The 44,764-nt window shown below is 72.6% G+C and carries 45 protein-coding genes and 1 riboswitch; of the genes, 39 read left to right on the forward strand and 6 right to left on the reverse strand.

Annotated features, from left to right (window positions below; translation table 11 throughout):
- The 3 genes from L615_RS07080 to L615_RS07095 all read left to right on the forward strand — a co-directional run.
- On the forward strand, nucleotides 1–1,524 hold a 1,524-nt coding region (locus L615_RS07080), incomplete at its 5' end, for an acyl-CoA dehydrogenase family protein (RefSeq protein ID WP_145724630.1).
- 2,239 nt (nucleotides 1,525–3,763) lie between these two features.
- The gene (locus tag L615_RS07090; protein WP_186449766.1) at nucleotides 3,764–4,834 is read left to right on the forward strand and encodes an HNH endonuclease signature motif containing protein; all 1,071 of its coding nucleotides are present in this window, start codon (nucleotides 3,764–3,766) and stop codon (nucleotides 4,832–4,834) included.
- A gap of 166 nt (nucleotides 4,835–5,000) precedes the next feature.
- Nucleotides 5,001–5,495: a hypothetical protein gene (locus L615_RS07095; RefSeq protein ID WP_145724593.1), complete on the forward strand. Its 495-nt coding sequence runs from the start codon at nucleotides 5,001–5,003 to the stop codon at nucleotides 5,493–5,495.
- Nucleotides 5,496–5,531: 36 nt separating this feature from the next.
- Here L615_RS07095 and L615_RS07100 read toward each other — a convergent pair whose 3' ends face one another.
- Entirely contained in the window at nucleotides 5,532–6,818 is a 1,287-nt protein-coding gene (locus L615_RS07100) for an alpha/beta hydrolase (protein ID WP_145724594.1), read from the reverse strand.
- A gap of 67 nt (nucleotides 6,819–6,885) precedes the next feature.
- Here L615_RS07100 and L615_RS07105 point away from each other — a divergent pair, with 67 nt between their 5' ends.
- The 7 genes from L615_RS07105 (at nucleotide 6,886) to L615_RS07130 (ending at nucleotide 14,264) form a co-directional block, all read left to right on the forward strand.
- The gene (locus L615_RS07105; RefSeq protein WP_145724596.1) at nucleotides 6,886–8,292 is read left to right on the forward strand and encodes a wax ester/triacylglycerol synthase family O-acyltransferase; all 1,407 of its coding nucleotides are present in this window, start codon (nucleotides 6,886–6,888) and stop codon (nucleotides 8,290–8,292) included.
- A gap of 85 nt (nucleotides 8,293–8,377) precedes the next feature.
- Complete coding sequence (locus L615_RS07110) at nucleotides 8,378–9,466, forward strand: DUF475 domain-containing protein (protein ID WP_145724597.1); 1,089 nt, start codon at nucleotides 8,378–8,380, stop codon at nucleotides 9,464–9,466.
- Nucleotides 9,467–9,579: 113 nt separating this feature from the next.
- Nucleotides 9,580–11,739: an acyl-CoA dehydrogenase gene (locus L615_RS07115; protein WP_145724598.1), complete on the forward strand. Its 2,160-nt coding sequence runs from the start codon at nucleotides 9,580–9,582 to the stop codon at nucleotides 11,737–11,739.
- A complete protein-coding gene (locus tag L615_RS23740; RefSeq protein ID WP_222430479.1) occupies nucleotides 11,736–12,296 on the forward strand; it encodes a hypothetical protein in 561 nt (186 codons plus the stop codon). The genes L615_RS07115 and L615_RS23740 overlap by 4 nt, the downstream gene beginning before the upstream one ends.
- On the forward strand, nucleotides 12,293–12,712 hold the full coding sequence (locus L615_RS23745; protein WP_222430480.1) for a Zn-ribbon domain-containing OB-fold protein: 420 nt from the start codon (nucleotides 12,293–12,295) through the stop codon (nucleotides 12,710–12,712). The genes L615_RS23740 and L615_RS23745 overlap by 4 nt, the downstream gene beginning before the upstream one ends.
- Nucleotides 12,709–13,086, forward strand: a complete 378-nt coding sequence (locus L615_RS07125; RefSeq protein WP_028654189.1) for a MaoC family dehydratase — start codon at nucleotides 12,709–12,711, stop codon at nucleotides 13,084–13,086. The genes L615_RS23745 and L615_RS07125 overlap by 4 nt, the downstream gene beginning before the upstream one ends.
- Nucleotides 13,083–14,264, forward strand: coding sequence for a lipid-transfer protein (locus L615_RS07130; RefSeq protein ID WP_145724600.1), 1,182 nt, complete (start codon nucleotides 13,083–13,085; stop codon nucleotides 14,262–14,264). Before L615_RS07125 ends, L615_RS07130 begins: the two co-directional genes overlap by 4 nt.
- A 15-nt stretch (nucleotides 14,265–14,279) precedes the next feature.
- Here L615_RS07130 and L615_RS23170 read toward each other — a convergent pair whose 3' ends face one another.
- Nucleotides 14,280–14,423, reverse strand: a complete 144-nt coding sequence (locus L615_RS23170; RefSeq protein ID WP_186449767.1) for a hypothetical protein — start codon at nucleotides 14,421–14,423, stop codon at nucleotides 14,280–14,282.
- Between the two features lie 83 nt (nucleotides 14,424–14,506).
- Nucleotides 14,507–14,659, forward strand: a riboswitch (FMN riboswitch).
- Between the two features lie 129 nt (nucleotides 14,660–14,788).
- Between L615_RS23170 and ribD the strand changes: the two genes are divergently transcribed.
- The 13 genes from ribD to L615_RS07195 all read left to right on the forward strand — a co-directional run bounded on the left by ribD (nucleotide 14,789) and on the right by L615_RS07195 (nucleotide 25,824).
- Nucleotides 14,789–15,814: a bifunctional diaminohydroxyphosphoribosylaminopyrimidine deaminase/5-amino-6-(5-phosphoribosylamino)uracil reductase RibD gene (gene ribD / locus L615_RS07135; protein WP_145724632.1), complete on the forward strand. Its 1,026-nt coding sequence runs from the start codon at nucleotides 14,789–14,791 to the stop codon at nucleotides 15,812–15,814.
- A 1-nt stretch (nucleotide 15,815) separates the two neighbouring features.
- Nucleotides 15,816–16,436: a riboflavin synthase gene (locus tag L615_RS07140; RefSeq protein ID WP_145724601.1), complete on the forward strand. Its 621-nt coding sequence runs from the start codon at nucleotides 15,816–15,818 to the stop codon at nucleotides 16,434–16,436.
- The gene (locus tag L615_RS07145; RefSeq protein ID WP_145724603.1) at nucleotides 16,433–17,680 is read left to right on the forward strand and encodes a bifunctional 3,4-dihydroxy-2-butanone-4-phosphate synthase/GTP cyclohydrolase II; all 1,248 of its coding nucleotides are present in this window, start codon (nucleotides 16,433–16,435) and stop codon (nucleotides 17,678–17,680) included. The genes L615_RS07140 and L615_RS07145 overlap by 4 nt, the downstream gene beginning before the upstream one ends.
- A 1-nt stretch (nucleotide 17,681) precedes the next feature.
- Nucleotides 17,682–18,170, forward strand: coding sequence for a 6,7-dimethyl-8-ribityllumazine synthase (ribH, locus tag L615_RS07150; protein ID WP_028654193.1), 489 nt, complete (start codon nucleotides 17,682–17,684; stop codon nucleotides 18,168–18,170).
- 72 nt (nucleotides 18,171–18,242) lie between these two features.
- Nucleotides 18,243–18,506, forward strand: coding sequence for a phosphoribosyl-ATP diphosphatase (locus tag L615_RS07155; protein ID WP_028654194.1), 264 nt, complete (start codon nucleotides 18,243–18,245; stop codon nucleotides 18,504–18,506).
- 8 nt (nucleotides 18,507–18,514) lie between these two features.
- Complete coding sequence (hisG, locus tag L615_RS07160) at nucleotides 18,515–19,357, forward strand: ATP phosphoribosyltransferase (protein ID WP_028654195.1); 843 nt, start codon at nucleotides 18,515–18,517, stop codon at nucleotides 19,355–19,357.
- Nucleotides 19,357–19,821 (forward strand): PH domain-containing protein, encoded by a 465-nt coding sequence (locus tag L615_RS07165; RefSeq protein WP_036516531.1) that lies wholly within the window; start codon nucleotides 19,357–19,359, stop codon nucleotides 19,819–19,821. Before hisG ends, L615_RS07165 begins: the two co-directional genes overlap by 1 nt.
- 172 nt (nucleotides 19,822–19,993) lie before the next feature.
- On the forward strand, nucleotides 19,994–20,569 hold the full coding sequence (locus tag L615_RS07170) for a TerD family protein (RefSeq protein ID WP_028654197.1): 576 nt from the start codon (nucleotides 19,994–19,996) through the stop codon (nucleotides 20,567–20,569).
- Between the two features lie 77 nt (nucleotides 20,570–20,646).
- The gene (locus tag L615_RS07175) at nucleotides 20,647–21,399 is read left to right on the forward strand and encodes a Tellurium resistance (protein WP_186449768.1); all 753 of its coding nucleotides are present in this window, start codon (nucleotides 20,647–20,649) and stop codon (nucleotides 21,397–21,399) included.
- Between the two features lie 13 nt (nucleotides 21,400–21,412).
- Nucleotides 21,413–22,591, forward strand: a complete 1,179-nt coding sequence (locus L615_RS07180) for an HpcH/HpaI aldolase/citrate lyase family protein (protein ID WP_145724604.1) — start codon at nucleotides 21,413–21,415, stop codon at nucleotides 22,589–22,591.
- 17 nt (nucleotides 22,592–22,608) lie between these two features.
- Nucleotides 22,609–23,868 carry a phosphoribosyltransferase domain-containing protein gene (locus L615_RS07185; protein ID WP_186449769.1) on the forward strand — a complete coding sequence of 420 codons (1,260 nt, stop codon included), beginning with the start codon at nucleotides 22,609–22,611 and terminating at the stop codon, nucleotides 23,866–23,868.
- Nucleotides 23,865–24,995 carry a cysteine protease StiP family protein gene (locus tag L615_RS07190; RefSeq protein ID WP_145724608.1) on the forward strand — a complete coding sequence of 377 codons (1,131 nt, stop codon included), beginning with the start codon at nucleotides 23,865–23,867 and terminating at the stop codon, nucleotides 24,993–24,995. The genes L615_RS07185 and L615_RS07190 overlap by 4 nt, the downstream gene beginning before the upstream one ends.
- Nucleotide 24,996: 1 nt before the next feature.
- Complete coding sequence (locus L615_RS07195) at nucleotides 24,997–25,824, forward strand: hypothetical protein (protein ID WP_145724610.1); 828 nt, start codon at nucleotides 24,997–24,999, stop codon at nucleotides 25,822–25,824.
- On the opposite strand, the gene L615_RS07200 is transcribed toward L615_RS07195, so the two are convergent.
- The 4 genes from L615_RS07200 to L615_RS07215 are packed head-to-tail and all read right to left on the reverse strand — an operon-like array spanning nucleotide 25,802 to nucleotide 29,813.
- Nucleotides 25,802–27,070, reverse strand: coding sequence for a hypothetical protein (locus L615_RS07200; RefSeq protein WP_036516534.1), 1,269 nt, complete (start codon nucleotides 27,068–27,070; stop codon nucleotides 25,802–25,804). The genes L615_RS07195 and L615_RS07200 overlap by 23 nt on opposite strands.
- A gap of 60 nt (nucleotides 27,071–27,130) precedes the next feature.
- Nucleotides 27,131–28,021, reverse strand: coding sequence for an aldose 1-epimerase family protein (locus L615_RS07205; protein ID WP_028654201.1), 891 nt, complete (start codon nucleotides 28,019–28,021; stop codon nucleotides 27,131–27,133).
- 9 nt (nucleotides 28,022–28,030) lie between these two features.
- Nucleotides 28,031–28,591, reverse strand: a complete 561-nt coding sequence (locus L615_RS07210; RefSeq protein WP_145724612.1) for a uridine kinase — start codon at nucleotides 28,589–28,591, stop codon at nucleotides 28,031–28,033.
- Nucleotides 28,569–29,813, reverse strand: a complete 1,245-nt coding sequence (locus L615_RS07215) for an amino acid deaminase/aldolase (protein ID WP_028654203.1) — start codon at nucleotides 29,811–29,813, stop codon at nucleotides 28,569–28,571. Before L615_RS07215 ends, L615_RS07210 begins: the two co-directional genes overlap by 23 nt.
- A 26-nt stretch (nucleotides 29,814–29,839) precedes the next feature.
- On the opposite strand from L615_RS07215, the gene L615_RS07220 reads away from it, so the two are divergent.
- From L615_RS07220 to argG, 16 genes are all read left to right on the forward strand, one after another.
- Nucleotides 29,840–30,409: an SseB family protein gene (locus tag L615_RS07220; RefSeq protein WP_145724614.1), complete on the forward strand. Its 570-nt coding sequence runs from the start codon at nucleotides 29,840–29,842 to the stop codon at nucleotides 30,407–30,409.
- A gap of 292 nt (nucleotides 30,410–30,701) precedes the next feature.
- Complete coding sequence (gene infC / locus L615_RS07225) at nucleotides 30,702–31,322, forward strand: translation initiation factor IF-3 (protein ID WP_396954727.1); 621 nt, start codon at nucleotides 30,702–30,704, stop codon at nucleotides 31,320–31,322.
- A 32-nt stretch (nucleotides 31,323–31,354) separates the two neighbouring features.
- Nucleotides 31,355–31,549 carry a 50S ribosomal protein L35 gene (rpmI, locus tag L615_RS07230; protein WP_028654205.1) on the forward strand — a complete coding sequence of 65 codons (195 nt, stop codon included), beginning with the start codon at nucleotides 31,355–31,357 and terminating at the stop codon, nucleotides 31,547–31,549.
- Nucleotides 31,550–31,592: 43 nt separating this feature from the next.
- Nucleotides 31,593–31,991, forward strand: a complete 399-nt coding sequence (gene rplT / locus L615_RS07235; RefSeq protein WP_028654206.1) for a 50S ribosomal protein L20 — start codon at nucleotides 31,593–31,595, stop codon at nucleotides 31,989–31,991.
- A 12-nt stretch (nucleotides 31,992–32,003) separates the two neighbouring features.
- Nucleotides 32,004–32,786, forward strand: coding sequence for an RNA methyltransferase (locus tag L615_RS07240; RefSeq protein WP_028654207.1), 783 nt, complete (start codon nucleotides 32,004–32,006; stop codon nucleotides 32,784–32,786).
- On the forward strand, nucleotides 32,783–33,817 hold the full coding sequence (locus L615_RS07245) for an ATP-binding protein (protein WP_261376588.1): 1,035 nt from the start codon (nucleotides 32,783–32,785) through the stop codon (nucleotides 33,815–33,817). Before L615_RS07240 ends, L615_RS07245 begins: the two co-directional genes overlap by 4 nt.
- A 124-nt stretch (nucleotides 33,818–33,941) precedes the next feature.
- Nucleotides 33,942–35,051: a phenylalanine--tRNA ligase subunit alpha gene (pheS, locus tag L615_RS07250; protein ID WP_028654208.1), complete on the forward strand. Its 1,110-nt coding sequence runs from the start codon at nucleotides 33,942–33,944 to the stop codon at nucleotides 35,049–35,051.
- Between the two features lie 3 nt (nucleotides 35,052–35,054).
- Nucleotides 35,055–37,511, forward strand: coding sequence for a phenylalanine--tRNA ligase subunit beta (pheT, locus tag L615_RS07255; protein ID WP_145724616.1), 2,457 nt, complete (start codon nucleotides 35,055–35,057; stop codon nucleotides 37,509–37,511).
- Nucleotides 37,512–37,555: 44 nt separating this feature from the next.
- Complete coding sequence (gene argC, locus L615_RS07260) at nucleotides 37,556–38,611, forward strand: N-acetyl-gamma-glutamyl-phosphate reductase (RefSeq protein ID WP_145724617.1); 1,056 nt, start codon at nucleotides 37,556–37,558, stop codon at nucleotides 38,609–38,611.
- 5 nt (nucleotides 38,612–38,616) lie between these two features.
- Entirely contained in the window at nucleotides 38,617–39,045 is a 429-nt protein-coding gene (locus tag L615_RS07265; protein ID WP_186449770.1) for an ACT domain-containing protein, read from the forward strand.
- Nucleotides 39,046–39,103: 58 nt separating this feature from the next.
- Nucleotides 39,104–40,264 carry a bifunctional glutamate N-acetyltransferase/amino-acid acetyltransferase ArgJ gene (argJ, locus tag L615_RS07270; protein ID WP_145724620.1) on the forward strand — a complete coding sequence of 387 codons (1,161 nt, stop codon included), beginning with the start codon at nucleotides 39,104–39,106 and terminating at the stop codon, nucleotides 40,262–40,264.
- Nucleotides 40,261–41,196 (forward strand): acetylglutamate kinase, encoded by a 936-nt coding sequence (gene argB / locus L615_RS07275; protein ID WP_028654213.1) that lies wholly within the window; start codon nucleotides 40,261–40,263, stop codon nucleotides 41,194–41,196. Before argJ ends, argB begins: the two co-directional genes overlap by 4 nt.
- 41 nt (nucleotides 41,197–41,237) lie before the next feature.
- Entirely contained in the window at nucleotides 41,238–42,401 is a 1,164-nt protein-coding gene (locus L615_RS07280; protein WP_084254877.1) for an acetylornithine transaminase, read from the forward strand.
- A complete protein-coding gene (gene argF, locus L615_RS07285) occupies nucleotides 42,398–43,342 on the forward strand; it encodes an ornithine carbamoyltransferase (RefSeq protein WP_145724622.1) in 945 nt (314 codons plus the stop codon). The genes L615_RS07280 and argF overlap by 4 nt, the downstream gene beginning before the upstream one ends.
- Nucleotide 43,343: 1 nt before the next feature.
- Nucleotides 43,344–43,868: an arginine repressor gene (locus L615_RS07290; RefSeq protein ID WP_145724624.1), complete on the forward strand. Its 525-nt coding sequence runs from the start codon at nucleotides 43,344–43,346 to the stop codon at nucleotides 43,866–43,868.
- Nucleotides 43,865–44,764: argininosuccinate synthase (gene argG / locus L615_RS07295; RefSeq protein WP_145724626.1), on the forward strand; the 900-nt coding region annotated here is incomplete at its 3' end. The genes L615_RS07290 and argG, both read left to right, overlap by 4 nt.

Consider the following 44,764-nt stretch of genomic DNA (forward strand, 5'->3'; position numbering starts at 1 on the left):
TGGTGCCTCGAGACCGCCGTCGACTACGCGAAGGTGCGCGAGCAGTTCGGGCAGAAGATCGGCGCCTTTCAGGCGATCAAGCACCTGTGTGCCGAGATGCTGGAGACCGCCGAGTCCGTCACCGCTGCCGCGTGGGACGCAGCCGCCGCTGCGGTGCCCGTCGACGCCACTGTCGAGGGTTCTGGCTCGCTGGAGCAGTGGGCCTTCGCCGTCGACGTCGCGCAGGCCACCTGCTTCGACGGCGCCGTCGAGGTCGCCAAGGGCTGCATCCAGGTCCTCGGCGGCATCGGCTTCACCTGGGAGCACGACGCGCACCTCTACCTGCGCCGCGCGATCAGCCTCCGCGCGCTCGTCGGGTCCGCCGACGCCGCCGCCGAGCGGCTCACCGCCGCAGCGGTCGCCGGGGTCCGCCGTCGCGTCGCCGTCGACCTCGGGGGCCGCGACGAGGCCGTCCGCCCCGAGGTGCGGGAGACGGTGGAGCGGATCGCTGCGCTCGAGCCCGACGCCCGCCGTGCCGCACTGGTGGACGAGGGCTACCTGACGCCGCACTGGCCCGCGCCCTACGGCCTCGGCGCCGACCCCACCCTGCAGATCGTCATCGACCAGGAGCTCGACCGGGCCGGCGTCGTACGGCCCGACCTGGTGATCGCCGGCTGGGCCGTCCCCACGATCCTGTCCCACGGGACCGACGCCCAGCGCGAGCGCTTCGTGCTGCCGTCGCTGCTCGGCGAGCTCGTGTGGTGCCAGCTGTTCTCCGAGCCGGGCTCCGGCTCCGACCTCGCCTCGCTGCGCACCCGCGCGGTCCGGGTCGACGGCGGGTGGAGGCTGACCGGGCAGAAGGTGTGGACGTCGGTCGCCGAGCGCGCCGACTGGGCGATCTGCCTGGCCCGCACCGACCCCGACGCCCCGCAGCACAAGGGCATCACCTACTTCCTCGTCGACATGCGCTCGCCCGGCATCGAGGTCCGCCCGCTGCGCGAGATCACCGGCGAGGCGCTGTTCAACGAGGTCTTCCTCGACGACGTCTTCGTCCCCGACGACTGCGTTGTCGCCGAGCCCGGCGACGGGTGGCGCCTGGCCCGCACCACGCTCGCCAACGAGCGGGTCGCCATGGCCAGCGCGCGCCTCACCAAGAGCGTCGAGCGGGCCGTCGAGATCGCGGCGACGCGCGACCTCGGTCCGGTCGAGCGGGTCCAGGTCGGCCGCCAGGTCGCCCTGGCCACCGTCTGCGCCCTCCTCGGCGTGCGCACCACGCTGCGCGCCCTCGGCGGCCACGGCCCCGGCGCCGAGTCCAGCGTCGCCAAGCTCCTCGGCGTCCGCAGCCGCCAGGACTCTTCCGAGCTCGTGGTGCGCCTCCAGGGCGACGCCCTCGCCCTGCTCGGCACCATCACCCGCGACGCCGACGACCCCCTCGCCGCCGACCTGTGGGAGCAGCTCAACACCCGCTGCCTCTCCATCGCCGGCGGCACCACGCAGATCCTGCGCAATGTCGCGGGGGAGCGGATCCTGGGCCTGCCGCGCTGAGCAGACCGGGCCGGTCAGGCGGATTGTGACCTGCACAAGTCCGGTGCACCGGTGCCGGGCTCCGCGCGGGCTTCCGTTGCGTAGCCGGCACAGCTCCGAAAGGCAGCGACGAGGATGCTGGGTAGGTGGTCGGGTCCGGCGGTCGGCTTGCGGTTGCGTAGGGAGCGCCGGCCTGCAAGACGGACTGTGACCTGCACAGTCCGGTGCGCCGGTGCCGGAGGTTTCGAGGCTCGGCCGCGGGCGGCCTCGCACCTCAACCACCGGCAGCTGGCACCGGGCGCCGGACTGCCCGCGCGCTTCCGTTGCGTAGCCGGTACAGCTCCGAAAGGCAGCGACGAGGAGGCTGCGCAGGTGGTCGGGTCCGCCGGTCGGGTTGCGGTTGCGTAGGTGCCGGATCTGCGCGGGTTGCGGTTGCGTGACCGGCACAGCTCCGAGAGGCAGCGACGAGGGAGTACCGCGGGTGGCTGGGTTCGACAGTCGGCTTGCGGTCCCGTAGGCGACGCCAGCTCCCGGTGGTTGAGGTGCGACGAGCGCTAGCGAGGAGCCTCGAAACCACCGGGCCTTGAAGCCGGATTGTGGATACAGAATCGGGAGAATCGCCAGTCCGCAGGCGGGTTTCCGGCGAATCAAAGTGTCGGTGGTCTCTGGAAGAATCCAGTCATGGAGCTCGGGAACCACGCATCGATCGGCCAGTACGACGGCCGGTCCGTGCCCGAGCTCCTTGGCGAGATCAAGTCTCGCGTCGACGCCCGCAAGAGCCTCTGGGTCGATGAGTGGATCGCCATCGTCGCGTGGGCCGACCAGAACGTCGTCGAGACCGAGGAAGGCGCGGCGACGTTGCTGGACGGGGTTGTCGACACCGGCGTCCCGATCTCCGGCCCGGGCGCGCCCCTGATTAGTGAGTTCGCGTTGATGGAGCTSATCGCTGTSCTCGGCCGCTCACCSAYYGGTGGACGTGCCTACGTCGGSCAGGTCATCGAGTGCGCCTGGCGCCTCCCCCGCCTCTACCAGGCGGTCGTCGCCGGACGTGTGGACACGTGGAAGGCCCAGCGSATCGCCGACCTCACCCACCCGCTGTGCCCTGAGGCGGYCGAGTTCGTGGACCGSCAGCTCGACGCAGCCGTCGACGAGGTGGGCTGGAARCAGCTCGAGAGGTTGGTGGCCGAGGCTGTCCTGAGGTTCGACCCGGAACAAGCGGAGGCCGAGCGCGAACGGATCAGCGACCACCGGCACTTCGACATCGACGAGCCCAGCGACACCGGCCACGTCATCGTCCACGGCCTCATGGACGCCGCCGACGGCCACGACCTCGACCAAGCCGTCACCCGCCGGGCGATCATGCTCGGCAAGTGCGGCGATGATTCATCGATGGACGTCCGCCGCTCCAAGGCTGCGGCCGAGCTCGCCCGGCAGGACCTCTCGCTCGACCTGCTGTTCGCCGACCCCGACACCGGCGAGGTCATCGCCACTGCACCCGGCCGACGGGTGACGCTCAACATCCACGTCACCGACACCACCCTCACCGGCGACAACCCCGTCACCCGCTGCGACGAGCTGGGCACCCCGGTCTCCTCAGCGCAGGTGAAGGAGTGGCTCCAGGCACCGCGCACCACCGTCGTCGTCCGCCCGGTCATCGACCTGGCCGACTGCATCCCCGTGGACTCNGGCGCGGCGACGTTGCTGGACGGTGTTGTCGACACCGGCGTCCCGATCGCTGGTCCGGGCGCGCCCCTGATTAGTGAGTTCGCGTTGATGGAGCTCATCGCTGTGCTCGGCCGCTCACCCACTGGTGGACGTGCCTACGTCGGCCAGGTCATCGAGTGCGCCTGGCGCCTCCCCCGCCTCTACCAGGCGGTCGTCGCCGGACGTGTGGACACGTGGAAGGCCCAGCGCATCGCCGACCTCACCCACCCGCTGTGCCCTGAGGCGGCCGAGTTCGTGGACCGCCAGCTCGACGCAGCCGTCGACGAGGTGGGCTGGAAACAGCTCGAGAGGTTGGTGGCCGAGGCTGTCCTGAGGTTCGACCCGGAACAAGCGGAGGCCGAGCGCGAACGGATCAGCGACCACCGGCACTTCGACATCGACGAGCCCAGCGACACCGGCCACGTCATCGTCCACGGCCTCATGGACGCCGCCGACGGCCACGACCTCGACCAAGCCGTCACCCGCCGGGCGATCATGCTCGGCAAGTGCGGCGATGATTCANCCGGGCGCGCCCCTGATTAGTGAGTTCGCGTTGATGGAGCTCATCGCTGTGCTCGGCCGCTCACCCACTGGTGGACGTGCCTACGTCGGCCAGGTCATCGAGTGCGCCTGGCGCCTCCCCCGCCTCTACCAGGCGGTCGTCGCCGGACGTGTGGACACGTGGAAGGCCCAGCGCATCGCCGACCTCACCCACCCGCTGTGCCCTGAGGCGGCCGAGTTCGTGGACCGCCAGCTCGACGCAGCCGTCGACGAGGTGGGCTGGAAACAGCTCGAGAGGTTGGTGGCCGAGGCTGTCCTGAGGTTCGACCCGGAACAAGCGGAGGCCGAGCGCGAACGGATCAGCGACCACCGGCACTTCGACATCGACGAGCCCAGCGACACCGGCCATGTCGTGATCCACGGCCTGATGGACGCCGCCGACGGCCACGACCTCGACCAGGCGATCACCCGGCGGGCGATCATGCTCGGCAAGTGCGGCGATGATTCATCGATGGACGTGCGCCGCTCCAAGGCTGCGGCTGAGCTCGCCCGGCAGGACCTGTCCCTCGACCTGCTGTTCGCCGACCCCGACACCGGCGAGGTCATCGCCACTGCACCCGGCCGACGGGTCACGCTCAACGTCCACGTCACCGACACCACGCTGACCGGCGACAACCCGGTCGCCCGCTGCGAGGAGACCGGCCCGGTCCTGGCAAGCCAGGTGAAGGAGTGGCTGCAGGCGCCCAGGACGACTGTGGTCGTGCGCCCGGTCGTCGACCTGGCCGACTGCATCCCCGTGGACTCGTACGAGATCCCCGACCGACACCGGCAGCGGGTCCAGCTGCGCGACCACACCTGCAGGTTCCCCGGCTGCACCACTAAGGCGACCCGCTGCGACCTCGACCACACCATCGAGCACAACAAGGGCGGACCCACCTGCCCCTGCAACCTCGTCCCGCTCTGTCGACGCCACCACCGCGCCAAGACCTTCAGCCTCTGGCGCTACGTGACCGTCGAGCCGGGTCTCTACCTGTGGCTGTCGCCGACCGGCCGTCACTTCCTGGTGGGACCGAAGGGGACGCGGGTCCTCGACGCCCCGCGCCGCCTCGACCCCGACGACTACTAGCTCCCACGCTTCGCGCCCCGCCCACGAGCACCACCGGGCGGGGGGGGCATGCCCGGGTGGTGACGGCGCCGAGCGAGGCCTACCCAATCCTGGGTACGTCTGCCGGCGATGCTCTCCTCGCCAGGCGTCGGACGGTGGAGTGGTACCTGACCGGACGGAGAGTCGCATGCGTGCAACGCGTTGGGTGGTGGGCCTGCTCGCGATCGCGGGCGTCGTCGCCCAGCTCTGGGTCCAGGTCGACTGGATCGGCGGACTCAGCGAGCACTGCGACTACCCCGAGGACTGCGAGACGCGCTGGTTGCCGGACGCCTTCGCGGCCGCGCAGCTCGTCTGGCTGGCGACCGCCGCTTGCGGCATCGCGACCCTGCTCCTCGCGCTCCGCCTCGGCGAGGTCCGAGCGTCGCTGGGGGCTGGAGCGGCCGCGACCTTCCTCGCGCTGGTCGCCTACTTCTTCACGGATGCATGGCAGTGGCGGGGTGATGTGGACAGCCTCGTCCCTGTGCACGGCCCTCGCTGGGACAACGGCTACCGGCTCGCGCTGCTGCTGTGGACGCTGAGCCTGGCGCTGCACGCCTTCGCCCTCGGGCAGGCAGCAGGCCGGGACCACCGTGCCGGTCGCCGTGAGGCCCCAGCGGCGGTCGGTTCGCATCGCGCCCGCTGACGCACCCGCCGCGCGCCGCCGTCAGCGCCGAGCCCCTCAGGCCGTCTCCGGGGACCCCGCGTCCTCGACCGCCACCGCCGGCTCTGGCCGGTGCTCCTTGCGCCACTGGTTCCAGTGCCAGGACAGGAAGCGGTCGGTGGCGCGGACCAGGTGCTGGGAGCGGATGGACGGGAAGATGTCGAAGGCGTGCTGGGCGCCGGGGAGCTCGGCGTACACGACGGTCCGCTTCGAGGTGGCACGCAGCGCGGCGACGAAGGAGCGGGCCTGGCCGGGGTCGACGAGGGTGTCCTTGGAGCCGTGGATGACGAAGAAGTCCGGGTCGTCGGGGGTGACGCGCAGCAGGGGAGAGGCCTGTTCGTAGACCTCGGGGTGCTCGCTGAACTTCTCCTTGACCACCCAGCCCTGGAGGAAGCGGTCGCGCATGAGGCGTGCTGTCTTGAGGCCGCTCGCGCCGGCCCAGTCGTAGACGCCGTAGTAGGGGACCGCGGCCTGCAGCGAGGTGTCGGCGTCCTCGAAGCCGGGCTGGAACTCGGGCTCGTTGGGGGTGGTGGCGGCCAGGGCGGTGAGGTGGCCGCCGGCGGAGCCGCCGGTGATCGCGATGTAGTCGGGGTCGCCGCCGTACTCGGCGATGTTCTCCCGGACCCACGCGATCGCGGCCTTCACGTCGACGATCTGCGCGGGCCACCGGCTGCGCGGCGCGAGGCGGTAGTTGATCGCGACGCACACCCAGCCCTTGGCGGCCATGTGCTGCATGAGGGGCAGGCCCTGCTGGTCCTTGTTGCCGATGGTCCAGCCGCCGCCGTGCACCTGCAGCAGGACGGGTGCGCCGCTGGCGGGGGTGACCTCGGAGGTGTAGATGTCGAGCAGCCCGCGGGGGCCGTACGGCGCGTAGGAGATGTTGCGGTGCACCTCGATGCCGGCCTTGCGGGCGGCGCGGCGGAAGGCGAACGGGTTCGCGATCCGGCCCCACGGGGTGGCGAGCTCGGCGGGGGTCGGCTTCGCGTCGAGCTGCTCGACGTAGTCGACGCCGAGGCCCTCGACGAGGGCGTCCTCGGCGACGGTGACCGCCTGGCGGCTCTGGTGGACCAGGTAGGCCAGTCCCGCGGCCGACGCGCCGGCCAGGGCGAGGCCGCGCCAGTCTCGGCGCGAGCCGGTCAGGTGGGCGGCGGCGTCGGCGGCGGTGAGGCCCAGCACGTGCGGGGCGAGCTCACCGGTGAGCCAGCCGGCGAAGAAGGCCGGGATCCCGGCGCGGAAGCCGGGCAGGGGACGGATGGCGTTGGCGGTCAGCGCGGCCGTGATGGCCTGTCGCCGTACGAATCCCATGACCCGAGCGTATCCGGCTCGTTGTGGGAAACTGGTACCCGTTCTACTTCATGGGGGAATTCGCTGGATGGACCGGTTGTCGGGGCTCGACGCGAGCTTCCTGTACCTCGAGACACCCGCGCAGCTGATGCACGTGTGCGCGGTGATGGTGCTCGACCCGGCGACGATGACGACGCCGTACTCGTTCGCAGCCCTGCAGGAGCAGGTCGACCGCCGGGTGCGCGACGTGCCCGGCTTCACCCGCAAGATCCGCGGCGTCCCGCTCGGCCTCGACCACCCGGTGTGGGTGCGTGACCAGGGCTTCGACATCGAGCGGCACGTCCACCGCCTCGCGCTGCCAGCGCCGGGCGGGTACGCCGAGCTGATGGACCTGTGCGCGCACCTGGCCTCGCTCCCGCTGGACCGGTCCCGGCCGCTGTGGGAGATGTGGGTCGTCGAGGGCTACCGCCCCGACCCCGACGCGGGGGAGAAGGTCGTCGTGTTCGCGAAGATGCACCACGCGACCGTCGACGGCGTCTCCGGCGCCAACCTGCTCTCGCACCTGTGCTCCATCGAGCCCGACGCCGAGCCGCTCGGCCCCGGCGAGGTGCGGCACCCGCGCGACCCCGGTCGCGGAGAGCTGCTCGGCCGCGCCGTCGTCGGCACGGCGGCGCGCCCGGTCACCCTCGCGCGGGTGCTCAAGCCGTCGGTGGAGCTGGTCGCCAAGAGCGTCGGCCGCGCCCGCCGGGGCACGGCGATGGCGGCGCCCTTCTCCGCGCCGCGCACCTCGTTCAACGGCACGATCACCTCGCACCGCTCGATCGCGATGACCGACCTGGACCTCGACGAGATCCGGCGGGTCAAGAAGGCGACCGGCACGACCGTCAACGACGTGGTGCTCGCGGTCGCCGGCGGGGCGCTGCGGCACTACCTCGCCGAGCGCGACGAGCTGCCGTCGGCCTCGCTGCTCGCGACCGTCCCGGTCAGCGTGCGCGACAGCTCGCGGCGCGAGGGCGGCGCCAACAAGGTGTCCGCGCTGTTCACCAAGCTCGGTACCGACGTCGACGACCCGGTGGAGCGGCTCCAGATGATGGCGCAGCGCAACAAGCACGCCAAGGAGCACCACAACGCGATCAGCGCCGACGCGCTCCAGGACTGGGCGGAGTTCGCGGCACCGCGCACCTTCGGTCTGGCCGTGCGCACCTACGCCAACCTGCGCCTCGCCGAGCGGCACCCGGTCGTGCACAACCTGGTCATCTCGAACGTCCCCGGCCCGCCCATCCCGCTCTACTTCATGGGCGCCCGGATCGACGCGCTCTGCCCGCTCGGCCCGGTCTTCCACGGCGCCGGCCTGAACATCACCGTGATGTCCAACGCCGGCCACATGCACGTCGGGGCGATCGCCTGCCGTGAGTCGGTCCCGGACGCCGACGCCCTGGTCCGGCACTTCCCGGCCGAGCTCGGCCGGCTCACCGCCAGGGTCGGCGCCGGCTGATCCGTCCCCGGGGCCCCGGGACAGTGGTCGATGTGGCAGGTCAGGCTACGCTTCCCTCGCCTTTCCCTACTCCACGAGGACCCCCATGATTCTCCGGACCTTCGGCTGGTCTTTCCTCTTCACCGCCCTCGGCGTGCTCGGCGCACTGTGGTACGGCGGCATCGAGGGCATCGCCCTCGCCCTCATCCTGATCATCCTCGAGATCTCGTTGTCGTTCGACAACGCCGTGGTCAACGCCAAGGTCCTCGAGCGGATGTCCGACTTCTGGCAGAAGATCTTCCTCACCGTCGGCATCGTCATCGCCGTCTTCGGCATGCGCCTGGTTTTCCCCTTCGTGGTCGTCGCGATGGCCGCGGGGCTGTCTCCGGTCGAGGTGATCGAACTGGCGCTCGAGAAGGGTGACCCGGAGACGCCGGGCACCTACGGCTACTACCTCGCCGACGCGCACCACACGATCGCCGCGTTCGGCGGCATGTTCCTCCTGATGATCTTCCTCAACTTCCTGTTCGAGGAGAAGGACGTCACCTGGCTGTCCTGGATCGAGAAGCCGCTGGAGAAGGCCGGCAAGGTCGAGGCGCTGTCCATCATCGTCGCCGTCGGCATCCTCTTCGTCGCCGCCCGCACCATCGGCGACGAGCACGAGGCCAGCGTGCTGACCGCCGGCCTCGCCGGCCTGCTGACCTACCTCGTCGTCAACGGTCTCGCCGAGGCCTTCGGCCCCGACGAGGAGGAGCTCGAGCACCTCGGCGAGGACGCCAGCGGCAACGTGATGAAGGTCGTCGGCAAGGCTGCGTTCTTCCTCTTCCTCTACCTCGAGGTGCTCGACGCCAGCTTCAGCTTCGACGGCGTCATCGGTGCCTTCGCGGTCACGACCGACCCGATCATCATCGCCATCGGCCTCGGTGTCGGCGCGTTCTACGTCCGCTCGGTCACCATCTACCTGGTCCACCAGGGGACGCTGTCGGACTACCGCTACCTCGACCACGGCGCGCACTGGGCGATCGGCGCCCTCGCGGCGCTGCTGATCATCTCCATCGGCTACCACGTGCCCGAGGTGATCACCGGCCTGATCGGCGTCGCCTTCATCGGCGCCGCGTTCTTCATGAGCATCCGAGCCAACAAGCGCGAGGCCGCCGCCGAGGCGCAGGACGAGCCGGAGGCCGTGTCCTCCTGAGGCACGCCCCCCGCTGACCTCGTACGACGGCCGCTGCCCGCCCGGGTGGCGGCCGTCGTCGTGTCCGCGGGTCCTGCGTGCGCAAAGAACTAGAACACGTTACAGTTTGCTCCGTGGATGCTGAGGCGATCAACGCAGTTCGCGCCGTCGTCGGCGAGGTGCTCGAGCGCGAGTCGGACGCCCGGGAGTGGTCGGCCTGGGCCGCCGCCGGGCTGACCGCGCTCCCGGTGCCCGAGGAGCACGGCGGCGAGGGGCTCGGCCTGGCCGAGGTCGCGGTGCTGCTGCGCGAGGCCGGACGCCGCGGCGTGCAGGTGCCGGCGTGGGAGACGCTGTGCTGCGGCGCACTCACCCTCGCGTCGTACGGCACGGACGCGCAGCGCAAGGAGCTGCTGCCCGGCATCGCCTCCGGCGAGGTGGTGCTGGCGCCGGCGCTCCGCGGCGCCGCCGTGCACGACGGCGGACGGGTCTCCGGTCGCAAGCTGGCCGTGACGCACGCGGACGCCGCCCACCGCCTGCTGGTGGTCGCGACCGACGGCGACCGCGAGGTCGTCGCGCTGGTCGACCCGCGGGGCGAGGGTGTCGAGCTGCTCCCCGCGAGCGCCTCCAGCGGCGCGCCCCAGCACACCGTGGTCCTCGACGGTGCCCCGGCTGACCTGCTCGAGGACGGCGCCGCCGCGCGGCTGCTCGACCTCGCCCGCGCGGGGCTGGCCGTGACCGCGGCCGGTGTCCTGGCCGGGGCCCGCGACCTGACGGCCGACTACGTGAAGGGCCGCCGCCAGTTCGGCCGCGCGCTGGCCGAGTTCCAGGCCGTCTCGCTGCAGATGGCCGACGTCTACATCACCTCCCGCACCCTCGACCTCGCCGCCGACAACGCGGTCTGGCGGGTCGCCGAGGGCCTGCCGGCCGGTGACGACCTCGCGGTCGCGGGCTACTGGGCGAGCCAGGTGGCGCCGTACGCGCTGCGCACCTGCCACCACCTGCACGGCGGCATGGGCGTCGACATCACCTACCCGCTCGTCGGGCTCACGACGTGGGGCACCGACCTCGCGCACGCCCTCGACACCACCGCGAGCCAGGTCCCCGTCGAGGACCCCGCGACCAAGAACCTCGAGCTCACCGAGGAGCAGCGCGCGCTCAAGGCGCGCCTGCGCGACTACTTCGGCCAGGTCGCCGAGGAGTTCCACGGCCAGAACGACCCGGACCCGGTCGAGGGCGCCTGGGACCGGCACGGCCCGACCTACGAGCGGCTGATCCGCCGCCTCGGCAGCGACGGCTGGATGGGCGTCGGCTGGCCGAAGGAGTACGGCGGCCACGGGCTCGGCGAGGTCGAGCAGACGATCTTCGCCAACGAAGCGCAGTACGCCGACGTGCACCTGCCGTCGGTCACCCTGCAGACCGTCGGCCCGACGCTCATCCGCTACGGCTCGGAGAAGCAGAAGGAGATGTTCCTGTCGCGGATCCTCGCCGGCGACGTCCACTTCGCGATCGGCTACAGCGAGCCCGACGCCGGCACCGACCTCGCGTCGCTGCGCACCACCGCGCGCCGCGACGGCGACCACTACGTCGTCAACGGCCAGAAGCTGTGGACCACCGGCGGCCACCAGGCCGACTACATCTGGCTCGCGGTGCGCACGGACCCCGACGCGCCGAAGCACAAGGGCATCTCGATCCTGATCGTCGACACGTCGGACCCCGGCTACAGCTGGACGCCGATCATCACGGCCGACGGCTCGCACCACGTGAACGCGACGTACTTCAACGACGTCCGGGTGCCCGTCGACATGCTCGTCGGCGAGGAGAACCAGGGCTGGAGGCTGATCACCACCCAGCTCAACCACGAGCGGGTCATGCTCGGCCCGGCCGGTCGCATCGAGGGCCTGCGCGACCGCGTCGTGCGCTGGGCCGACGCCGCCGGCGTCCGTGACGAGGCCGACGTGCGTGACGTCCTCGGCCGCACGACCGCGGTGGTCCGGATCAACGAGCTCCTCAACTGGGAGGTCGCCCGCGCAGCCGCCGCCGGCGAGATCGAGGTCGCCGACGCGTCGTCCTCGAAGGTGTTCGCCTCCGACCAGGTCCAGCACCTGCTCGCCGACCTGGTCAGCCTGGTCCACCGCCACGGCGACCCCGGCGACCCGGCGACCCGGGAGCTGCTCGACTACCTCGACGCCCAGGCCAAGCGAAACCTCGTCCTCACGTTCGGGGGCGGCGTCCAGGAGGTCCAGCGCGAGCTGATCTCCATGTTCGGCCTCGGCCTGCCGCGGGTGCCGCGATGAGCGCCCCGGCACCGCAGCAGGAGCTCGTCCCCGCGGACGTGCACGCGCACGTGATGGCGGAGGCGGAGCGGATCAAGGCCTGGGGCGAGGCCGCCGAGCGGCGCGCCCGCGACGACGTCAACCAGCCCACGATCAACAACTGGCTCGAGGCGATGGGCCTGGACAACCCCCGCTTCAAGGCGGGCGAGGCACCCCCGTCGATGGCACAGGTGTGGACCATGTACGGCCTCGGCGGCAAGCCCGCCGACGACGACCCGCTGCACTCGATGATGCGGGTCCTCACCGACGCCGGCTTCACCGCCGTGCTCGGCACCAACTGCGAGCAGTCCTACGACCGCTACCTGACGGTGGGGGAGCAGGTCCGGGTCACCACCGCGCTCGACTCCGTCGTCGGTCCCAAGGCCACCGGCATGGGCGTCGGCTACTTCGTGACCTCCCGCAACACCTGGTACGTCGACCACCCGGACGGCACGAGCGAGCGGGTCGCCACCATGCTCTTCCGCGTGCTCAAGTTCGTGCCGAAGGCCCGGTCGAAGGACGCGGAGGTCCCGGCGTGAGCGGCCCGGTGCGCCCGGTCGTCAACCGGGACAACGCGTACTTCTTCGAGGGCACCCGGCAGCGGGAGCTCCGCATCCAGCAGTGCAACGCCTGCGGCGCGCTGCGCCACCCGCCCGGACCGGCCTGCCCCGACTGCGGCGCCCTCGACCGCGGCCACGTGGTGGCGAAGGGGGAGGGCACCGTCTTCTCCTGGATCGTCCACCACGCGCCGCAGGTGCCCGGCAAGCAGCTGCCCCTGGTCATCGCGCTCGTCGACCTCGACGAGGGCGTGCGGATGGTCGCCGAGGTGACCGGTGTGCCGCCGGAGGGGCCGGACGGGCTGCTGATCGGCGACCGGCTCGCCGTGGACTGGAACGTCGTCGACGACGAGCTGACCCTGCCGATCTGGCGGCGGGTCGAGGGAGGTGCCCGATGAAGGTCGGAGACAAGCTGCCCGAGTGGACGCTGCCGATCACCCCGACCCTGGTGGTCTCGACGGCAATCGCGACCCGCGACTTCCAGGACGTCCACCACGACCGCGACGTCGCGCAGGCGGCCGGCTCGAAGGACATCTTCGTCAACATCCTGACGTCCACGGCGCTCTGCGAGCGCTACGTGACCGACTGGGCGGGCCACGACGTCCAGATCAAGGGGATCGCCATCCGCCTCGGCGCCCCGGCGTACCCCTACGACACCTTCACCTTCACCGGCGAGGTCACCGAGGTCACCGGCGGCGAGGCCACGATCAAGGTCGTCGGCTCGGTGTCCCTCGGCGACCATGTGGTCGGCACGGTCCGGGTGGCCGCATGAGCGCCGCGACCGACCGGACCCTGTCCGGCAAGGCGGCGATCGTCGGCATCGGCGCTACCGAGTTCTCCAAGGACTCCGGCCGCTCCGAGCTGCAGCTGTCCGTCGAGGCCATCGGCCACGCCCTCGCCGACTGCGGCCTCACCGCGGCCGACGTCGACGGCCTGGTCACCTTCACCATGGACACCTCCTCGGAGATCGCGGTGGCCCGCGAGCTCGGCATCCCCGAGCTGCGCTTCTTCAGCCGGATCAACTACGGCGGCGGCGCCGCTTGCGCGACCGTGCAGCAGGCCGCGATGGCCGTCGCCACCGGTGTCGCCGACGTCGTCGTGGCCTACCGCGGCTTCAACGAGCGCTCCGGGCAGCGCTTCGGACAGGTGCAGAGCTGGGCCGCCGTGCAGGTCAACACCAACGGCCTCGACAACGCCTGGACCTACCCGCTGGGCCTGTCCACGCCCGCGGCGACCGTGGCCATGCAGGCCCGGCGCTACATGCACGAGTACGGCGCCACCTCCGAGGACTTCGGCCGGGTGGCCGTCGCCGACCGCCGCCACGCGGCGACCAACCCGGCGGCGTTCTTCCACGGCAAGCCGATCACCCTCGAGGACCACCAGGCCTCACGGATGATCGCCGACCCCCTGCACCTGCTCGACTGCTGCCAGGAGTCCGACGGTGCGGTGGCCCTCGTGGTCGTCTCCCCCGAACGTGCCCGCGACCTCCGGCAGAAGCCGGCGTTCGTCCGGGCCGCTGCCCAGGGCTCGGGGCGCGACCAGTTCGTCATGACGTCCTACTACCGCGACGACATCGGGATCCCCGAAATCGGCGTCGTGGGGCGGGAGCTGTGGAAGCAATCCGGTCTCACCCCCTCGGACATGCCGATGGCCATCCTCTACGACCACTTCACGCCGTACGTCCTCATGCAGCTCGAGGAGCTCGGCTTCTGCGGTCGCGGGGAGGCGAAGGACTTCATCCGCGACGGTGCGATCGAGGTCGGCGGCAGGCTGCCGATCAACACCCACGGCGGCCAGCTCGGCGAGGCCTACATCCACGGCATGAACGGCATCGCGGAGGCCGTGCGGCAGGTGCGCGGGACCTCGGTCAACCCGGTGCCGGACGTCGAGAACGTGCTGGTCACGGCGGGAACGGGCGTCCCGACGAGCGGGCTCGTCCTCGGCGCGTGAGCCCCGGCGCCCGGGTCACTCCGACTTCGTCCCGGAGCCGAGGCCGACGCCCAGCGCGACGCCCACCAGCACCCCGAGCACGAGCAGGACGAACCGGTCCGTGGTGAACCACAGGAGCACCCCGGCGAGGCAGCCGACCCCGAGCCACGTCCAGTTCATCCCTCGAACCTAGCCGGGGCGTCCACGTGACCGGGCCCACATCCACGAACTCCCGCGGTTGTGCCACCATGTTCCCCAAGAGCTCGCGTGCTCTGGGGTCGGTGAAACTCCGAGCCGGCGGTGAAGGACGAAGCCCAGCTGAGTCCGAAGTCCGCGACCCGATCACAGCCAGTGGTCGGTTGACCAGGTGGGATTCCTGGACCGACGGTCAAAGTCCGGATGGGAAGTGCACGCACGAGCGTCCGACGACGGCCCGCCCGCGGCCTCGTCGAACGTCCTGCAAGCCCCGGAGTCCGCAAGCGCCACGGACGTCGGAGAGGCCAGCAGTGACCAGCACAACGGGATTCGCCCGCGAGTACGACGCGATGCGTCGCGCGCTCGCGCTGGCCGCCAGTCCCGGTGTCCCCCTCCACCCGAACCCGCGGGTCGGCTGCGTGCTGCTCGCCGAGGACGGTTCCGTGGTCGGCGAGGGCTACCACCAGGGTGCGGGCACGCCGCACGCCGAGGTCGAGGCGCTGCAGGCCGCCGGTGACCGCGCCCGGGGCGCGACCGCGGTCGTCACCCTCGAGCCCTGCAACCACMCCGGCCGCACCGGCCCGYGCTCGCAGGCGCTCCTCGCTGCCGGCGTACGACGGGTCGTCATCGCGCAGCGCGACCCCAACCCGCTCGCCTCGGGCGGCATGGAGACCCTGCTCGACGCCGGGCTCGAGGTCGAGGCCGGCCTGCTCGCCGAGGAGGCGGAGGAGGTCAACCGCGCGTGGAGCTTCGCCCACCGCCACGGCCGTCCGTTCGTCACCTGGAAGTTCGCCACCACCCTCGACGGACGCAGCGCCGCCGCCGACGGCACCTCGCGCTGGATCTCGTCGCCGGCCGCGCGGCGCGACACGCACCTGCTGCGCGGCCTGTGCGACACCATGCTCGTCGGCACCGGCACGGTCGAGGCCGACGACCCGCGGCTCACCGTCCGCGACGACGAGGACCAGCCGCTGCCGAACCAGCCGCTGCGCGTGGTCATGGGGGAGCGCGACGTCGACCCCGGGCGCAAGGTCCTCGACGACGCCGCCGAGACGGTCCACCTCCGCACCCACGACCCGCTGGCCGCGCTGGGCACGCTCTACCGCGACCACCAGCGCTTCCACGTCTTCCTGGAGGGCGGGCCGACGCTGGCCGCCGCCTTCCTCCGCGCCGGCCTCGTCGACGAGGTCGTCGCCTACGTCGCGCCCGTCCTGCTGGGTGCCGGGAGGTCCGCCGTCGGCGACCTCGGCATCGGCACCATCGGCGACGCGCTGCGCCTCCACGTCACCGACACGACCGTCGTCGGGGAGGGCGCGGACGCCAACGTCCGGCTGCTGCTCCGACCGATCGCCCGACCCACCACCAAGGAGCAGTGAAGTGTTCACCGGCATCGTCGAGGAGCTCGGCACCATCGAGGCGATCGAGGACCAGGGCGACGCGATCCGCCTCACCGTCGCCTCCGACGTCACCCTGTCCGACGCCGGGCTCGGCGACTCGATCGCGGTCAACGGCTGCTGCCTGACCGTGGCCGAGCGCACCGACGCCACCTGGACCGCGGACGTGATGGCCGAGACCCTCGCCAAGACCAGCCTGGGTGACCTCGCCGTCGGCGACCGGGTCAACCTGGAGCGTGCGGTCACCGCGGAGAAGCGGCTCGGCGGCCACATCGTGCAGGGCCACGTCGACGGGGTCGGGGAGGTGCTCTCGCGCACCCGCAGCGAGCACTGGGAGGTCGTCGAGATCTCGCTGCCGGCCGACCTGGCGCGCTACCTGGTCGACAAGGGCTCGATCACCGTCGACGGCACGTCGCTGACCGTCGTGGAGGCGAAGGACGACCGCTTCACCGTCAGCCTCATCCCCGAGACGCTCGCCCGCACCACCCTCGGCTTCCGGGATCCCGGCAGCCGCGTCAACCTCGAGGTCGACGTCATCGCCAAGCACGTGGAGAAGCTCGTCCGGGCCTACACCGGCGAGGCCAGCAAGGAGAACAACGCATGAGTGACGCCAGCACCAGGGTCCGCCTCGACGACGTCGAGCGCGCGATCGCCGACATCGCGGCCGGACGGGCCGTGGTCGTCGTCGACGACGAGGACCGCGAGAACGAGGGCGACATCATCTTCGCCGCCAGCAAGGCCACCCCCGAGCTGATGGCGTGGACGATCCGCTACTCCAGTGGCGTCATCTGCGCACCGATGCCCGGCGCCATGCTGGACCGGCTCGAGATCCCGTTGATGACCCCGCACAACAAGGACGCCTACCGCACGGCGTACACGATCTCGGTCGACGCCCGCGACGGCACCACGACCGGCATCTCGGCCGCCGACCGCGCCCGCACCGTGCGCACCCTGGCCGACTCCGCCACCGAGCCCTGGGAGCTCACCCGGCCCGGCCACGTCTTCCCGCTGCGCTACCGCGAGGGCGGCGTGCTGGTGCGCCGCGGCCACACCGAGGCCGCCGTCGACCTGTGCCGCCTCGCCGGCCTCACCCCCGCCGGGGTGCTGGTCGAGGTCGTCAACGACGACGGCACCATGAAGCGCGCCCCCGAGCTGCGCGACTTCGCGGACGAGCACGGCCTGGCGATGATCTCGATCGAGGACCTCGTCCGCTACCGCCGCCGCGTCGAGCGCCACGTCGTCCGCGAGGCCGAGACCCGGCTGCCCACCCGCCACGGCGACTTCACCGCCATCGGCTACACGATCACCGTCGACGGCAGCGAGCACGTCGCCCTCGTGCACGGCGACCCCGAGACCATCACCGAGGACGGCCCGGTGCTCACCCGGGTCCACTCCGAGTGCCTGACCGGCGACGTGTTCGGCAGCCGCCGCTGCGACTGCGGCCCCCAGCTCGACGAGGCGCTCGCCCGCATCGTCGAGGAGGGGCGCGGCGTCGTCGTCTACCTGCGCGGCCACGAGGGCCGCGGCATCGGGCTGGTCGCCAAGCTGCAGGCCTACCAGCTGCAGGACGGCGGCCGCGACACGGTCGACGCCAACCTCGACCTCGGCCTGCCGGCCGACGCCCGCCACTACGGTGCGGCCACCCAGATCCTCAAGGACCTCGGCATCGAGGAGGTCCGCCTGCTGACCAACAACCCGGACAAGGTCAGCTCGCTGGAGGACTACGGGATCAAGGTGGCCGAGCGGGTCCCGCTCACGCCGCACCCCAACGACCACAACCTGGCCTACCTGCTGACCAAGCGCGACCGCATGGGTCACGACCTGCCCGACCTCGAAGGAGACAGCTGACATGGCCGGACACGGCGCCCCCGACATCGCCCCCGTCGACTGCCACGACCTGCGGGTCGCGGTCGTCGCCGCTAGCTGGCACAACGAGGTCATGGACGGCCTGATCGCCGGCGCGCAGCGGGCCTTCGCCGACCACAAGCTCGAGGCGCCCGTCGTGGTCCGCGTCCCCGGCGTCTTCGAGCTGCCCGTCACCGCGGGCGCCCTCGCGCCGTCGTACGACGCCGTGATCGCGCTCGGCGTCGTCATCCGCGGCGGCACCCCGCACTTCGACTACGTGTGCAACGCGGCGACCGACGGGCTCACCCGGGTCTCGCTCGACCACCACACCCCGGTCGGGTTCGGCGTGCTCACCTGCGACAACGAGGAGCAGGCGCTGGACCGGGCGGGCCTGGCAGGCTCGCGCGAGGACAAGGGCTACGAGGCGGCCGCCGCCGCGCTGCAGACCGCGGCCACGCTGAAGAAGATCCGCAGCCGCGGCTTCGTGGGCTGATCCGGCGGACCCGGGTCGCCTGGGTGAGACCGGGGGAGGCGTGGCGCCCGCCACGCCGTAGGCTGGACCCCCGTGAAGACGTTCGACGAGCTGTTCGCAGAGCTCAGCGAGAAGGCACAGACGCGGCCCGAGGGCTCCGGCACGGTCCGGGCGCTCGACGCCGGCGTCCATGCGATCGGCAAGAAGCTGATCGAGGAGGCCGCTGAGTCCTGGATGGCCGCCGAGCACGAGGGCAAGGAAGCCACCGCGCTGGAGATCAGCCAGCTGCTCTACCACGCCCAGGTCCTCATGATCGCGAGCGGACTCACGCTCGAGGACGTCTACACCCACCTCTGAGGAACCCCATGCTCAAGATCGCCGTCCCCAACAAGGGGGCCTTGTCCGAGGCAGCGTCGACGATGCTGCGCGAGGCGGGCTACGCCCAGCGCTCGGACTCCAAGCAGCTCACGAAGATCGACCCCGACAACGGCGTCGAGTTCTTCTACCTCCGCCCGCGTGACATCGCGCTGTACGTCGGGGAGGGCACGCTCGACGCCGGCATCACCGGCCGCGACCTGCTGCTCGACTCCCGGGCGAACGCCCACGAGTCGCTGCAGCTCGGCTTCGGCCGCTCGAAGTTCCGCTTCGCGGCCCGGCCCGGCACCGCCGAGGCGGTCCAGGACCTCGCCGGCAAGCGGATCGCCACGTCGTACGACGGCGTGGTGAAGGCCTACCTCGCCGAGCAGGGCGTCGACGCCACCGTCGTCCGCCTCGACGGCGCGGTCGAGACGAGCATCCAGCTCGGCGTCGCGGACGCCATCGCCGATGTCGTCGAGACCGGCAGCACCCTGCGCAACGCCGGCCTCGAGGTGTTCGGCGACGTCATCCTCGAGTCCGAGGCGGTCATGATCACCCGCCCCGACGCCGACCCGGCCGCGCTCGAGGTGTTCACCCGCCGCCTCCAGGGCGTGCTGGTCGCCCGGGCCTACGTGATGATGGACTACGACATCCGCGCGGAGAAGGTCGAGCAGGCCATCGCCCTCACCCCGGGCATCGAGAGCCCCACGGTGAGCCCGCTGCACCGCGAGGGCTGGGTCGCCGTGCGCTCGATGGTCCAGCGCGCCACCGCACAGCGCACGATGGACGAGCTGTTCGCCCTGGGCGCCCGCGCGATCCTCACCACCGACATCCACGCCTGCCGGCTCTGATGACCGGCGATCCCGCGCCGGCCCCGGCGCCCGCCCTGCCGCGCACCTGGCGTCCGCTCGGCCCGCGCATCGCCGCGGTCGTCTTCGGAGCGGTGCTCGTCGGCGGCTTCGCCTGGCTCTGGGTCAACTTCGACCCGGAGACCCAGGCGTCGGTCAACATCTTCCAGAAGGGCACCGTCATCGGGCTGGTGCTGCTCGGCCTCGCGCTGCTCAACGCCCTCGCCCGGTCGCGGGTCGTGGCGGACGAGGCCGGCCTGACGGTCGTCAACGGGTACCGCCGCCGCAGGCTCACCTGGGCCGAGGTCGGACGGGTGCGGATGCCGCGCGGCGCCCCGTGGCCCTTCCTCGAGCAGGACGAGGACGAGCGGATCGCCCTGATGGGCATCCACTCCTCCGACGGCCAGCGCGCGGCCGTCGCGCTGCGCGAGCTGCGCGCCGTGGTCGCCGAGCGCACCGACCGCTGACCTCGCAGCTGACCTGCCTTGCTGGTCTGGCCTGCCCAGCGTCACGCGGGCGAGCCGTCCTGTTCACCGGGCGTTCTCACGAGCGTGGTTTGCTGCGATCCGTGGTGGGCAGTTGTGGCGTTGTCTAGAGTCAGTCCTGCCCGATCCCTGCTGCGAAAAGGACCAAGCACCAATGGCTGTTTCCCTCACCAAGGGTGGCAATGTCTCCCTGACCAAGGAGGCCCCCGGCCTCACGGCCGTCGACGTCGGCCTCGGCTGGGACGCGAACTCGTTCTCCGGAGGGGAGTTCGACCTCGACGCGTCCGCGATCATGCTCACGGCGGCCGGCAAGGCCCTGTCGGACTCGCACTTCATCTTCTTCAACAACCTCAACAGCCCCGACGGCTCCGTCTCGCACACCGGTGACAACACCACCGGCGAGGGCGACGGCGACGACGAGCTGATCAAGGTCAACCTCGGCGTGGTCCCCCCGGACGTCGACAAGATCGTCTTCCCGGTCTCGATCTACGACGCCGACGCCCGCGGCCAGAACTTCGGCATGGTCCGCAACGCCTACATCCGGGTCATGAACCAGACCGGCGGCACGGAGATCGCGCGCTACGACCTCAGCGAGGACGCCTCGACCGAGACCGCGATGGTCTTCGGCGAGCTCTACCGCAACGGCACGGAGTGGAAGTTCCGCGCGGTCGGCCAGGGCTACGCCTCGGGCCTGCGCGGCATCGCGCAGGACTTCGGCGTCAACGTCTGACAACCCGCTGCGTCGGCGCCGGCCCGGGCTCGTCCCGGACCGGCGCCCACCGGCACCACACCCCCAGGAGCTGACCCATGGTCGACTACGTCAAGCGGCCGAAGTCCACGCCGCCCCCGCCGCCCCCGCCGTCCCCGGCCGGTGGCTCGGCCACCCCGCCCCCGCCCCCGCCCCCTCCGCCGCCCACGGCGACCGGTGGCGGCGTGAACCTGTCCAAGGTGTCGCTGACCAAGTCCAGCCCCACCGTCTCGCTGACCAAGGGCGGCGGTGGCGCCAGCGGCCAGCTCCGGATCAACCTCAACTGGACCCAGGGCGGCGCCAAGCCGTCCGGCGGCTTCCTCAAGCGGGCCATGGGTGGAGGCGGCGGCAGCGTCGACCTCGACCTCGGCTGCCTGTTCGAGCTCAACAGCGGTGAGAAGGGCGTCGTCCAGGCGCTCGGCAACTCCTTCGGCGCGCTCGACCGCCCGCCGTTCGTCTTCCTCGACGGCGACGACCGCTCCGGCACCGCCCAGGGCGGCGAGAACCTGATCGTCAACCTCGACCGGCTCGACCAGATCCGCCGGGTCCTGGTCTTCGCCTACATCTACGAGGGCGTCCCGAACTGGGCTGCGGCCGACGGTGTCGTCACGATGTTCCCGGTGGGCGCCGCGCCGATCGAGATCCGGCTCGACGAGCCCGCCAACGACAAGCGGTTCTGCGCGATCGCGATGCTCACCAACACCGGTGGCGACGTGCGCATCGACCGCCAGGTCCAGTACATCGCCGGCACCCAGCGCAACGTCGACGAGGCCTACGGCTGGGGCATGAACTGGACGGCCGCACGCAAGTGAAGCAGCCGGTCGGGTGAGGCACTTCGCCTACCTCGCAGACGACGTTCGGGACCGTCTGTTCGAGGTGGCGCCCGAGGACGTCACTCCCGACAGCGACCGGCAACGGATCGCGCTCGCCCTGGGCGCGACGCTCTACATGCCCGGCACGCGCCCCGACCTGGTCGGCGACTCCCTGCGGGTCGCCTCGGTCGGGGCGACGTCCGTGGTGTGGTGCCTCGAGGACGCGATCGAGCACGCCCTCCTCGGCCGGGCCGAGGAGGGCGTGGTCGACGCCCTCGCCGCGATCCGGGCCATGGACCCGGCCCGGCGCGAGCAGATGCCGCTGGTCTTCGTCCGGGTCCGCGACGCCGACCAGATCCGGCGCCTCGCCGCGGCTGCCGGGGAGGCGCTGNGCGACGCCGACCAGATCCGGCGCCTCGCCGCGGCCACCCGGGAGGTGTCGGCCGGCCTGCACCGCCCCATGTACGCGATGCCGATCCTGGAGAGCCCGGAGATCGCCTACGTCGAGTCGCGCCGCGACACGCTGGGACGGCTCGCGGAGCTGTTCTCGTCGTACCGCGAGAACGTGCTGTGCGTGCGCGTCGGCGGCACCGACCTGTCGGGCATCTTCGGCCTGCGCCGCGACCGTGACACGACCATCTGGGACGTGGCGGTGGTGCGCGACGCACTCGCCGACATCCTCAACCAGTTCACCCGCAACGGTGACCACGTCGTCACCGGGCCGGTGTGGGAGCACATTCCCGGCCCACGCTTCCTCAAGCCCCAGCTGCGCACGACGCCCTTCGTCGAGCACCACGCGACGTCGCTGCGCCGTCAGCTGGTGCTCAACGACGTCGACGCGCTGATGCGAGAGATCAACCTCGACAAGACGAACGGCATGTACGGCAAGACGGTCATCCACCCCTCGCACATCTCCGTGGTCAACAGCCTGCTCGCCGTCCACGTCGACGAGTACGACGACGCCGTCTCCATCGCCCGCCTGCGCGGCCGCGGTGGCGTCGCCGCCTCGCGCCACGGCCGGATGAACGAGGTGGGCCCCCACGCCCGCTGGGCCGACCAGCTGCTCGCCCGCGCAGCCGTCTACGGCGTGCTCGCCGACGACGCCTCCCTCGTCGACCTGCTCGCCATCGGCCAGCGGGTCGCCGCCGACGAGTTCAACCTCGGCGACGCCCCCGTGCGGGTGGTCTCGTGACCCTGCCCGGGCCGGCCGTGACGGAGCCGGCGGACGTGCGTGCCCTGCTCGGTCTGGAGATCCGGACCGGGGGAGCGGTCGGCTTCGACGAGCTGGCCGGCCTCGCCCTGCGCGACAACCGGCGTCGGGCGCACCTGATCGTCTCGAGGGTGCTCGGCAAGCACATCCCGGTGCACCCCGCGCTCGTCCTCGACGCCGGCCACCGCCTCGCCGACCTCGTCGCCGCCGAGCTCGGCGGGCTCGACGACGGGTGGGCCGCAGGAGCCCTCGCCGTCGGCTACTGCGAGACCGCCACCGGCCTCGGCCACGCGGTCGCGCAACGCCTGGGCACGGCGTACCTCCACTCCACCCGCGCCCCGGTCGCCGACCTGCCGATCGCGGTGAGCTTCGAGGAGGAGCACTCCCACGCCGTCGCTCACCACCTGCAGCCGGGTCCGGACGTCAGCCTCGCCGGCGACGGACCGCTGGTCCTCGTCGACGACGAGCTGACCACCGGCCGCACCGCCCTCAACACGATCGAGGCGCTGCACGCGCACCACCCGCGCCCGACCTACGTCGTCGCGGCGCTCATCGACGCCCGCACCCCCGCGCAGCAGGACGCCTTCGCGAAGCGTGCCGCCGAGATGGGCGTCGACGTCCGGGTGGCCTCGCTCGCCGCGATCGCGGTCGACGTCCCCGACGACGTCCTCGACCGCGCCGTCCGTGCCCGGAAGCAGCTGGCCGGCCCGGCGCCGCTGCCGGCGCGCCCACCCGCCACCGTCCGCGTGTACGACGACCGGTGGCCCGCGCACCAGCCGACGGGCGCCCGCAACGGGCTGACCGCGCAGGGGACCGCACGCCTCGACGAGGCCGCCGCGGAGACCGCCCGGTGGCTGGGCTGGGAGCTGGCCGGCCGGGTGCTGGTCGTCGGCACCGAGGAGCTGATGTTCCTGCCGACCCTGATCGGCGCCCACCTCGCCGAGCAGCACCCCGACCTCGACGTGGTCACCCAGTCGACCACCCGCTCCCCGGTGCACGCCGCCGACCAGCCCGGCTACGCGGTGCGGCGCACCCTGGAGTTCCCCGCGCCGACCGAGCCCGGCCGGCCCGCCCGCCTCCACAACGTCGTGGACCCCACGGCGACGCCTGCCGACGGCACGGCCTGGTCCCAGCTGCACCACGACCACGTCGTCGTGGTCGTCGACGCGTCCGCCGACGACAGTGCACCGCTCGCCGAGGCGCTGCGCCCGTTCGCCGACGTCGTGCACGTCGTCACCGTCGCCGGAGGCCCCCGATGACCACCACCGGCGCCGCGCCGGCCGCGCCGGCGCGCTTCGGCTCCTACCCGCCCGAGGACGTCACCTGGCTGCTGAGCGACCTCTCCGACGTCGCGCTCGAGCGCAGCACCGAGGAGCGCGAGCGGGCCATCCAGGGCGGCACGCACTACTCCGAGATGCTGCCGGTCGAGTTCCAGCCGGACGCGGCCTACCTCGAGCTCTTCCACGAGGCGCTCGAGACGAGCGCCGAGCGGGTCGCCACCGCCGTCGGCGTGGTCGGCGAGCTGCTCTGGCAGCGCCACGCCGCCCGCGGGCACCAGCCGGTGCTGGTGTCGCTGGCCCGCGCCGGCACCCCGATCGGTGTCCTGCTGCGCCGCTGGCTCGCCGAGGCCCACGATGCCGACGTGGCGCACTACACGATCTCGATCATCCGCGGCCGCGGCATCGACGAGGTCGCGCTCGCCCACGTCCTCGACCGGCACCCCGCCGGGGCGGTCGCCTTCGTCGACGGCTGGACCGGCAAGGGCGCGATCCAGCGCGAGCTCGACGAGGCCGTCGGCGGCTGGGTCGCGGCCCACCCCGAGCACGCGGACCTCGACCCCGAGCTCGCCGTGCTGGCCGACCCTGGTGGCTGCACCTCGGTCCACGGCACCCGCGACGACTTCCTCATCCCGTCGGCCTGCCTGAACTCCACGGTCTCCGGGCTGATCTCGCGCACCGTCTACCGCGACGACCTCATCGGCGAGGGCATGTTCCACGGCGCGAAGTTCTACGCCGAGTGGGCGGACGAGGACGTGTCCAACCTCTTCGTCGACACCGTCGCCGCACGCTTCGGCGACGTCCGGGACGCGGTCGCGGCGGGCCTCGCGACCGACCCGGCGACCCGCGCGGTCACCTGGGCCGGCCTGCGCTCGGTCGAGCAGGTCGCCCGCGCGTACGGCATCACCGACGTCAACCTGGCCAAGCCGGGCGTGGGGGAGACCACGCGGGTGCTGCTGCGCCGCGTGCCGTGGCAGGTGCTCGTGCGCCCGGACCGGCTGGCGGACCTGCGCCACGTGCTGGCGCTCGCCGAGGCCCGCGACGTCCCGGTCGTGCCGACCCCCGACCTGCCGTACTCCTGCATCGGCCTGATCCGGCAGGTGACCTGACGTGGCCGGCTCCTTCCTCGTCGCGCTCGACCTCGACCGCACCCTGATCTACTCCGCCGCCTCTGCCGGGCCGGAGGCACCGGCCGACGCCCGCGTCGTCGAGGTGTACGGCGGCGCGCCACTCTCGCGGATGACGCAGCGCGCCTGGGCGCTGCTCGGCGAGCTGGCCGCCCGCGCCGAGGTGGTCCCCGTGACCACCCGGAGCCCCGCCCAGCTCCAGCGGGTCGGGCTGCCCTCCGCCGCCCGGCACGCGATCTGCGCCAATGGCGGGGTGCTGCTCGTCGACGGCGTCGCCGACCCGGGGTGGCTCGAGGAGTCGCGGACCCTCGCGGCCGCCTCCGCGCCGCTCGCCGACGCACGGGCCGCGCTGGACGCGGTCGCGCACGAGCCGTGGGTCAAGCTGGTCCGCGACGTCGAGGACCTGTTCTGCTACCTCGTCGCCCACGACCGTGACGCGATCCCCGAGGCCTGGGTCGCCGGGCTCGAGGACTTCGCCGCCGGCGCGGGCTGGACCGTCTCGGTGCAGGGCCGCAAGGTCTACGTCGTGCCGCAGGGCATCGGCAAGGGCAGCGGGGTCGAGCGGTTGCGGCGCCGGCTCCCGGACGGGGCGGCGACGACCGTGCTGGCCAGCGGCGACAGCCTGCTCGACGCGGAGATGCTGCTGGTCGCCGACCACGCGCTGCGACCGGCACACGGCGAGCTGCACGACGCCGGCTGGACGGCCCCGGGTGTCGGGGTGACCAGGTCGTCGGGCATCCTCGCGGCCGAGGAGGTCCTCGCCTGGGCGCTCGAGCGCGTCGGGGCGGTCAGTGCCCCCGTGCCGTCCTGATCATCGCGTCCAGCCCGGCCTCGATCGAGTCGGCCTCGGCGACGATCGCGCCCCAGTTCGGGCGCGTGGCCGAGACCTGGTCGACGAGCCCCTCGGTGCGCCGGGCCAGCGCGTCCAGCGTCGGCCCGTAGCGGGTCGGGTCGCCGGGCAGCCCGTCGAGGAACCGGCGGGCGTCGACGAGCCGACGCCGCAGCCGCTCCAGCAGCGCGCCCGGGTCGTCGGCCAGCGAGTCGAGCCGCTGCAGCCGGTCGGTGGCGTTGCGCAGGTCCTGGTTGGCGTCGTTGATCGCGGTGCGCACGCTGGTGAGCAGGTCGGTCGCGGCCGGCACGTCGAGCGGCGCCTGCGCGACCAGCCGGTCCAGCTCGACCAGCCCGTCCTCGATCACCTTCAGCGCCGCCTCGACCCGCTGGGGTGCGCCGTCGACGTCGCGCCAGGCGTCGAAGGTGTAGCGCCGGCGCAGGTTGCTCATCACCTCGGGCAGCCGGGCGTGCTGGGTGCGGATGGCGTCGCGCCGGGTGCGCACGGAGAGCAGCCCGGTGCGCACCCGCTCGGCCCGGTCGGGAAGGTCCCGCGCGAGCCGGAGCGCGGACTCGGCCGCCTCGACGGCGTCGGCCGCGGCGGTGTGCGCGTCGACCCAGCGCCGCTCCTCCGACGCCGCCCGCGCCGCGGCGATCCCGGTGCCGGCCCGTGCCAGCGACGAGGTGGCGTCGTCGTCGCGCAACCCGAGCCCCGACGCCTCGGCGAGCACCTGCCGGGCCTCGGTGCGTGCGGCGTCGGCCCGCTCGACCAGGTCCGGCGTCTCGTCGCGCCACGCGGCAGCCGCCTCCAGGCCGGCGGCGTGCACGGCGCGGAAGCGCTCGACGTCGGGGAAGAGGGCGCGAAGCCGGGCGGCCGTGGCCGTGAACCCGTCGGCGAACCGGCGCGCCTCGGCCTCCTCGTGGTCCACCCGCGGGTCGTAGGCCGCGTCGAGCTCGTAGAACTGCAGCGCCACGATGCCGGTCTCGACCGACAGCCGGTCCCAGTCCTGCGAGAGCGGGGTGGTGAAGCCGACCCGGTCGGCCCCGGCGCGCGCGGCCGCGGCGGCCGCGTCGATCTCGCTCAGCTCGGTGAGGTCGACCTCGAGGGACTCGAGGTGCGTCATCGCCCGGGCGGCGTCGGCCTGGGCGGCGCGGGCGTCCTGCTGGGCGAGGTCACGGGAACGGCGCCACCAGCGGACGCCGCTGCCGCCAGCATCGCTCGTGGCCATCCTCGTCCGTCCCGTCCCGTCAGTTCGGCTGATCGCCCCCCAACGTTATCGACCGTGCGGTCAGCCGACGGCAGCGATGCCCCACGTCGCCGAGAAGGTGGCGCCGGGCTCGAGCACGACGAGGTCGTCACCGGAGTTGAAGGCGTCCGGCGGGGCGGTCATCGGCTCGACCGCGACGCTCCCGCGTGGCACCGCCCGCTCGTCGCTGGTGTAGACCTGCACCCACCGGTGGTGGGCGTCCATCCACACGGCCGTGCCGGTCCCCGTGCCCGGGTCGACCAGGCGCACGGTCGTCGTGCCGTCGCCGTCCCGGACGAGGTCGGTGACGGCGTGGTCGAGGCTGGTGCCCTCGAGCCGTTCGCCGAGGACGCCGGCAAACGACGCCCGCCCGGTCGGGATCAGCCGGTCGTCGACGGTCAGGTAGGTCGCTGCCGGAAGGTCCAGCCGCCAGCGGTCGCACGTGCCCGGCCCCGCGACGAGGTAGGGGTGGCCACCCGAGGCGTACGGCGCCGGGCCGGCCGCGCGGTTCGTGGCGGACTGGGTCACGCTCAGCCCACCCACGCCGAGCTGCCACGTCGTGGTCAGGTCGAGCGTCCACGGGTAGCCGGACTGCGCCGGCAGCCGGTAGGAGAGCTCGACGGTGTCCGACTCGTGCCGCACGAGCGTCCAGGACACCCAGCGGACCAGGCCGTGGGAGGCGTTGCCGCGGCTCGGCTCGGTCAGCGGGAGCTGGTAAGTCCGGCCGTCGAAGGTGTAGCGGCCGTCGCGGACGCGGTTCGGCCAGGGGGCGAGCAGCTGGCCGCTGCCGTTCGTCGGCATCGCGTCCTCGGCGACCGGCTCGACGAGGTCGCGGCCCTCGAAGGTGAGCGCGCGGAGCACCCCGGTCTGGGTGACGACGGCGTCGTAGCCGTACGAGGAGATGGCGTGGTGGTCACCGGTGGGCGTGGTCACGTGCCAAGCCTAGGGTTCCCGGGTGGTGATCAGGAGGTCTGCGCGCGAACGCGTGTCCTCGCGCTCGTGCAGCGCGGCCTCGTCGGCGAGCCAGTCGGCCCAGTGCTGCCGCTGGGCCTCGCCGTCGCGCTCCAGCCAGCGAGCGAGCCGGGTGTCGACGTCCGCCTCGACCCACACCAGCAGGGTGATCAGGTCGTCGTAGGCCGCAGCCGCCGAGCCGACGCCCTCGAGGACCAGCAGCGGCACGGGGTGCACGACCTCCGTGGCACCCCACCGATCGGCGTGCCAGTCCCAGCGGCGCCAGGTGCCCGGCCGGCCCTCGGCCAGCGGGCGCAGCAGCGCCTCCAGCGTCCCGCCGAGGCCGGGCAGGCCGCGCCAGCCCTCGAGCATCTCGTCGGTGCCCAGCACCACGGCGTCGGGGGCGAGCTCGGCGAGGGCGCGGGCCAGGGTCGTCTTGCCCGCGCCGGCCAGGCCGTCGATGCACACCAGTCGCCCCTCGCCCAGCGTCGGGGGAGCGGCGAGCGTCCGGGTCAGGACGGTGGCGGCCTCAGAACGCGAGTCCGTGGCCACGGTAGGTCGGGACCTCCTCGACGAACCGGTCGCCGTCGGCCAGCAGCACGGTGGTGCCGTGCTCGAACGGCTCACCGGACTTGGCGTGCCGGAACCATACGAGGTCGCCGATCTCGAGGGTCGCGGCGTTGGTGCCGAGCAGCGGCGTCTGCACCTCGCCCGCCCCCTCGAGGCCGGTGAGCCGCAGGCCGGCCGGCGCCCACGGCGTGGGAGCGCGGTCCGCGCCCGTCGGACCCGACGCGACCAGCCCGCCGCCGTGCACCGTCGCCACGTCCGCTGCGGGCCGGCGGGTCACCGGCAGGCCGAAGAAGGCGGCCGGGCGCGGGGAGAACGAGCGGTAGTGGTCGAACAGGGTCGGCCCGAGCAGGCCGGAGCCGGCAGTCACCTCGGTCACGACCGGGTCGGCCGCCGAGGTCTCCAGGGACCCGGACCCGCCGGCGTTCCACAGCTGCAGGCCGGTGAACCCGCCCTGGCCGACGAGCGCGTCGACCGCCTCCGCGATCGCGGCCCGGCGGTGCTCGAGCTGCTGGACCGACAGCTCCTTGATCTTGCGGACGACGGCCGACCGCGCCCGCTGGTGCGGCACCTGGTCCGGCACGCCGGCGACCTGGCCCTCGTAGGTCATCACGCCGACGAGCTGGAAGCCCGGGCGCTCGACGACGGTGCGCGCCAGCGCGGCGACCGAGCCGACGTCGAAGAGCGGGGAACGCCGCGGCCCCACTTGCTGACCGCCCCAGCGCAGCCCCGCGTCGACGTCGATGGCGACCCGGACCGGCACGGCGGTTGACGCCCGGAGCGCGTCGACCGCGTCGAGGTGTGCGACGTCGTCGACCATGATCGTGATCCGCGACGCGGCCCGGGGCGAGGCGACCAGCGCGCCCAGCGCCGCCCGGTCCACGCTGGGGTAGGCGACGACCACGTCGTCGCTCACGTCGTTCTCGACCAGCCACAGCGCCTCGGCGACGGTGTAGGCGAGCACGCCCGCGAACCCCGGTGTGGCCAGCGCCCGGCTGACCAGCGCCGGCACGCGCAGCGACTTCGAGGCGACCCGGACCGGCTTGCCGCCGGCGCGGCGCACGAGGTCGGCGGCGTTCGCGTCGAAGGCGTCGAGGTCCACGACGAAGGTCGGGGTGGACAGGGGCTCGGGCCAGGCCGCGACGGCCTCGCCCAGCCTCCGCCAGAGGCGGTTGCGGGCGACGAACGAGTGGTGCACGCCGGTCATGGTTCCACGGATGCGAGAATCCGCCGGTGACCGAACCGCCGAAGCCCGAGGGACAGCCGCGCCCGGACGCCAAGCGCCTCCAGGGCTCTGCGTACGTCGACGACGACGGCTCCGCCGACCCCGCCCTCGCCACGGCGCTCGAGGGGTACGACGCCGGCCGGACGTCGTACCCGGAGGTGCTCGGGGCGCTCGCGGGTGCCCGGCTGCTGGTCCCGGTGGTCGCGATGCTCGGCGAGGTCGAGACCGGTCCGGACGGGCTCGCCCGGGACAAGTCCAGCGACATGGCGGCCGTGCTGCTCACCGGTGCGGACGGCCGGCTCGCGCTGCTCGCCTTCACCGACCTGGCCAGCCTCGCCGCGTGGGACCCGCAGGCCCGGCCGGTGCCGGTGGCGGCCCGGCTCGCTGCGGCCACCGCCGTCCAGGAGGGCGCGCACGCCCTGGTCGTCGACGTGGCCGGCCCGCACCGGTTCGTCCTCGCGGGGGAGGACCTGCACCGCCTCGCCGCCGGCTGGCGCCCGGTCCGCGTCGAGGACGGCGAGTGGGGCTGGCTGGGCGCCGCCACCGACGATTCGCCCGGCGGGGACCAACTCGGGTAACATCTGGCGTTGACCGATTCGTCATGCCTCGGCGTGACGAATCCACAAGCGGGGACCAGCACCATCGTCTCCCACCCGCAGCGGCCGCCAGGTCGTCGGGTCCGGTCCATGGAGAGCCCCGCCCGGGCGTCAGTCCGGGGGGCGACGGGGCTCGTGACTGGCTTCCGCTTGCACCAGCGGGAGCCTCTTCTCATTTGCAGGGCTGAAGGACTCCCGACCGAACGAGTTTGGAGGACACATCAGCACCGAGCTGCGCATCAACGAGAGGATCCGGGTTCCCGAGGTCCGTCTCGTGGGACCCAACGGCGAGACCGTCGGCATCGTCCCCACCGACCAGGCACTCAAGCTCGCGCAGGAGGCCGACCTGGACCTGGTGGAGATCGCCCCGATGGGGAAGCCCCCTGTCTGCAAGCTCATGGACTACGGGAAGTTCAAGTACGAGAACGCCCAGAAGGCCCGTGAGGCACGACGGAACCAGACCAACGTCGTCATCAAGGAGATGAAGCTCCGGCCCAAGATCGACGCGCACGACTACGAGACCAAGAAGGGTCACGTCGTTCGCTTCCTCAAGGCCGGCGACAAGGTCAAGATCACCATCATGTTCCGCGGCCGCGAGCAGCACCGCCCCGAGCTGGGCTTCCGGTTGCTGCAGAAGCTGGCCGAGGACGTCCAGGAGCTGGGCTTCGTCGAGTCCAACCCGAAGCAGGACGGGCGCAACATGATCATGGTGCTGGGCCCGCACAAGAAGAAGGCCGAGGCCAAGGCGGAGGTCAAGGCCGCCAAGCAGGAGGCGGCCGCGGAGCGAGCTGCCGAGCAGGCCGAGGAGCGCGCGGAGCGGACCGCCACCCAGCCTTCGAACACGAAGAAGGCGAAGCGGGCCAACGACGCGCTCGACCCCGACATCGACCTGTAAGACGAAGCACCCGAGACAGAGCGGACACACAGATGCCCAAGAACAAGACGCACTCCGGCGCCAGCAAGCGGTTCAAGGTGACCGGCAGCGGCAAGATCCTTCGTGAGAAGGCCGGGAAGCGCCACAACCTCGAGAAGAAGGCCTCGAAGGTGACCCGTCGCCTGACCGGCACCGTCGAGGTCGCGAAGAACGACGTCCCGCGCGCGAAGAAGATGCTCGGCCTCTGAGGCCCCGCGTCCGAACCGAGCCAGAACCACAAGGAGCTAAGACATGGCACGCGTCAAGCGCGCAGTGAACGCGGCGAAGAAGCGTCGTACCACCCTCGAGCGGGCCAGCGGTTACCGCGGCCAGCGCTCCCGCCTGTACCGCAAGGCGAAGGAGCAGGTCACCCACTCGCTGGTCTACAGCTACAACGACCGCAAGAAGAACAAGGGCAACTTCCGCCGCCTGTGGATCCAGCGCATCAACGCTGCCGCTCGCGCCGAGGGCATGACCTACAACCGCTTCATCCAGGGCCTGAACCTGGCGGGCGTCGAGGTCGACCGCAAGATCCTCGCCGACCTGGCCGTCAACGAGCCCGCTGCCTTCTCGGCGCTCGTGGCGCAGGCGAAGGCCGCGCTGCCGGAGGACGTCAACGCGCCCCGCGAGTCCGACAAGGCCTCCGCCTGATCGCGACCTGACGTGACCGCGCCCCTGACCGGCGGCAACGCCAGGGTCAAGGAAGCACGGAAATTGCACCGCCGCTCGGTTCGTTCCGAGCGGCGGTGCTTCCTTGCTGACGGACCGAAGGCGATCGAAGGTGCCCTCGCCACCCCCGGCCGCGTCCGCGAGGTCTTCGCCACGCCCGCCGCCGCGCAGCAGCACGCCGCCTTGCTCGGCGGCGTGCCCGTCACGCTCGTCGACGACCGGGCGATGGCCGGGCTCAGCGACAGCGTGAACCCGGCCGGCGTCGTCGCGGTCTGCGACTTCCTCGACGTGCCCCTCGCCGGGGCGCTCGACGGTCGCCTCGTCGCGCTCTGCGCCGACGTGCGCGACCCCGGCAACGCCGGCACCGTCATCCGTACCGCCGACGCCGCCGGCGCGGCAGGCGTGGTGCTCGCCGGCGATGCCGTCGACCTCTACAACCCCAAGACGATCCGCGCCTCCGTCGGCAGCGCCTTCCACCTGCCGGTGGCGCTCGAGCGCGACCCCGCTGCCGCCGTGCGTGCGGCCAGGGAGGCCGGCCTGACCGTCCTCGCCGCCGACGGTGGGGGAGAGGTCGACCTGTTCTCCGCCGACGAGCTCCTGGCCCGGCCCACGGCGTGGCTGTTCGGCAACGAGGCGTGGGGCCTGCCGGACGAGCTCGCCGCCCTCGCCGACCACCGGGTGAGCATCCCGATCGCGGGCCGCGCCGAGTCGCTGAACCTCGCGACCGCCGCGGCGGTCTGTCTCTATGCCAGCGCCCGCGCCATGATGGCGGGGTGACCGAGCCCCTCGACCTGCTGCCCGACGGCGTCGTCGTCGCCGACGCCGACGGTTGCGTGACCGCGATCAACGCGGTCGCCGCCGGGATGCTGGACGTCGCGCCGTCCGACGCCGTCGGACGCAAGCTCGATGACGTGCTGGCACTCACCGACCACGAGGCACGGGCGTGGACCGACGCGAACACGCCGTACGACGGGCTGCCGACGGTCAAGGCGGTGCCGGAGCAGGCGTGGCTGCTCCCCGACGGCACCGAGGTCCTGGTCACCGCCCGGCTGCACCGGGACCGGCCCATCGGTCCGGTGACCGCGGTGGCGGTCTCGCTGCGCTCGGGCCGGGGTCGGGCCCGGCTCGACCGCGAGCGCTCCGACCTCGTCGCCACCCTCGCCCACGAGCTCCGTTCGCCGCTCACCGGGGTCAAGGGCTTCGTCAACGCACTGCTGAACCGGTGGGACAAGCTCAACGACGAGCAGAAGAAGCTGATGCTCACCACCGCCAGCGCGGACGCGGAGCGGCTCAGCCGGCTGATCGCCGAGCTGCTCGACGTCGCGCGGATCGACACCGGTCGGTTGCAGCTGCACCGCAGGCCCACCGACCTGGTGCTCAAGGCGACCCGGGTCCACGACTCCATCTCCCACGCCACGTCCACCCCGCTCGAGCTGCACGTCGACGACGACGTGCCGTCGGTCGACGCCGACCCCGACAAGGTGATGCAGGTGCTCACCAACGTCGTCGAGAACGCCGTGCGCCACGGCGACGGCACGGTGCGCATCCACGTCGGGCCGTGGGCGGAGGATCCCTCCTTCGCCGCCGTCACCGTCACCGACGAGGGCGACGGCATCCCCGTCGAGCTGCGCAAGCGGGTCTTCACGAAGTTCTGGACCGCCGGCAAGCGCGGCGGCTCGGGGCTGGGCCTCTACATCGTCAACGGGCTGGTGAAGGCCCACGGCGGCGTGGTCACCGTCGACGACCGGCCCGGCGGAGGTGCCCGGGTCGTGACCGCGTGGCCGGTCGTCGCGGAGGTGGCCCGATGAGTTCGTCGGCCGTGGCGCGGCTCACGGCGGTCGCCGACGAGATCGGCTCCTGAGGGTCTTCCGCGGTCCGCGGGTGAATACCGGTTCGTCGCCGGCGCCCGCTGGTTCCTAGACTTGCCGCACGATGTCTGGCCCGAACACTGACTACGACCCCGTGGAGGTCGCCGCCGTGAGCCCTGCCGAGGTGGAGGCCGCGCGCGACGCCGCACTGGCCGCGATCGCCGCTGCCGCCGACCTGGAGCAGCTCAAGGCGGTGCGCAGCGAGCACGCCGGCGACCGCTCCCCGCTGGCCCTGGCCAACCGGGAGATCGGTGCGCTGCCGCCCCAGGCCCGCAAGGAGGCCGGCCAGCGCGTCGGCCAGGCCCGCGGCGCCGTCAACAAGGCGCTCGCGGCCCGGCAGGTCGAGCTGGAGGCCGAGAACGAGGCCCGCATCCTCGTCGAGGAGGCCGTCGACGTCACCTTGCCGACCGACCGCGACCCGGTCGGTGCCCGGCACCCCCTGACCACCGGGTCGGAGCTGATCGCCGACATCTTCGTCGCGATGGGCTGGGAGGTCGCCGAGGGCCCGGTCATCGAGGCCGAGTGGCTCAACTTCGACGCGCTCAACCTCGGCCCGGACCACCCGGCCCGCACCATGCAGGACACGTTCTGGACCGAGCCGGCCGACAACCACGTCGTGCTGCGCACGCACACCAGCCCGGTCCAGGCGCGCACCATGCTCACCCGCACGCCGCCGATCTACGTCGTGTGCCCGGGACGCGTCTTCCGCACCGACGAGTACGACGCCACCCACTCGCCGATGTTCCACCAGGTCGAGGGCCTGGCCATCGACGAGGGCATCTCGATGGCTCACCTCAAGGGCACGCTCGACCACTTCGCCACCCAGATGTTCGGCGAGGGCATCACGACGCGCTTCCGTCCGTCGTACTTCCCGTTCACCGAGCCGTCGGCCGAGGTCGACCTGGTCTGCTTCGTGTGCCGCGGCAGCCAGGTCAACGACGAGGGCGAGACCTGCCGCACCTGCCGGGGCGAGGGCTGGATCGAGTGGGGCGGCTGCGGCATCGTCAACCCGCGCGTGCTCCAGGCCTGCGGCGTCGACTCGAGCCGCTACTCCGGCTTCGCGTTCGGCATGGGCATCGACCGGACCCTCATGTTCCGGCACGGCCTCGAGGACCTGCGCACCCTCTTCGAGGGCGACGTGCGCTTCACCACGGCATTCGGAAGCGAGCTGTAGACCATGAAGGCCCCTGTCTCCTGGATCCGGGAGCTCGTCGACCTGCCCGCCGACGTCACCACCGAGGTCCTCACCGACCGGCTCACCGCGCTCGGGCTCAAGCTCGAGGCCATCCACTCCGCCGACATCACCGGCCCGCTCGTCATCGGCCGCGTCCTCACCCAGGACAAGGAGCCGCAGAAGAACGGCAAGGTCATCAACTGGTGCACCGTCGACGTCGGTGACGCCAACGGCACGGGCGAGCCGCAGGGCATCGTCTGCGGCGCGCACAACTTCGGCCCCGGCGACCTCGTCGTGGTCGTGCTGCCGGGTGGCGTGCTGCCTGGGGGCTTCGAGATCTCCGCGCGCAAGACCTACGGCCACCTCTCGGCCGGCATGATCTGCTCGGCCCGCGAGCTCGGGCTCGGCGACGACCACGACGGCATCATCGTGCTGCCGCCCGACGCCGGTGAGCCCGGCGACGACGTCTTCGAGCTGCTCGGCCTCGACGACGAGGTCATCGAGTTCGAGATCAACCCCGACCGCGCCTACGCGCTCTCCCTGCGCGGCGTCGCCCGCGAGGCCGCGCTGGGCTTCGGGGCGCCCTTCACCGACCCGGCCGAGCGCTCGCTCCCCGAGGTGGACGGCCGGGCGTGGCAGGTCGAGGTCGAGGACCCGGCCGGCTGCCCCGTGTTCGCCGCCCGCCTCGTCAGCGGCTTCGACCCGACCCGCCCGACGCCGGACTTCATGAAGCGCCGCGTCGAGCAGGCCGGCATGCGCTCGATCTCGCTCGCCGTCGACATCACCAACTACGTGATGCTCGAGCTCGGCCAGCCGATCCACGGGTACGACGCCGACAAGGTCGCCGGCGCGCTGCGGGTCCGCCGCGCCCGGGAGGGCGAGAAGCTCACCACGCTCGACGACGCCGTGCGCGACCTGTCGACCGAGGACCTCGTGATCGCCGACGACTCCGGCCCGATCGGCCTGGCCGGCGTCATGGGCGGGGCCACCACCGAGATGTCGGACACGACCACCCGCGTGCTGGTCGAGGCGGCGCACTGGGACGCCGTGTCGATGTTCCGCACCGGCAAGCGCCACAAGCTCACCTCCGAGGCGGGCAAGCGCAACGAGCGCGGCGTCGACCCGCTGCTGCCCGGCGCCGCGGCCGACCGCGTGGTCGAGCTGATGGTCGAGCACGGCGGTGCCACCGCCGAGCCCGGGTTCACCCTGGTCGGCACCGCCCCCGAGCGTCCGACCATCTCCTTCGAGCCGGACCTGCCGGCACGGCTGAGCGGCATCGACATCTCCGCGGTGACCACCGTCGAGAGCCTGCGCGCCATCGGCGCCGCGGTCACCGAGTCGGGCGACGGCTCGCTCGAGGTCGTCCCGCCGACCTGGCGCCCGGACGTCAACGACCCCTACGACCTGGTCGAGGAGGTCGTCCGGATCGTCGGCTACGACCAGGTCCCGAGCGTCCTCCCGCGCCGCGCCACCGGCCGCGGCCTGACCCGGGCGCAGCGGCTGCGCCGCGGCGACGAGCCCGTCCCCGACCTGCGCCGGCTGGGCGAGATCGCCACCCTGCTGCGCCGCGGGCTGCCGGCCGACGACCCGCTGCGCTCCACGGTCGGCCTGGCCAACCCGCTGTCGAGCGAGGAGCCGTCGTACACGACGACGCTGCTGCCCGGCCTGCTCGAGGCGGCCGGTCGCAACGTCAGCCGCGGCGCCCCCGGGGTCTCCCTCTTCGAGACCGGCACGGTCGCGTTCCCCTCCGAGAACGGTCCGGCCCCGATCTACGGCGTGCACACGCGTCCCTCCGACGCCGAGCTGGAGAAGCTGCTCGAGGCGCTGCCCGTGCAGCCGCTGCACCTCGCCGTCGTCCTCGCCGGCGAGCGCTCGCGTGCCGGCTGGTGGGGCGAGGGCGCCGACGCCGGCTGGACCGATGCGCTCGCCGTGGTCCGCCGCCTCGCCGACGAGCTCGGCGTCCGGATCCAGGTCGCCAACGCCGCCCGGATGCCGTGGCACCCGGGCCGATGCGCGGTCGTCTCGATCGACGAGGTCGTCATCGGCCACGCCGGCGAGCTGCACCCGAGCGTGTGCAAGGCCTTCGGGCTGCCCGCTCGCAGCGCCGCCGTCGAGGTCGACCTCGATGCGCTCATGGCCGCCGCGGTCGACGTCACGCCCGGGCCGGTCTTCTCCACGATGCCGGTCGCCAAGGAGGACGTCGCGCTGGTCGTCGACGCGTCGGTGACCGTCGCCGAGGTCGAGGCTGCGCTGCGCGAGGGCGCGGGGGAGCTGCTCGAGTCGGTTCGCCTCTTCGACGTCTACACCGGTGAGCAGATCGGCGAGGGCCGCAAGTCGCTGGCGTTCGCGCTGCGCTTCCGGGCGCCCGACCGGACGCTCACGGACGCGGAGATCAGCGCGGCGCGCGACGCCGCCGTGGCCGCCGCGGTGGAGCGGGTCGGCGCGGTCCAGCGGACCTGACCGGCGGGTCGGTTGCACAAGAACATGCAGCATCCTGTATGTTCATGCACATGAGCAAGGTTCGGGTCGCGGTCGCCGGTGCCAGCGGGTACGCCGGCGGCGAGGTGCTGCGGCTGCTGCTGGGTCACCCGGGTGTCGAGATCGGTGCGCTGACGGCCGCGAGCAACGCGGGGGAGCGCCTCGGCGCGCTCCAGCCGCACCTGCTCCCGCTGGCGGACCGGGTGCTCGAGCCGACGACGGCCGACGTGCTCGCCGGCCACGACGTGGTCTTCCTCGGCCTGCCGCACGGCCAGTCCGGCGCGCTCGCCGCCGAGCTGTCGGCGCGCGACGCGGACGTCGTGGTCATCGACTGCGGCGCCGACTACCGGCTCGACGACGCCGCGGCCTGGGAGCAGTTCTACGGCAGCCCGCACGCCGGCACCTGGCCCTACGGCCTGCCCGAGCTCCCCGGCAACCGGGACGCCCTGCGCGGCGCGAAGCGGGTCGCCGTCCCCGGCTGCTACCCGACCGTCTCCTCGCTGACCCTGGCCCCCGCGGTCGCAGCCGGGCTCGTCGTCCCCGACGTCGTCGTCGTGGCGGCCTCCGGCACCAGCGGGGCCGGCAAGGCGGCGAAGACCCACCTGCTCGGCAGCGAGGTCATGGGCAACGCCAGCGCCTACGGCGTCGGGGGAGTCCACCGGCACACGCCCGAGATCACCCAGAACCTCGGCCGGCTCATCGACGGTGGCCCGGCCTCGGTCAAGGTCAGCTTCACGCCGCTGCTGGTGCCGATGCCGCGCGGCATCCTCGCCACCTGCTCGGCCCCGCTGGCCCGCCCGGTCACGGCCGAGGAGGCCTACGAGACCTACGCGGCCGCCTACGCCGACGAGCCCTTCGTGCACGTGCTGCCGCCGGGCCAGTGGCCGCAGACCCAGTCCGTGCTCGGCTCGAACGCGGTCCACCTCCAGGTCACGGTTGACGGGGCCGCCGGTCGGCTGGTCGCCGTCGGCGCCGTCGACAACCTCGCCAAGGGCACCGCCGGCGCCGCCGTGCAGTGCATGAACCTCACCCTCGGTCTCGACGAGACCACTGGCCTGAGCACCGTGGGACTGGCACCGTGAGCAACGTGACCAACGACAGCGCCGAGACCCCCGAGCCCTCCGAGACCTTCGAGATCGCCCGCTACCCGGAGACCCTCGCCGTCGTCCGGCTCGCGCCGGGTGCCGAGGTGCCGGCCTGGGCCGAGTCCTCCTCGATCTTCTCGATCACCGCGACCGCCACCGAGACCTCCCTGGTGTGCGCCGGGCGCAACGTGCCGAAGAAGGCCCGGCACGAGAAGCCGCTGACCGCGTTCACCGTCACCGGCACCCTCGACCTGAAGACCCCGGGCATCCTCGCCGGCCTGCTGGCGCCGCTCGCCGAGGACGCGATCCCGGTCTTCGTGATCTCCACCTTCGACACCGACTGGGTCCTCGTGCCCACCGGCCAGGCCGACCGGGCCGAGGAGGCGTGGCGACGATCGGGGCACGCCGTCGCCCCCGCCGTCCCCGCCTGAGACCCGAGCCCCGCGCGCCCCGTACCCGCCGCGGGCACACCCACGAGAAAGTCGAACCATGAGCGTCACCCATCCCGCCGGCTTCGTCGCGGCCGGCGCCGCCATCGGCCTCAAGGCCAGCGGCGGCAAGGACTTCGCCCTCGTCGTCAACCAGGGCCCCACCTTCGACTCCGCCTCGGTCTTCACCAGCAACCGCTGCAAGGCCAACCCGGTGCTGTGGAGCGAGCAGGTCGTCAAGGACGGCGTCGTGCGCGCCGTCGTCCTCAACTCCGGCGGCGCCAACTGCTACACCGGCCCGGAGGGCTTCCTGACCACCCACCAGGTCGCCGAGGAGGTCGGCAAGGTCCTCGGCATCGGCGCCGGCGACGTCGTCGTCTGCTCCACCGGCCTGATCGGCCTCACCAACGACCGGCAGACCCTGCTCGACGGCGTGCACACGCTGCACGCGCAGCTCTCGCCCGAGGGCGGCCAGGCGGCCGCCGAGGCGATCATGACCACCGACACCGTCAGCAAGCAGGTCGTCGTCGAGGCGCCCGACGGCTCCGGCTGGTCGATCGGCGGCATGGCCAAGGGGGCCGGCATGCTCGCCCCCGCGCTGGCGACCATGCTGGTGGTCATCACCACCGACGCCGTCGTACCGGCCGCCGAGCTGGACGCGGCCCTGCGCGCCGCGACCCGGGTCAGCTTCGACCGGCTCGACTCCGACGGCTGCCAGTCCACCAACGACACCGTCACCCTCATGGCGAGCGGGGCCTCCGGCGTCACGCCGACCGCCGAGCAGTTCACCGCCGCGCTCACCGAGGTCTGCACCTCGCTGGCGAAGCAGCTGCTCGCCGACGCCGAGGGCGCCGACCACGAGATCTCGATCACCACCGTCAACGCCGCGAGCGAGGACGAGGCCGTCGAGGTCGGCCGCAGCGTCGCCCGGAGCAACCTCTTCAAGGCCGCCGTGTTCGGCAAGGACCCCAACTGGGGTCGCGTCCTGGCCTCCATCGGCACCACGCAGGCAGCCTTCGACCCGGCCGACCTCGACGTCGCGATGAACGGCGTGTGGGTGTGCCGCAACAGCACGCCGGCCGAGGACCCGTCGCTCGTCGACCTCTCCGGCCGGCAGGTCACGGTGACCATCGACCTCAAGGCCGGCGACGCCGAGGCGACGGTGTGGACCAACGACCTCACCCACGCCTACGTCCACGAGAACAGCGCCTACTCGTCATGACCGAGGAGAAGATGAACCAGCCCGGCAAGCCCGACCCCTACAAGGCCGCGACGCTCGCCGGCGCCCTGCCCTGGCTGAAGGCCTACCACGGCAAGATCGTCGTGGTGAAGTACGGCGGCAACGCGATGACCGACGACCGGCTCAAGCGCGCCTTCGCCGAGGACATCGCCTTCCTCCGCTTCGCCGGGTTCCGCCCGGTCGTCGTCCACGGCGGTGGACCGCAGATCTCGCAGATGCTCGACCGGCTCGGCATCGAGTCCGAGTTCCGCGGCGGCCTGCGGGTCACCACCCCTGAGGCGATGGACGTGGTCCGGATGGTGCTCGTCGGCCAGGTGCAGCGCGAGCTCGTCGGCCTCATCAACGAGCACGGCCCGCTGGCCGTTGGCCTCTCCGGCGAGGACGCGCGGCTGTTCACCGCCGAGCCGACCGGCACGGTCGTGGACGGCGAGGAGGTCGACCTCGGCCTCGTCGGCGAGGTCGCCCAGGTCCGGCCCGAGTCGGTCCTCGACCTGATCGAGGCAGGCCGGGTGCCGGTCGTCTCCAGCGTGGCGCCCGACGTCGACGGCGTCGTGCACAACGTCAACGCCGACTCCGCCGCGGCGGCCCTCGCGGTCGCGCTCGGCGCGGAGAAGCTGCTCGTGCTCACTGACGTCGAGGGCCTCTACCTCGACTGGCCGGACCCCGAGGAGGTCATCGGCGAGATCAGCCCCGAGGCTCTCGAGGAGATCCTCCCGACCCTCGCCAGCGGCATGATCCCGAAGATGAGCGCCTGCCTGCAGGCCGTGCGCGGTGGCGTCGCCCGTGCCACCGTCGTCGACGGCCGCCAGGAGCACGCCGTGCTGCTGGAGCTCTTCACCGACGAGGGCGTCGGCACGCAGGTGCTGCCCGGCGTGACCACCAAGACGCGCAAGGCCCGGGAGGACGTCAAGTGACCACCACGACAGACTGGACCGAGCGGTACGCCGGTGCCCTGATGAACACCTTCGGCCCGCCGAAGCTCGTGCTGGCCCGCGGCGAGGGCGCCCACGTGTGGGACGTCGACGGCCGCGAGTACGTCGACCTGCTCGGCGGCATCGCCGTCAACGCGCTCGGCCACGCCCACCCGCGGCTGGTCGAGGCGGTGACCACGCAGCTGCAGACGCTCGGCCACATCTCGAACTTCTTCGCCAGCGCTCCGCAGGTCGCCCTGGCCGAGCGGCTGGTCACCCTGCTCGGCACCGACGGCCGGGTCTTCTTCACCAACTCCGGCACCGAGGCCAACGAGGCCGCCCTCAAGCTCACCCGCCGCACCGGCCGGACGAAGGTCGTCGCGACCACCGGCTCCTTCCACGGCCGGACCATGGGGGCGCTCGCGCTCACCTCCAAGCAGGCCTACCGCGAGCCCTTCGAGCCGCTGCCCGGTGACGTCACCTTCGTCGAGTACGGCGACGTGGCCGCCCTCGAGGCCGCCGTCGACGACGCGACTGCCGCCGTCATCGTCGAGCCGGTCCAGGGCGAGGCGGGCGTCATCGTGCCGCCGCGCGACTACCTGCCCTCCGCCCAGCGCATCGCCCACGAGCACGGCGCCCTGCTGTGGCTCGACGAGGTGCAGACCGGCATCGGCCGCACCGGGGCCTGGTTCGCCCACCAGCACCCCGACCTGGTCTCCGGCACGGTCGTGCCGGACGTGGTGACCCTCGCCAAGGGCCTCGCCGGCGGCATCCCGATCGGTGCCTGCATCGCCACGGGCGGTTCGGGCAAGCTCTTCGACCCCGGCAACCACGGCACGACCTTCGGTGGCAACCCGGTCGCGTCCGCGGCCGCCCTCGCCGTGCTCGACGTCGTGGGCGAGGAGGGCTTCCTGGGTCGGGTGACCGAGGCCGGCGTGCGGTTGAAGGCCGCCGCCGCGGCCGACCCGCGGGTCGTGGAGACGCGGGGGGCCGGTCTCCTCGTCGGGCTCACCCTCGCTCAGCCGAAGGCCGCCGAGGTGGTGACCGCCGCGCAGGACGCGGGCTTCATCATCAACGCCGCGACCCCGGAGCGGATCCGCTTCGCCCCGCCGCTGGTGCTCACCGACGCGGACATCGACGCCTTCGGTGCCGCCTGGCCCGCCATCCTCGACGCCGCCGGCGTGGCCGTGGACGGGGGTGCGGCATGATCCGCTCCTTCCTGCGCGACGACGACCTCACCCCGGCCGAGCAGGCGGAGGTCCTCGCCCTCGCCGCGAAGCTCAAGGCCCAGCCCTACGACCACAAGCCGCTAGCCGGTCCGCGCACCGTCGCCATGGTCTTCGACAAGCCGACCCTGCGCACCCAGGCATCCTTCGCCGCGGGTATCGCCGAGCTCGGCGGCAACCCGATGCTGGTCGACGGCGCGCTGGCCGGCATCGGCAAGCGTGAGTCGGTGGCCGACGTCGCCCGGGTGCTGGGTCGGCAGGCCTCGCAGGTCGTGTGGCGCACCTACGCCCAGTCCGACCTCGAGGAGATGGCGACGATGTCCGGCGTGCCGGTCATCAACGCGCTCACCGACGAGTTCCACCCGTGCCAGCTGCTCGCCGACCTGCTGACGGTCCAGGAGCACAAGGGCGGCCTCGCCGGCCTCACCGTCGCCTTCCTCGGCGACGCGGCCTGCAACATGGGCAACTCGTGGGCGCTGGCCGGCGTCACCGCGGGGATGCACGTCCGCTTCGGCTGCCCCGAGGGCTACGCCCCGGACGCCGGGGTGCTCGAGCAGGCCTCGGCCCTCGGCGCCGCCACCGGCGGCAGCGTCGCCGTCACCACCGACCCGGCTGCCGCGGTCGAGGGCGTCGACGTCGTCGTGACCGACACCTGGGTGTCGATGGGCAAGGAGGACGAGGCGGCCGCCCGCCGCGAGGTCTTCAGCCCGTACGCCGTCACCGAGGACCTCGTCGCGCAGGCGCGGCCGGACGCCGTCGTCATGCACTGCCTGCCCGCCTACCGCGGCTCCGAGATCGCCGCCGCGGTGATCGACGGACCGCAGAGCGTCGTGTGGGACGAGGCCGAGAACCGACGGCACGCCCAGAAGGCCGTGATGGCCTGGCTCCAGGCCCACGTCGACCAGCCCGGGAAGACCGGCTGACGTGAGCGAGCACGCCCTGACCCCGCTGACGAAGAACGCCCGCCAGGCGCTCATCGTCGAGCTGCTGGAGAGCAACGAGGTGCGCTCCCAGCCCGAGCTGTCCGACCTGCTCGGGCAGCGTGGCGTGCACGTCACCCAGGCCACCCTGAGCCGCGACCTCGTCGAGCTCGACGCGGTCAAGGTCCGCGCCGCCAGCGGCGCACTCGTCTACGCCGTCCCCGCCGAGGGCGGCGACCGGACCCCGCGCGCCCCGGTGCTGGGGGAGAGCCCCGCGTCCCAGCACCGCCTCGGCCGGCTCTGCTCGGAGCTGCTCGTCAGCGCCGAGTCGAGCGCCAACCTCGTCGTCCTGCGCACCCCGCCGGGCGCCGCCCAGTTCCTCGCCAGCGCGATCGACAAGGTCGAGATCGCCGACGTCCTCGGGACCATCGCCGGAGACGACACCGTGCTCGTCATCGGCCGTGACCCCGCCGGGGGAGACGCCCTGGCCCACCGATTCACCTCCCTTGCCGAAAGGAACGAAAGTTGAGCAAGGTCCTGACCTCCCTGCCCGTGGGCGAGCGCGTCGGCATCGCCTTCTCCGGCGGCCTCGACACCTCTGTCGCCGTCGCGTGGATGCGCGACAAGGGTGCGATCCCGTGCACCTACACCGCCGACATCGGCCAGCCCGACGAGCCCGACATCGCCGGGGTCCCCGAGCGGGCGAAGCAGTACGGCGCCGAGATCGCCCGCGCCGTCGACATCAAGCCGCAGCTGGTCGAGGAGGGCCTGGCCGCGCTCGCGTGCGGCGCCTTCCACATCCGCTCCGGCGGCAAGGCCTACTTCAACACCACGCCCCTGGGCCGCGCCGTCACCGGCACCATGCTCGTGCGCGCGATGCAGGCCGACGGCGTCAACATCTGGGGCGACGGCTCGACCTACAAGGGCAACGACATCGAGCGGTTCTACCGCTACGGCCTCATGGCGAACCCGGAGCTGCGCATCTACAAGCCCTGGCTCGACGCGGCGTTCGTGGAGGAGCTCGGCGGGCGGCACGAGATGAGCGAGTGGCTCGTCGAGCACGGCCTGCCGTACCGCGACTCCACCGAGAAGGCCTACTCCACCGACGCCAACATCTGGGGCGCGACCCACGAGGCCAAGGTGCTCGAGCACCTCGACGTCTCGCTCGAGGTCGTCGAGCCGATCATGGGCGTGAAGTTCTGGGACCCCTCGGTCGCCATCGAGACCGAGGACGTCGCGGTCACCTTCGAGGCCGGCCGCCCGGTCGCGATCAACGGCCAGCGCTACGACGACCCGGTCGCCCTCGTGCTCGAGGCGAACGCCATCGGCGGCCACGGCCTGGGCATGTCCGACCAGATCGAGAACCGCATCATCGAGGCCAAGTCCCGCGGCATCTACGAGGCGCCCGGCATGGCGCTGCTGTTC

The organism is Nocardioides sp. J9 (assembly GCF_007829375.1).
Classification (GTDB): domain Bacteria; phylum Actinomycetota; class Actinomycetes; order Propionibacteriales; family Nocardioidaceae; genus Nocardioides.

Excerpts from the sequence above, each read along its gene's own strand:
- L615_RS07090 (WP_186449766.1), top strand. The coding sequence starts at position 3,764 with ATGGAGCTCATCGCTGTGCTCGGCCGCTCACCCACTGGTGGACGTGCC.
- L615_RS07095 (WP_145724593.1), top strand. The coding sequence starts at position 5,001 with ATGCGTGCAACGCGTTGGGTGGTGGGCCTGCTCGCGATCGCGGGCGTC.
- L615_RS07100 (WP_145724594.1), bottom strand. The coding sequence starts at position 6,818 with ATGGGATTCGTACGGCGACAGGCCATCACGGCCGCGCTGACCGCCAAC.
- L615_RS07105 (WP_145724596.1), top strand. The coding sequence starts at position 6,886 with ATGGACCGGTTGTCGGGGCTCGACGCGAGCTTCCTGTACCTCGAGACA.
- L615_RS07110 (WP_145724597.1), top strand. The coding sequence starts at position 8,378 with ATGATTCTCCGGACCTTCGGCTGGTCTTTCCTCTTCACCGCCCTCGGC.
- L615_RS23740 (WP_222430479.1), top strand. The coding sequence starts at position 11,736 with ATGAGCGCCCCGGCACCGCAGCAGGAGCTCGTCCCCGCGGACGTGCAC.
- L615_RS07125 (WP_028654189.1), top strand. The coding sequence starts at position 12,709 with ATGAAGGTCGGAGACAAGCTGCCCGAGTGGACGCTGCCGATCACCCCG.
- L615_RS07130 (WP_145724600.1), top strand. The coding sequence starts at position 13,083 with ATGAGCGCCGCGACCGACCGGACCCTGTCCGGCAAGGCGGCGATCGTC.
- L615_RS23170 (WP_186449767.1), bottom strand. The coding sequence starts at position 14,423 with ATGAACTGGACGTGGCTCGGGGTCGGCTGCCTCGCCGGGGTGCTCCTG.
- L615_RS07145 (WP_145724603.1), top strand. The coding sequence starts at position 16,433 with ATGAGTGACGCCAGCACCAGGGTCCGCCTCGACGACGTCGAGCGCGCG.
- ribH (WP_028654193.1), top strand. The coding sequence starts at position 17,682 with ATGGCCGGACACGGCGCCCCCGACATCGCCCCCGTCGACTGCCACGAC.
- hisG (WP_028654195.1), top strand. The coding sequence starts at position 18,515 with ATGCTCAAGATCGCCGTCCCCAACAAGGGGGCCTTGTCCGAGGCAGCG.
- L615_RS07165 (WP_036516531.1), top strand. The coding sequence starts at position 19,357 with ATGACCGGCGATCCCGCGCCGGCCCCGGCGCCCGCCCTGCCGCGCACC.
- L615_RS07170 (WP_028654197.1), top strand. The coding sequence starts at position 19,994 with ATGGCTGTTTCCCTCACCAAGGGTGGCAATGTCTCCCTGACCAAGGAG.
- L615_RS07175 (WP_186449768.1), top strand. The coding sequence starts at position 20,647 with ATGGTCGACTACGTCAAGCGGCCGAAGTCCACGCCGCCCCCGCCGCCC.
- L615_RS07190 (WP_145724608.1), top strand. The coding sequence starts at position 23,865 with ATGACCACCACCGGCGCCGCGCCGGCCGCGCCGGCGCGCTTCGGCTCC.
- L615_RS07200 (WP_036516534.1), bottom strand. The coding sequence starts at position 27,070 with ATGGCCACGAGCGATGCTGGCGGCAGCGGCGTCCGCTGGTGGCGCCGT.
- L615_RS07215 (WP_028654203.1), bottom strand. The coding sequence starts at position 29,813 with ATGACCGGCGTGCACCACTCGTTCGTCGCCCGCAACCGCCTCTGGCGG.
- rpmI (WP_028654205.1), top strand. The coding sequence starts at position 31,355 with ATGCCCAAGAACAAGACGCACTCCGGCGCCAGCAAGCGGTTCAAGGTG.
- rplT (WP_028654206.1), top strand. The coding sequence starts at position 31,593 with ATGGCACGCGTCAAGCGCGCAGTGAACGCGGCGAAGAAGCGTCGTACC.
- pheS (WP_028654208.1), top strand. The coding sequence starts at position 33,942 with ATGTCTGGCCCGAACACTGACTACGACCCCGTGGAGGTCGCCGCCGTG.
- pheT (WP_145724616.1), top strand. The coding sequence starts at position 35,055 with ATGAAGGCCCCTGTCTCCTGGATCCGGGAGCTCGTCGACCTGCCCGCC.
- argC (WP_145724617.1), top strand. The coding sequence starts at position 37,556 with ATGCACATGAGCAAGGTTCGGGTCGCGGTCGCCGGTGCCAGCGGGTAC.
- argJ (WP_145724620.1), top strand. The coding sequence starts at position 39,104 with ATGAGCGTCACCCATCCCGCCGGCTTCGTCGCGGCCGGCGCCGCCATC.
- argB (WP_028654213.1), top strand. The coding sequence starts at position 40,261 with ATGACCGAGGAGAAGATGAACCAGCCCGGCAAGCCCGACCCCTACAAG.
- L615_RS07280 (WP_084254877.1), top strand. The coding sequence starts at position 41,238 with ATGAACACCTTCGGCCCGCCGAAGCTCGTGCTGGCCCGCGGCGAGGGC.
- argF (WP_145724622.1), top strand. The coding sequence starts at position 42,398 with ATGATCCGCTCCTTCCTGCGCGACGACGACCTCACCCCGGCCGAGCAG.